Source organism: Streptomyces lasalocidi, assembly GCF_005280215.1.
In the GTDB taxonomy this organism is placed as follows: Bacteria; Actinomycetota; Actinomycetes; order Streptomycetales; family Streptomycetaceae; genus Streptomyces; species Streptomyces longwoodensis.
Genome location: NZ_SZNQ01000001.1, coordinates 3,957,522 through 4,013,843, shown reverse-complemented (window position 1 = coordinate 4,013,843; position 56,322 = coordinate 3,957,522). Strand labels below are relative to the sequence as shown.

52 protein-coding genes, 2 tRNA genes and 1 pseudogene (2 of these 55 running past the window's edge) are annotated in these 56,322 nt (G+C 73.2%); 26 read left to right on the top strand and 29 right to left on the bottom strand.

The genetic code is table 11. The features are described 5' to 3' along the window. On the top strand, positions 1-330 hold the 3' end of the coding sequence (locus E4U91_RS17990; RefSeq protein ID WP_137307802.1) for a hypothetical protein. 453 nt of this gene lie to the left of the window's left edge; only the last 330 of its 783 coding nucleotides appear in the window; its start codon lies beyond the left edge, outside the window; the stop codon is at positions 328-330. A 20-nt stretch (positions 331-350) separates the two neighbouring features. Here the strand turns inward: E4U91_RS17990 and E4U91_RS17985 are convergent, their stop codons facing one another. Together E4U91_RS17985 and E4U91_RS17980 are read right to left on the bottom strand one after the other, a co-directional pair. Beyond that, the gene (locus E4U91_RS17985; RefSeq protein WP_137307801.1) at positions 351-1,337 is read right to left on the bottom strand and encodes an NAD(P)H-quinone oxidoreductase; all 987 of its coding nucleotides are present in this window, start codon (positions 1,335-1,337) and stop codon (positions 351-353) included. Positions 1,338-1,506: 169 nt separating this feature from the next. After that, positions 1,507-2,160: pseudogene (locus E4U91_RS17980) on the bottom strand (potassium channel family protein); the annotation flags it as partial. 127 nt (positions 2,161-2,287) lie between these two features. Between E4U91_RS17980 and E4U91_RS17975 the strand changes: the two are divergent. Next, positions 2,288-3,403 carry a potassium channel family protein gene (locus E4U91_RS17975; RefSeq protein ID WP_168218131.1) on the top strand — a complete coding sequence of 372 codons (1,116 nt, stop codon included), beginning with the start codon at positions 2,288-2,290 and terminating at the stop codon, positions 3,401-3,403. Between the two features lie 84 nt (positions 3,404-3,487). Here the strand turns inward: E4U91_RS17975 and E4U91_RS17970 are convergent, their stop codons facing one another. From E4U91_RS17970 to pdhA, 5 genes are read right to left on the bottom strand one after another with little or no spacing between them, the layout of a single operon-like run. Beyond that, entirely contained in the window at positions 3,488-4,864 is a 1,377-nt protein-coding gene (locus E4U91_RS17970) for a molybdopterin molybdotransferase MoeA (protein WP_137307799.1), read from the bottom strand. Then, the gene (locus E4U91_RS17965) at positions 4,861-5,802 is read right to left on the bottom strand and encodes an NTP transferase domain-containing protein (protein WP_137307798.1); all 942 of its coding nucleotides are present in this window, start codon (positions 5,800-5,802) and stop codon (positions 4,861-4,863) included. The genes E4U91_RS17970 and E4U91_RS17965 overlap by 4 nt, the downstream gene beginning before the upstream one ends. A 51-nt stretch (positions 5,803-5,853) precedes the next feature. Then, on the bottom strand, positions 5,854-7,323 hold the full coding sequence (locus E4U91_RS17960) for a dihydrolipoamide acetyltransferase family protein (RefSeq protein ID WP_137307797.1): 1,470 nt from the start codon (positions 7,321-7,323) through the stop codon (positions 5,854-5,856). Beyond that, on the bottom strand, positions 7,323-8,327 hold the full coding sequence (locus E4U91_RS17955) for an alpha-ketoacid dehydrogenase subunit beta (protein ID WP_137307796.1): 1,005 nt from the start codon (positions 8,325-8,327) through the stop codon (positions 7,323-7,325). Before E4U91_RS17955 ends, E4U91_RS17960 begins: the two co-directional genes overlap by 1 nt. Beyond that, positions 8,327-9,460 carry a pyruvate dehydrogenase (acetyl-transferring) E1 component subunit alpha gene (pdhA, locus tag E4U91_RS17950; RefSeq protein WP_137307795.1) on the bottom strand — a complete coding sequence of 378 codons (1,134 nt, stop codon included), beginning with the start codon at positions 9,458-9,460 and terminating at the stop codon, positions 8,327-8,329. Before pdhA ends, E4U91_RS17955 begins: the two co-directional genes overlap by 1 nt. Before the next feature lie 175 nt (positions 9,461-9,635). Between pdhA and E4U91_RS17945 the strand changes: the two genes are divergently transcribed. Continuing rightward, positions 9,636-10,136: an Lrp/AsnC family transcriptional regulator gene (locus E4U91_RS17945; protein WP_371555979.1), complete on the top strand. Its 501-nt coding sequence runs from the start codon at positions 9,636-9,638 to the stop codon at positions 10,134-10,136. 79 nt (positions 10,137-10,215) lie between these two features. Here E4U91_RS17945 and E4U91_RS17940 read toward each other — a convergent pair whose 3' ends face one another. Continuing rightward, a complete protein-coding gene (locus tag E4U91_RS17940; RefSeq protein ID WP_137307794.1) occupies positions 10,216-10,806 on the bottom strand; it encodes a TetR/AcrR family transcriptional regulator in 591 nt (196 codons plus the stop codon). Then, positions 10,803-12,317, bottom strand: a complete 1,515-nt coding sequence (locus E4U91_RS17935) for a 3-hydroxyacyl-CoA dehydrogenase (protein WP_137307793.1) — start codon at positions 12,315-12,317, stop codon at positions 10,803-10,805. Before E4U91_RS17935 ends, E4U91_RS17940 begins: the two co-directional genes overlap by 4 nt. A 160-nt stretch (positions 12,318-12,477) precedes the next feature. Here E4U91_RS17935 and paaN point away from each other — a divergent pair, with 160 nt between their 5' ends. Then, positions 12,478-14,169, top strand: a complete 1,692-nt coding sequence (paaN, locus tag E4U91_RS17930; protein ID WP_137307792.1) for a phenylacetic acid degradation protein PaaN — start codon at positions 12,478-12,480, stop codon at positions 14,167-14,169. Between the two features lie 28 nt (positions 14,170-14,197). Here paaN and E4U91_RS17925 read toward each other — a convergent pair whose 3' ends face one another. Genes E4U91_RS17925 through E4U91_RS17915 form a run of 3 tightly spaced genes read right to left on the bottom strand, consistent with a single transcriptional unit; the run spans position 14,198 to position 17,084 of the window. Continuing rightward, on the bottom strand, positions 14,198-14,986 hold the full coding sequence (locus E4U91_RS17925) for a TrmH family RNA methyltransferase (RefSeq protein WP_137310880.1): 789 nt from the start codon (positions 14,984-14,986) through the stop codon (positions 14,198-14,200). A 38-nt stretch (positions 14,987-15,024) separates the two neighbouring features. Beyond that, on the bottom strand, positions 15,025-16,269 hold the full coding sequence (locus E4U91_RS17920; RefSeq protein ID WP_137307791.1) for an HTTM domain-containing protein: 1,245 nt from the start codon (positions 16,267-16,269) through the stop codon (positions 15,025-15,027). Beyond that, the gene (locus tag E4U91_RS17915; RefSeq protein WP_137307790.1) at positions 16,266-17,084 is read right to left on the bottom strand and encodes a DUF5819 family protein; all 819 of its coding nucleotides are present in this window, start codon (positions 17,082-17,084) and stop codon (positions 16,266-16,268) included. The genes E4U91_RS17920 and E4U91_RS17915 overlap by 4 nt, the downstream gene beginning before the upstream one ends. 372 nt (positions 17,085-17,456) lie before the next feature. Between E4U91_RS17915 and paaA the strand changes: the two genes are divergently transcribed. Genes paaA through E4U91_RS17890 form a run of 5 tightly spaced genes read left to right on the top strand, consistent with a single transcriptional unit; the run spans position 17,457 to position 21,172 of the window. Beyond that, positions 17,457-18,539, top strand: coding sequence for a 1,2-phenylacetyl-CoA epoxidase subunit PaaA (gene paaA / locus E4U91_RS17910; RefSeq protein ID WP_137307789.1), 1,083 nt, complete (start codon positions 17,457-17,459; stop codon positions 18,537-18,539). Next, complete coding sequence (gene paaB / locus E4U91_RS17905) at positions 18,536-18,823, top strand: 1,2-phenylacetyl-CoA epoxidase subunit PaaB (RefSeq protein WP_067242028.1); 288 nt, start codon at positions 18,536-18,538, stop codon at positions 18,821-18,823. Before paaA ends, paaB begins: the two co-directional genes overlap by 4 nt. Beyond that, positions 18,820-19,551 (top strand): 1,2-phenylacetyl-CoA epoxidase subunit PaaC, encoded by a 732-nt coding sequence (gene paaC, locus E4U91_RS17900; protein ID WP_137307788.1) that lies wholly within the window; start codon positions 18,820-18,822, stop codon positions 19,549-19,551. The genes paaB and paaC overlap by 4 nt, the downstream gene beginning before the upstream one ends. Further along, complete coding sequence (gene paaD / locus E4U91_RS17895; protein WP_137307787.1) at positions 19,545-20,111, top strand: 1,2-phenylacetyl-CoA epoxidase subunit PaaD; 567 nt, start codon at positions 19,545-19,547, stop codon at positions 20,109-20,111. Before paaC ends, paaD begins: the two co-directional genes overlap by 7 nt. Next, a complete protein-coding gene (locus E4U91_RS17890; protein WP_137307786.1) occupies positions 20,111-21,172 on the top strand; it encodes a 2Fe-2S iron-sulfur cluster-binding protein in 1,062 nt (353 codons plus the stop codon). The genes paaD and E4U91_RS17890 overlap by 1 nt, the downstream gene beginning before the upstream one ends. A 27-nt stretch (positions 21,173-21,199) precedes the next feature. On the opposite strand, the gene E4U91_RS17885 is transcribed toward E4U91_RS17890, so the two are convergent. The 5 genes from E4U91_RS17885 to E4U91_RS17865 all read right to left on the bottom strand — a co-directional run bounded on the left by E4U91_RS17885 (position 21,200) and on the right by E4U91_RS17865 (position 24,965). After that, the gene (locus E4U91_RS17885) at positions 21,200-21,529 is read right to left on the bottom strand and encodes a rhodanese-like domain-containing protein (RefSeq protein WP_137310879.1); all 330 of its coding nucleotides are present in this window, start codon (positions 21,527-21,529) and stop codon (positions 21,200-21,202) included. A gap of 83 nt (positions 21,530-21,612) precedes the next feature. Beyond that, positions 21,613-22,410: a hypothetical protein gene (locus E4U91_RS17880; RefSeq protein ID WP_137307785.1), complete on the bottom strand. Its 798-nt coding sequence runs from the start codon at positions 22,408-22,410 to the stop codon at positions 21,613-21,615. Positions 22,411-22,558: 148 nt separating this feature from the next. Further along, positions 22,559-24,088, bottom strand: a complete 1,530-nt coding sequence (locus tag E4U91_RS17875) for a DUF2252 domain-containing protein (RefSeq protein WP_137307784.1) — start codon at positions 24,086-24,088, stop codon at positions 22,559-22,561. A 63-nt stretch (positions 24,089-24,151) separates the two neighbouring features. Beyond that, complete coding sequence (locus E4U91_RS17870) at positions 24,152-24,448, bottom strand: SHOCT domain-containing protein (RefSeq protein WP_137307783.1); 297 nt, start codon at positions 24,446-24,448, stop codon at positions 24,152-24,154. 73 nt (positions 24,449-24,521) lie between these two features. After that, complete coding sequence (locus E4U91_RS17865; RefSeq protein WP_174867815.1) at positions 24,522-24,965, bottom strand: DUF6325 family protein; 444 nt, start codon at positions 24,963-24,965, stop codon at positions 24,522-24,524. 257 nt (positions 24,966-25,222) lie between these two features. Here E4U91_RS17865 and E4U91_RS17860 point away from each other — a divergent pair, with 257 nt between their 5' ends. From E4U91_RS17860 to gad, 4 genes are all read left to right on the top strand, one after another. Further along, positions 25,223-26,518, top strand: coding sequence for a hypothetical protein (locus tag E4U91_RS17860; protein ID WP_241678618.1), 1,296 nt, complete (start codon positions 25,223-25,225; stop codon positions 26,516-26,518). Positions 26,519-26,638: 120 nt separating this feature from the next. After that, positions 26,639-27,052, top strand: a complete 414-nt coding sequence (locus E4U91_RS17855; RefSeq protein WP_137307782.1) for a DUF7144 family membrane protein — start codon at positions 26,639-26,641, stop codon at positions 27,050-27,052. 51 nt (positions 27,053-27,103) lie between these two features. Further along, a complete protein-coding gene (locus tag E4U91_RS17850; protein WP_137307781.1) occupies positions 27,104-27,547 on the top strand; it encodes a DUF2550 family protein in 444 nt (147 codons plus the stop codon). 59 nt (positions 27,548-27,606) lie between these two features. Continuing rightward, positions 27,607-28,971 carry a glutamate decarboxylase gene (gad, locus tag E4U91_RS17845; protein ID WP_137310876.1) on the top strand — a complete coding sequence of 455 codons (1,365 nt, stop codon included), beginning with the start codon at positions 27,607-27,609 and terminating at the stop codon, positions 28,969-28,971. Here the strand turns inward: gad and E4U91_RS17840 are convergent. Further along, the gene (locus E4U91_RS17840; protein ID WP_137307780.1) at positions 28,955-30,304 is read right to left on the bottom strand and encodes a chloride channel protein; all 1,350 of its coding nucleotides are present in this window, start codon (positions 30,302-30,304) and stop codon (positions 28,955-28,957) included. The two genes, gad and E4U91_RS17840, sit on opposite strands and share 17 nt — an antisense overlap. A gap of 296 nt (positions 30,305-30,600) precedes the next feature. Here E4U91_RS17840 and E4U91_RS17835 point away from each other — a divergent pair, with 296 nt between their 5' ends. Beyond that, on the top strand, positions 30,601-32,019 hold the full coding sequence (locus E4U91_RS17835) for a DUF2252 domain-containing protein (protein WP_137307779.1): 1,419 nt from the start codon (positions 30,601-30,603) through the stop codon (positions 32,017-32,019). 126 nt (positions 32,020-32,145) lie between these two features. On the opposite strand, the gene E4U91_RS17830 is transcribed toward E4U91_RS17835, so the two are convergent. Further along, a tRNA-Leu gene (locus E4U91_RS17830) sits at positions 32,146-32,232 on the bottom strand. 491 nt (positions 32,233-32,723) lie between these two features. On the opposite strand from E4U91_RS17830, the gene E4U91_RS17825 reads away from it, so the two are divergent. From E4U91_RS17825 to pknB, 6 genes are all read left to right on the top strand, one after another. Beyond that, positions 32,724-33,590, top strand: a complete 867-nt coding sequence (locus E4U91_RS17825; RefSeq protein ID WP_137307778.1) for an FhaA domain-containing protein — start codon at positions 32,724-32,726, stop codon at positions 33,588-33,590. A 10-nt stretch (positions 33,591-33,600) separates the two neighbouring features. Beyond that, positions 33,601-34,116, top strand: coding sequence for an FHA domain-containing protein FhaB/FipA (locus E4U91_RS17820; RefSeq protein WP_137307777.1), 516 nt, complete (start codon positions 33,601-33,603; stop codon positions 34,114-34,116). Between the two features lie 140 nt (positions 34,117-34,256). Continuing rightward, positions 34,257-35,747, top strand: a complete 1,491-nt coding sequence (locus E4U91_RS17815; protein ID WP_137307776.1) for a Stp1/IreP family PP2C-type Ser/Thr phosphatase — start codon at positions 34,257-34,259, stop codon at positions 35,745-35,747. A 27-nt stretch (positions 35,748-35,774) separates the two neighbouring features. Beyond that, the gene (locus E4U91_RS17810; RefSeq protein ID WP_137307775.1) at positions 35,775-37,214 is read left to right on the top strand and encodes an FtsW/RodA/SpoVE family cell cycle protein; all 1,440 of its coding nucleotides are present in this window, start codon (positions 35,775-35,777) and stop codon (positions 37,212-37,214) included. After that, complete coding sequence (locus E4U91_RS17805) at positions 37,211-38,680, top strand: penicillin-binding transpeptidase domain-containing protein (protein ID WP_137307774.1); 1,470 nt, start codon at positions 37,211-37,213, stop codon at positions 38,678-38,680. Before E4U91_RS17810 ends, E4U91_RS17805 begins: the two co-directional genes overlap by 4 nt. A gap of 170 nt (positions 38,681-38,850) precedes the next feature. Beyond that, the gene (pknB, locus tag E4U91_RS17795) at positions 38,851-40,866 is read left to right on the top strand and encodes a Stk1 family PASTA domain-containing Ser/Thr kinase (protein ID WP_137307773.1); all 2,016 of its coding nucleotides are present in this window, start codon (positions 38,851-38,853) and stop codon (positions 40,864-40,866) included. Between the two features lie 122 nt (positions 40,867-40,988). On the opposite strand, the gene E4U91_RS17790 is transcribed toward pknB, so the two are convergent. The 5 genes from E4U91_RS17790 to E4U91_RS17770 form a co-directional block, all read right to left on the bottom strand. Then, a complete protein-coding gene (locus tag E4U91_RS17790) occupies positions 40,989-41,786 on the bottom strand; it encodes a class E sortase (protein ID WP_137307772.1) in 798 nt (265 codons plus the stop codon). 14 nt (positions 41,787-41,800) lie between these two features. Then, positions 41,801-42,844 carry a class E sortase gene (locus E4U91_RS17785; RefSeq protein WP_241678616.1) on the bottom strand — a complete coding sequence of 348 codons (1,044 nt, stop codon included), beginning with the start codon at positions 42,842-42,844 and terminating at the stop codon, positions 41,801-41,803. Then, entirely contained in the window at positions 42,841-43,479 is a 639-nt protein-coding gene (locus E4U91_RS17780; protein ID WP_137307771.1) for an aminodeoxychorismate/anthranilate synthase component II, read from the bottom strand. Before E4U91_RS17780 ends, E4U91_RS17785 begins: the two co-directional genes overlap by 4 nt. After that, positions 43,476-43,673 (bottom strand): hypothetical protein, encoded by a 198-nt coding sequence (locus E4U91_RS17775; RefSeq protein ID WP_174867721.1) that lies wholly within the window; start codon positions 43,671-43,673, stop codon positions 43,476-43,478. Before E4U91_RS17775 ends, E4U91_RS17780 begins: the two co-directional genes overlap by 4 nt. 120 nt (positions 43,674-43,793) lie before the next feature. Further along, positions 43,794-44,582 carry a DUF881 domain-containing protein gene (locus E4U91_RS17770; RefSeq protein ID WP_137307770.1) on the bottom strand — a complete coding sequence of 263 codons (789 nt, stop codon included), beginning with the start codon at positions 44,580-44,582 and terminating at the stop codon, positions 43,794-43,796. 93 nt (positions 44,583-44,675) lie between these two features. On the opposite strand from E4U91_RS17770, the gene crgA reads away from it, so the two are divergent. Next, complete coding sequence (gene crgA / locus E4U91_RS17765) at positions 44,676-44,930, top strand: cell division protein CrgA (RefSeq protein WP_137307769.1); 255 nt, start codon at positions 44,676-44,678, stop codon at positions 44,928-44,930. Positions 44,931-45,180: 250 nt separating this feature from the next. Here crgA and E4U91_RS17760 read toward each other — a convergent pair whose 3' ends face one another. Further along, complete coding sequence (locus E4U91_RS17760) at positions 45,181-46,077, bottom strand: rhomboid family intramembrane serine protease (RefSeq protein ID WP_137307768.1); 897 nt, start codon at positions 46,075-46,077, stop codon at positions 45,181-45,183. A gap of 121 nt (positions 46,078-46,198) precedes the next feature. After that, on the bottom strand, positions 46,199-46,726 hold the full coding sequence (locus tag E4U91_RS17755) for a peptidylprolyl isomerase (protein ID WP_137307767.1): 528 nt from the start codon (positions 46,724-46,726) through the stop codon (positions 46,199-46,201). 314 nt (positions 46,727-47,040) lie between these two features. On the opposite strand from E4U91_RS17755, the gene E4U91_RS17750 reads away from it, so the two are divergent. Beyond that, a complete protein-coding gene (locus E4U91_RS17750) occupies positions 47,041-47,742 on the top strand; it encodes a DUF5324 family protein (protein ID WP_137307766.1) in 702 nt (233 codons plus the stop codon). 182 nt (positions 47,743-47,924) lie between these two features. On the opposite strand, the gene E4U91_RS17745 is transcribed toward E4U91_RS17750, so the two are convergent. After that, a tRNA-Ala gene (locus E4U91_RS17745) sits at positions 47,925-47,997 on the bottom strand. A gap of 175 nt (positions 47,998-48,172) precedes the next feature. Between E4U91_RS17745 and E4U91_RS17740 the strand changes: the two genes are divergently transcribed. Together E4U91_RS17740 and E4U91_RS17735 are read left to right on the top strand one after the other, a co-directional pair. Further along, entirely contained in the window at positions 48,173-48,721 is a 549-nt protein-coding gene (locus E4U91_RS17740; protein ID WP_137307765.1) for a helix-turn-helix domain-containing protein, read from the top strand. Positions 48,722-48,849: 128 nt separating this feature from the next. Next, positions 48,850-50,499 carry a serine/threonine-protein kinase gene (locus E4U91_RS17735; RefSeq protein ID WP_137307764.1) on the top strand — a complete coding sequence of 550 codons (1,650 nt, stop codon included), beginning with the start codon at positions 48,850-48,852 and terminating at the stop codon, positions 50,497-50,499. On the opposite strand, the gene E4U91_RS39600 is transcribed toward E4U91_RS17735, so the two are convergent. Then, entirely contained in the window at positions 50,463-51,737 is a 1,275-nt protein-coding gene (locus tag E4U91_RS39600; RefSeq protein ID WP_168218130.1) for a hypothetical protein, read from the bottom strand. The genes E4U91_RS17735 and E4U91_RS39600 overlap by 37 nt on opposite strands. 86 nt (positions 51,738-51,823) lie before the next feature. Then, entirely contained in the window at positions 51,824-51,952 is a 129-nt protein-coding gene (locus tag E4U91_RS39025; RefSeq protein ID WP_003999697.1) for a DLW-39 family protein, read from the bottom strand. 330 nt (positions 51,953-52,282) lie between these two features. On the opposite strand from E4U91_RS39025, the gene E4U91_RS17720 reads away from it, so the two are divergent. Together E4U91_RS17720 and E4U91_RS17715 are read left to right on the top strand one after the other, a co-directional pair. Continuing rightward, positions 52,283-52,669, top strand: coding sequence for a DUF6344 domain-containing protein (locus E4U91_RS17720; protein WP_137307762.1), 387 nt, complete (start codon positions 52,283-52,285; stop codon positions 52,667-52,669). A 448-nt stretch (positions 52,670-53,117) separates the two neighbouring features. Further along, positions 53,118-56,322, top strand: the 5' portion of a protein-coding gene (locus tag E4U91_RS17715) for an nSTAND1 domain-containing NTPase (protein WP_137307761.1). Its footprint extends 965 nt past the window's final position; only the first 3,205 of its 4,170 coding nucleotides appear in the window; it begins with the start codon at positions 53,118-53,120; the stop codon falls past the right edge of the window.

Here is a 56,322-nt window from a genome sequence, read left to right as displayed (position 1 = left end):
GGACGCCTGCGGCCGGGGCGCAACGAGGACACCCACCCTTCCGGCGACCCGGCCGGGGACATCGACGCCGGGACGGCCGACGACCCGGACCAGGTGGCCGACCTGGACGCGGACCAGGACGCGGGCGAGGACCTGGCGGGCGACGGCACCGGCCAGGTCTCCGACCCGTCGCCCGCGGTGACGCCCTCCACCGCGTCCGGGGCCGCGGCCGAGCAGCCCGCCGAGCGGGTGCTGCGCATCGTCCCGCTCGGCAGCGGGCTGATCCTCATCGGCCTGGGCCTGGGCATCGCGTTCCTGGCCCTGCGCCTGCGGCGCCCGTGGGAGCCGTGAGCCCCGCCGGGCCGTGACCGTCAGGCCGGCGACGTCACCAGCAGCACCTTGCCGATGTGGCCGCTCTCCTCGACGATCCGGTGCGCCTCGGCCGCGTCCCGCATCGGCACCTCGCGGTCCACGACCGGGCGGACGTGCCCGCCGTCCACCAGGGGCCAGACGTGCTCACGGACGGCCGCCACGATCGTCGCCTTCTCCTCCAGCGGGCGGGCCCGCAGCGAGGTCGCGCTGACGGCCGCGCGCTTGGTGAGCAGGGCCCCGATGTTCAGCTCGGCCTTGGCCCCGCCCTGCATGCCGATGATCGCCAGCCGTCCGTTGACGGCGAGCGCCTGCACATTGCGGTCCAGGTACTTGGCGCCCATGTTGTCGAGGATGACGTCCGCGCCCGCCCCGTCGGTGGCGCTCTTCACCTCCTCGACGAAGTCCTGCTCGCGGTAGTTGACCAGGATGTCCGCACCGAGCTCGGCGCACCGCTCGAGCTTGGCCCGCGTCCCCGCGGTGACCGCGACCTTCGCGCCGACGGCCTTGGCGAGCTGGATCGCCATGGTGCCGATGCCGCTGGAACCGCCGTGCACGAGCAGCGTCTCGCCCGGGCGCAGGTGGGCGACCATGAACACGTTGGACCAGACCGTGCAGACGACCTCCGGCAGGGCCGCGGCACGGGTGAGGTCGACGCCCTTCGGCACGGGCAGCAGCTGGCCCGCCGGCACGGCGACCTTCTCGGCGTAGCCGCCGCCCGCGAGCAGCGCGCACACCTCGTCGCCCACGCTCCAGCCGGACACCCCGGGTCCGAGCGCGGCCACCCGGCCGGCGCACTCCAGGCCGGGGTAGGGGGACGCGCCCGGCGGGGGGTCGTAGAAGCCCTGCCGCTGCAGGATGTCGGCGCGGTTGACGGCGCTGGCCACCACCTCGACCAGGACCTCGCCCTCGCCGGGCACGGGATCGGGGACCTCGGCCCACACCAGCGCCTGCGGCCCACCAGGTTCGGGAATCGTGATCGCATGCATGAAAAGGACGCTACCCCCGGTCCCCGGCGGTACGACGGCGGGGCGGGGGCGGGTCCGTGCACACGTCGCCGCACCGGCCGTACGTGCCGCCCGGCGGGGCGGGGGCGGGTCCGTCAGCACGTCGCCGCACCGGCCGTACGTCCGCGGCCGGTGCCCGCCCGGCCCCGGGTCAGCCGTGCCGCGGCTCCACCCGCACGATGGTGACGACCCGGTCCGTCGGCTCCAGCACGCCGATGTCCGGGTCGTCGTACGCCAGCACCCGGTGCCCCCGGACGACGCTCACCACCAGGTCGTCCGTGTCGCGCGGGGTGCGGCCCGTCTCCGCCTTGGTCACCGGGCGCTCGACGATGTCCAGACCGGTGCCCTGGTGCAGCAGGTCCTCCAGCACCCGCCCGGCCGCCGGGCTCAGCACCGACAGGCCCAGCAGCCGTCCGGCCGCCCCCGCACTGGTGATGACGTCGTCGGCGCCGGACTGGCGCAGCAGGGGCGCGTTCTCCTCCTCCCGCACCGCGGCGACGATCTTCGCCCCGCGGTTGAGCTGGCGGGCGGTGAGCGTCACGAGGACCGCGGTGTCGTCGCGCTGGGTGGCGATGATGATGCGCCCGGCCCGCTGCACCTCCGCCCGGCGCAGCACGTCGCTGCGGGTGGCGTCACCGACGACGCCCTCGTACCCCTCGGCCGCGGCGGCCTCGACCACCTTGGCGCTGGGGTCGACCACCACGACCTGGTCCTTGCGCAGCCCGTTGGCGCAGGCGGCCCGGATCGCGGACCGCCCTTTCGTGCCGAAACCGACGACGACGGTGTGGTCGCGCAAGGGAATCCTCCGGAACGATCAGCGAAACCCGGGTGTGGGCTCGTGTGGCGGGCTGACGTCGGCGACGCGGCCCGCGACCATGGTGCCCATCGATCGGTTCGCACCACAGGGGGCACGCGATGACAGGGGGAGCACGATGAAGGACCACGGGAGCGGGCCCGGCGATCCGGGGAGGCTCTCCCTGCTGAAATCCCTCTGGTACCGCTCACGCAGCGACGCCCGGGACGACGCCGAGGCGAGCCGCTCGCTCACCATGCCGGTGCACACCGCCCGACCGCCCCTCCAGCAGGTGCTCCAGCGCCTCACCCTGGCCCTGGTCGTGCTGGCGGTCACCACCCTGATCGTCTACCTCGACAGCGGCGGCTACCACGACAACGCCGACGACGGCGTGGACTTCCTCGACTCGGCCTACTACGCCACCGTCACCCTCTCCACGACCGGCTACGGCGACATCACCCCGGTCAGCGACTCGGCGCGGCTGGTCAACATCCTGGTGATCACACCGCTGCGCGTGCTGTTCCTGATCATCCTGGTCGGCACCACCCTGGAGGTGCTGACCGAGCGCACCCGCCAGCAGGTCCGCATCCACCGCTGGCGCTCCCGCATCCGCAACCACGTGATCGTGGTCGGCTACGGCACCAAGGGCCGGCACGCGGTGGAGACCCTGGTGGGGCAGGGCGTCTCCAAGGAACGCATCGTCGTGGTGGACGCCCAGCGCAAGGTGTCCGACATGGCCGGCGACAACGGCCTCGTCGCCGTCACCGGCGATGCCACCCGTTCCGAGACCCTGATGCGCGCCGAGGTGCGCACCGCGGCCCGGGTGATCGTCGCCCCTCAGCGCGACGACACCGCCGCCCTGGTCAGTCTGACCGCCCGCCAGCTCAACCGGCGGGCCACGATCGTCGTCGCCGCCCGCGAGGACGAGAACGTGCCCCTGCTCAAGCAGTCCGGCGCCGACACCGTCATCACCAGCTCCAGCTCCGCGGGCCGACTGCTCGGGGTCGCCATGGTCAGCCCGGTGGTGGCCGGCACGCTGGAGGACCTGATGACCCTCGGCAGCGGCCTGGACCTCATCGAGCGTCCCGTCACGGCCGAGGAGGCCGGCCGGAGCCCTCGGGCCTGCGCCGACCTGGTGGTCGCGGTGATACGGGGCAAGGACCTGCTCAATTACGCCGACCCCCGACTGGACGTGCTCCGCGCCGGGGACCGGGTGATCACGGTCAGCCGACCGGTGCAGACCGAGGCGGTCTAAGCGCGTTTCACGTGAAACAGCCCGATTGGTCCATGCTGTTTCACGTGAAACACCCGATTGACCCGGCATGCGAGGCACGGTGTTTCACGTGAAACATGCCCCGATTCCGGCCGCCGCCCAGGGCAGGTCGAGCAGCTCCGCCTCCTGACCGGCCCGCGCTCCACCCGGGGGCACGACGGCCAGGGCGTCGGCGGCCGCGATGCCGCGCAGCATCGCCGGACCGTTGTAGTGCAGCGGCACCGCGGCGTCGCCGCGCAGCACGACCGGGATCAGCCGGGTGTCGTACGGATGGCCGTGCACCGCGTCCCGCAGCGGCAACGTGTACGGCTCGGGGGCCGCGCGGGTGGCCAGCGCGCCCAGCAGTGGTTCGGCGAGCGTGAGCAGGCCGGAGACGGCCGCGAGCGGGTTGCCGGGCAGGCCGACCAGGTGCCGGCCGTCCGCGAGACGGGCCAGCAGCATGGGGTGTCCGGGGCGCACCGTCACCCCGTCGACGAGCAGCTCCGCCTCCAGGCGGCGCAGGACGGGGTGGACGTGGTCCACCGGCCCCCCGGCGGTGCCCCCGGTGGTGACGATCAGGTCGGCCAGCGAGGAGCTGACGGCCCGCTGCAGCGCCTTGGCGTCGTCGCCCAGTCGGCGCACGGCCACGACCTCCGCCCCCAGCGCGCGCAGCCACGGCGGCAGCATCGGGCCGAGGGCGTCCCGGATCAGGCCGTCGTGCGGTCGGCCCTCGATGAGCAGTTCGTCGCCGAGCACCAGCACCTCGACCCGCGGCCGGGGCACGGCGGCGAGCGTGTCGTACCCGGCGGCCGCCGCGAGCCCCAGGACGGCCGGGGTGATGACCGCCCCGTTCGGCAGCAACTGGTCGCCGTTGCGGCACTCCTGGCCGCGCGGGCGGATGTCCTGGCCGGGGGAGGGCTCCGGGGAGGCGTGCAGCCGCCCCTTCTCGTCGAGGCGCCCGTGCTCGCTGCGCAGGACGGCGGTGGTGTCCGCCGGGATCCTGGCACCGGTGGCGATGCGGACGGCCTCGCCGTCGGCGAGGGTGTCGGGCCCCGTCTGCCCGGCCAGCACGCCCTCGTCCCGGACGTCCCACGGGCCGGGGCCGGCGACCGCCCAGCCGTCCATGGCCGAGGTGTCGAAGGAGGGCAGGTCGGTCAGGGCGGTCAGGGGAGCGGCGAGGACGAGTCCGAGCGCGGCGTCCAGGGTCACCGACACGGGGGTACGGCGGGCTCCGGCGGCGCGTCCGGCCCGGGCGGCGACGGCCCGGGCCTCCGGCCAGGGCGTGGCCCGGTGCGAGGTGTCGTGCGCACGGCTACGGCGGCCCTCATGGCCCTCCGCCGGGGCGGCGGCCGGGACCCGGGCGGGCCCGCGGTCGAAGCCGTTGCCGTCGTTCACGAGGGCGAGCGCCTCCTCGACGTCGAGGTCGTCGGCGTCCCGGTCCTCCCGGGTGCCCCGGGCGGTCATCCGGCGTCCGGTCGGGTGTCCGGGGTGGCGTCGGGTGCCACGTCGGGCTGACCGGCGGAGTCCTCGGCGGCCCAGCGCTGGGCGAGCGCGGCGGCCTTGCGGGCGGCGTGCGCCACGGCCTCCGGGTCGTCCCCGGCGCGCCCCGCGGCGTACCCGACGAGGAAGGTGGTCAGGGGGGCGGCGGGACGGGCCACCCCATGGGCGGCGTCCCGGGCGAGGTCGAGCAGGACGCCGGTGTCGACGTCCAGGTCGAGGCCCAGTTCGTCCTTGACTGCGGAAATCCATTCATCCAACACGTGGCCATGCTCCCTGATGCGTGCCCTGGCGGCGGCGAGGTCGTCCCAGGTGTCGCAGTCGAACGACGCGACGGGGTCGGGGACGCGGGTGAGGTCGAGTGCGGCGGTCAGCCGGCGCAGCGGCAGCCCGGTGAGGCCGCCGTGCGCGCCGCCGAGCGAGGCGAGTTCCCGGCGCAGCGCCGCCGTGGAGTAGGCGGCGACGAGGGGCTGCTCACGGCCGTCGGCGTCGGTGAGCAGGGCGCCGTCGGCGCCGCCGGAGCGCAGGGCGGACAGCAGCCGCCGTACGGTGCCGGGCCCGAGGAAGGGCAGGTCGGCGGAGAGGACGACGACCCGGTCGGCGCCGGTGCGGCGCAGACCGGCGTCCAGCGCGGCGACCGGGCCCGCGCCGGGCGGGTCCTCGCGGGCCCACGTCACCGGGCGGACGGTGGGGCGCGGGTCGGCCACGACGACCGTGGTGCGGGCGTCGGCGCAGGCGGCCAGCACCCGGTCCAGCAGGGCCCGGCCGCCGACGCGAAGTCCCGGCTTGTCGGCCCCGCCGAGCCGTCGCGCACCGCCACCCGCGAGGACGACGGCGTCGTAGGCGCCGTGGTCGTGGGAGCCGAGGTCGCGGGCGGCGGGGTCGTCGGGCTCGTTGGGGGTCACCCCCCGAGTATGCGGGCCGACGCGATCACGGGGAACGCGCCGGCCGCGCCGTCACAGCGTGCGCAGCAGGACCGCCGGCTGCTCCACGCAGTCGGCGACGTGGCGCAGGAAACCGCCCGCCGTGCCGCCGTCGCACACCCGGTGGTCGAAGGTGAGCGAGAGCTGGACGACCTGGCGCACGGCCAGCTCGCCCTCGTGCACCCACGGCTTGGGCACGATGCGGCCGACGCCGAGCATGGCCGCCTCCGGGTGGTTGATGATCGGCGTGGAGCCGTCGACCCCGAACACGCCGTAGTTGTTCAGCGTGAAGGTGCCGCCGGTCAGGTCGGCCGGGGTGAGCGTCCCGGCCCGGCCCGCCTCGGTCAACCGGGCGAACTCGGCGGTGAGCCCCTCGGCGTCCCGCGCGTGGGCGTCCCGGACCACCGGTACGACGAGGCCCCGCTCGGTCTGCGCCGCGAAGCCCAGGTGGACGTGGTCGAACTGGACGACCTCCCTGGCCTCCGTGTCCACCGAGGAGTTGAGCTCCGGGAAGCGGGCGAGGGCGGCCGTGCAGATGCGGGCCAGCAGCGCGAGGAGGGAGATCTTCGGGCCGCCCGCCGCGTTCATCGCGGACCGGGCCCGCATCAGCTCGGTCGCGTCGGCGTCGACCCAGCAGGTCGCCTCCGGGATCTCACGCCGGCTGCGGGAGAGCTTGTCGGCGATGGCACCCCGGACGCCCTTGAGGGGGATGCGGATGCCTCCGGCGGGCGCGGAGGACACCGGCCCGGATGCCCGGGCGGGGGCGGGAGCCGGCTGCCGGGTCGTGCGGTCCTGCGGGGCGGCGGCCCGCAGCGCGTCCTCGACGTCGGCGCGCAGGATCAGTCCGTCGGGCCCCGAGCCGGTCAGCTCCCGCAGGTCCAGGCCGTTCTCCCGGGCCAGGCGCCGGACCAGGGGCGAGATCACGGGGACGGGCCCCTCGGCCCGGAGGGTGCCGGTGCCGTGCGCCGAGGTGCCGGTGCCGTGCACGGTGGTGCCGTTGCTGCCCTGCATGCCGTTGCTGCCCAGCGAGCCGTTCCCGACGCCGTCGGCCCGCGCCGGCACGGCGGCCGGCGGAGCGGGACGGGCCGGGGCGCCGGCCGGGGCGAGCGGCGTCGTGGGGCGCACGCGGCGCCGACGGGCCGGGGGTTCACCGGTGCCGTACCCGACGAGGACGTTGCCGGAGCCCTCGGCCGCACCGCGCACCGGGGCGGCACCGGAGTGGTCGGCCGGACCCTCCTGGGGGCCGTCGGAGGGCGACGCGCCGACCGCCACGGTCAGCAGCGGTGCCCCGACGGGCAGTTCGGTGCCTTCCTCGCCGAAGCGGGCGGTGACCACACCGCCGTAGGGGCAGGGCACCTCGACCATCGCCTTGGCCGTCTCGACCTCGACGACCGGCTGGTCGATGGCGACGACGTCGCCCACCTGGACCAGCCAGCGCACGATCTCCGCCTCGGTGAGCCCCTCACCGAGGTCGGGGAGCTTGAACTCCAGCACCTGTGCCATCAGTTCCCGGCCTCCCACTGCAGCCGCGCCACGGCGTCCAGGATGCGGTCCACGCCGGGCAGGTGGTGGCGCTCCAGCATGGGCGGCGGGTACGGGACGTCGAAGCCGGCGACGCGCAGCACCGGTGCCTCCAGGTGGTGGAAGCAGCGCTCCGTGACGCGGGCCGCGATCTCCCCGCCCGGGCCGCCGAAGGAGCCCGACTCGTGCACGACGACCGCGCGGCCGGTCCGCCGGACCGAGGCGCAGACCGTCTCGTCGTCGAACGGCACCAGGGAACGCAGGTCGACGACCTCGAGGTCCCAGCCCTCCGCCCGGGCCGCCTCGGCGGCCTCGAGGCACACGGGCACCGACGGACCGTAGGTGATCAGCGTGGCGCTCCGCCCGGAGCGCCGCACCACCGCACGGCCGATCGGCTCGACGGTCTGCGGGTCGTCCGGGTTCCAGGCGTCCTTCGACCAGTACAGCCGCTTGGGTTCGAGGAAGACGACCGGGTCGTCGGAGGCGATCGCCGCCCGCAGGAGGCCGTAGGCGTCGGGGACGGTGGCGGGCGTGACGACGTGCAGGCCCGGGGTCGCCATGTAGTACGCCTCGGAGGAGTCGCTGTGGTGCTCCACGCCGCCGATGCCGCCGCCGTAGGGGATGCGCACCGTGATCGGCAGGGGCATCCGGCCGCGGGTGCGGTTGCGCATCCGGGCGACGTGGCTGACCAGCTGCTCGAACGCCGGGTAGGCGAACGCGTCGAACTGCATCTCCACGACCGGGCGCAGCCCGTACATGGCCATGCCGACGGCGGTGCCGAGGATGCCGGCCTCGGCGAGCGGGGTGTCCGTGCAGCGGTCCTCGCCGAACTCCTTGGCGAGCCCGTCGGTGACGCGGAAGACGCCACCGAGGGTGCCGACGTCCTCGCCCATCACGTGCACCGTGGGGTCCTCGGCCATGGCGTCGCGCATCGCGCGCGTGAGGGCCTGCGCCATGGTGGCCGGCTTGAGGGCGACGGTGGCCATCAGTGGGAACCCTCCTGCTCGGCCTCGAGTTCGGCGGTCAGCAGCGCGCGCTGCTCGCGCAGCTGCGGGGTGGGCTCGGCGTAGACGTGGTCGAACAGGTCCATCGGGTCCAGGGACGGGTCCTGGTTCATGCGCTCGCGCAGGGCCGCCGCGAACGTCTCGGCGTCCTGGCGAACGGCGTCGATGCCGTCCTCGTCGAGCAGTCCGCGGCCGGTCAGCTCGCGCTCCAGCAGCAGGATCGGGTCGTGGTCGCGCCAGGCCTCGACCTCGGCGTCGCCGCGGTAGCGGGTGGCGTCGTCGGCGTTGGTGTGCGCCTCGACGCGGTAGGTGATCGCCTCCACGAGCGTGGGGCCGCCGCCGGCCCGCGCGCGCCGCACCGCGTCGGTGAGGACCTCCAGGACGGCGACGGCGTCGTTGCCGTCGACCAGGCGGCCCGGCATGCCGTACCCGACGGCCTTGTGGGCCAGGGAGGGCGCGGCGGTCTGCTTGGCGAGCGGGACGGAGATGGCGAAGCCGTTGTTCTGCACGAGGAAGACCACCGGGGCCTGCCAGACGGCGGCGAAGTTCAGCGCCTCGTGGAAGTCGCCCTCGCTGGTGCCGCCGTCGCCGACCATGGCGAGCGCCACCACGTCGTCGCCCTTCAGGCGGGCGGCGTGCGCGAGGCCGACCGCGTGCGGGAGCTGGGTGGCGAGCGGGGTGGACAGGGGCGCCACCCGGTGCTCGCGGGGGTCGTAGCCGGTGTGCCAGTCGCCGCGCAGCAGCGTCAGCGCCTCGACGGGGTCCACGCCCCGGGCGACGGCGGCGAGCGTGTCGCGGTAGCTGGGGAAGAGCCAGTCACGCTCCTGGAGCGCCAGCGCGGCGGCGACCTCGCAGGCCTCCTGGCCGGTGCTGGAGGGGTAGACGGCGAGGCGGCCCTGCTTGGTGAGGGCGGTCGCCTGCGCGTTGTACCGCCGGCCGAGGACCAGCTGGGCGTGGAGCCGGCGCAGCAGCCCGGGGTCGGCCTCCGCGGCGGCCTCCGTGCCCAGGACGCGGTAGGGCTCCGCGTCGGGCAGCAGCGGCGCGGGGTCCATACGGGGCTGCCAGGCGGGCGGCGGCGTGGGCCGGTAAGCGCCTCGCTGCTCCATGACCGTCATGACGGCACCTCCTCGTGGGAGCGGCTACGGGAGGCGTGTCGGCTGTGACCCGCCTCACCTACCGATTGTTCGGTCGTCGGCGCATTTTGGCTACGGGTGGCCCCAGGCTGTGGACAAACGGTTCTGCACAGCTTCAGATGGACGCAGTACGTCCAGGGCAGGGAGGCGGGGGGACATGGCGTCTGAACAAATGGCCGAAGGGCCCGAGCCCGGGGTCCCCCTGCCGCCCCCCCGGCCCCTCGACGCGATAGACCAGGACATCCTGCGCATGCTCCAGGCGGACGGCCGCGCCTCGATCCGGTCGGTGGCCGAGCGCGTCCACGTCTCGCGCGCCAACGCCTACGCCCGCATCAACCGGCTCGTCGAGGACGGCGTCATCCGGGGCTTCGGCGCGCGCGTGGACCACGAGCGCGCCGGGCACGGCACGTCCGCGTACATCACGCTGAAGATCGTCCAGAACACCTGGCGCACGGTCCGCGAGCAGCTGCGCCGCCTGCCCGGCGCCGCGCACATCTCCCTCGTCGGCGGCGACTTCGACGTACTGCTCCTGGTGCACACCCCGGACAACCGCGCCCTGCGCGAGCTCGTGCTCACCCGGCTCCAGGCGATCCCCGAGGTGCTCAGCACGCGCACGCTGCTGGTGTTCGAGGAGGAGGACGTGGAGCCGCAGGGCTGAGCCGCGACGGAGGCCCGCCCACGACCCCGTTCCCCGGGAGCACGCGGCACCCGGCACCCGGCACCCGGCGCCCGGCGCCTCACGACACCTTGCGCAGGCCCCCGAAGACCAGCCGGGCCACGGCGTCCGCCACCTCGCGCTCGCCCATGCCGCGGACGTCCGGGCGGTACCACTCCACGATCGAGTTGATCATCCCGAAGACCAGCCGGGTGGCCAGCCGCACCTCCACGTCCTCGCGCACGTCCCCGTCCGCGGCGGCCGCCTTGAGCAGCTCGGCGACCCGGTGGTCGAAGTCCCGGCGGCGCTCCAGCGCCCAGCGCTCGGTGGCGGTGTTGCCCCGCACGCGCAGCAGCAGCGTCACGTACGGCAGCTCGGCGATCAGCACCTCGACCATGCGCCGGACGACGTACTCCAGGCGGTCGGCCGGGCGCCCCTCGCGCGCGTGGTCCTCCTCCAGGATCCCGAACAGGCCGTCCAGCGCCCGGCTGACGGCCCGGCGCAACAGCTCCTCCTTGCCGGCCACGTGGTGGTAGATCGACGACTTGGAGATGCCGGCCGCCTTGGACAGGTGCTCCATGGACGTGCCGTCGTAGCCCCGCTCGATGAAGACCTGCACGGCGACCGACAGCAGCGTCTCGGGGGTGTACGTGTCGCGCTTGGCGGTGGTCACGAGGCGCCCTCCCGCTTCTCGGTGGCGAACGAGTGACGGTACAGGGCGAGCGACGGCGCGTACCGTCCCGAGGGATCCCGCTGGTGCAGGTCGTCCAGGACCGAACAGGCCCAGGTGCGGCCCAGGCGTCGGCTCCACTCGAAGGGCCCGAGCGGGTAGTTCACGCCCAGGCGCATCGCCGTGTCGACGTCCTCCTCGGTGGCCACACCCTTGGCGACGGCGTCGTGCGCGAGGTCGATGATCCGGGCCACCGTGCGGGCGACGATCATGCCGGGCACGTCGCCGATGAGGCTGACGTCCTTGCCCAGCGCCTGGAACAGCCCGGTCGCCTCGGACACCGTCCGCGCGCCGGTGTCCTGGGAGGCGGACAGGGCGATGCGGGTGGCCTTGCGGTAGTCCAGCGCCAGGTCGAAGTAGACGACGTCACGGAACTCCACCGAGGTCTGCCCGTCCGCGAGGGCGAGCTGGCCGCCGCCGGGCAGCACCAGCCGGGAGCCGTTGTCCTCGTCCTCCTCGCGGACCTGGATGCCCGCCTCGCGGATCATCGCGAGCAGCTCGGAGGCCGGGCCCAGGTCGCCCTCGGCGACGACGTACGCGGGCGGCTGCCGCTTCTCGGCGGTGTGCGGCTCGGGGCGCTCGGCGCCCTCGCGGTGGTCGTACCAGCCGCGGCCGGTCTTGCGGCCGAGGCGGCCCGACTCGACCAGCCGGCGCTGGGCCAGGGACGGGGTGAAGCGCACGTCCTGGAAGAAGGACTGCCACACGGAGTGCGTCACCGACTCGTTGACGTCCTGGCCGATCAGGTCGGTCAGCTCGAACGCGCCCATCCGGAAGCCGCCGGACTCGCGCAGCACCGCGTCGATGGTGGCCGGATCGGCGGCCTGGGCCTCGTACACGGCGAACGCCTCGGCGTAGAAGGGCCGGGCGATGCGGTTGACGATGAAGCCGGGGGTGTCCGCGCAGGCGACCGGGGTCTTCCCCCAGGCGCGGGCGGTCTCGTACGCGCGCGTGGCCGAGGTGACGTCGGTGGCGAACCCGGAGACGACCTCCACCAGCGGCAGCAGCGGGGCCGGGTTGAAGAAGTGCAGGCCCACGAAGCGGCCCGGGTGGCTCAGGGCGCCGCCGATCGCCGTCACCGACAGGGAGGAGGTGTTGGTGGCGAGCAGACAGTCCGGGGAGACGACCTCCTCCAGGGCGCGGAACAGCTCCTGCTTGACGTCGAGGCGTTCCAGGACGGCCTCCACGACCAGGGCGCAGTCCGCGAGTTCGGCCAGGTCGTCCGCGGGCCGCAGCCGGGCGCGGGCCGCGTCCCGGTCGGCCGCGGTGAGCCGGCCCTTCTCGACCAGCCGGTCGAGGCGGGCGCCGATCGCGGCGGCCGCCTCCCGGGCCCGGTCCGGGACGGCGTCGTACAGCCGTACGGGGTGGCCGGCGACCAACGCGACCTGGGCGATGCCCTGGCCCATGGTGCCGGTGCCGACGACGGCCACGGGGCTGCTGAGGTCGAGTGCTGTCATGTGCGCGATCCTCCCGCACGGGGTTTTCCACAGATGCGGCAGGCCCCCTTGTCCCGACCGATCGTTCGGTTACTCTAACTCTGACCGTGCGTTCCCGCCCAGGTTTCCGCCCAGGTCATGAACTCGACGAGGAGTTCCCGAGACGAGGAGTTGGTCCCGTATGGCCGCCGAACTGACCGCCCACGACCTCATCGCCCAGCACCGGCCGACCCTCGACCAGGCGCTGGAGGCCATCCGCACGCGCGCGTACTGGTCCCCCCACCCCGAGCACCCCAAGGCCTACGGCGAGAACGGCAGCCTGGACATGGCGGCGGGCAAGGCGGCCTTCGACGCCCTCCTCGGCACCCGTCTGGACCTCGGCCAGCCCGGCACCGACGACTGGGTGGGCGGCGAGGTCTCCCCGTACGGCGTCGAACTGGGCGTGACCTACCCGCACGCCGACCTCGACGTGCTGCTGCCCGCGATGAAGGCCGGTCAGCGCGCCTGGCGGGACGCGGGCGCGGAGATCCGCGCGGTGGTCTGCCTGGAGATCCTCAAGCGGATCAGCGACCGGACCCACGAGTTCGCGCACGCGGTCATGCACACCTCCGGACAGGCGTTCATGATGGCGTTCCAGGCGGGCGGCCCGCACGCCCAGGACCGCGGCCTGGAGGCGGTGGCCTACGCGTACGTGGAGCAGGTCCGCACACCCGACACCGCCGAGTGGAGCAAGCCGCAGGGCAAGCGCGACCCGCTCGCGCTCACCAAGCAGTTCACGCCGGTCCCCCGCGGCATCGGCCTGGTCATCGGCTGCAACACCTTCCCGACGTGGAACGGCTACCCGGGCCTGTTCGCCTCCCTCGCCACCGGCAACGCCGTCCTGGTCAAGCCGCACCCCCGCGCGGTGCTGCCGCTCGCGCTGACCGTGCAGGTGGCCCGCCAGGTGCTGACCGAGGCCGGGTTCGACCCCAATCTGGTCGCGCTCGCCGCCGAGCGGCCCGGGGAGGGCATCGCCAAGACCCTCGCCACCCGGCCCGAGATCCGGATCATCGACTACACCGGCTCGACCTCCTTCGGCGACTGGCTGGAGGCCAACGCCCGCCAGGCGCAGGTCTACACGGAGAAGGCCGGCGTCAACACGGTGATCGTGGAGTCCGCCGGCGACTACCAGGGGATGCTGTCCAACCTGGCGTTCTCGCTGTCCCTGTACAGCGGCCAGATGTGCACCACCCCGCAGAACCTGCTGATCCCCCGCGACGGCATCCGCACCGACCAGGGCCCCAAGACCTTCGACGAGGTCGTCGCCGACCTCGCGCGCGCGATCGACGGCCTGCTCGGGGACGACGCGCGGGCCAACGCCCTGCTCGGCGCGATCGTCAACCCGGACGTCAAGGCCCGGCTGGACGCCGCGGCGGGTCTCGGCGAGGTCGCCCTCGCCTCCCGCGAGGTGGCCAACCCGGACTTCCCTGGCGCGGTCGTGCGCACGCCGGTCCTGGTCAAGCTGGACGGTGCCAAGCCGGACGCCGAGGCCGCCTACATGAGCGAGTGCTTCGGCCCGGTGTCCTTCGCCGTCGCGGTCGACTCGGTCACGGACGCCGTCGAGCTGCTGCGGCGCACGGTGCGGGAGAAGGGCGCGATGACGGTCGGCGCGTACACGACCGACCCGGAGGTCGAGGAGGCCGTCCAGGAGGTCTGCCTGGAGGAGGCCGCGCAGCTCTCCCTCAACCTCACGGGCGGGGTGTACGTCAACCAGACGGCCGCCTTCTCCGACTTCCACGGCTCGGGCGGCAACCCGGCCGCGAACGCCGCGCTGTGCGACGGCGCGTTCGTGGCGAACCGCTTCCGCGTGGTCGAGGTCCGCCGGGAGGCGTAGCCGCGGGGCGGGACCTCGTGGACACCCGCTAGGTCCCGCTCGGGAAGCCCGTCGTGCTCCAGTGGTACAGGGTCATGGCCACGCTGGTCGCCAGGTTGTAGCTGGAGACCTGGGGGCGCATGGGCAGGGCGAGCAGGTGGTCGGCCCGGGCGCGCAGGGCGGAGGACAGGCCGGCGCGCTCGGAGCCGAAGGCGAGGACGGCGTCGTCCGGGAGCCGTACCCCCCGAAGGTCGTCGCCCTCCGGGTCGAGCGCGAACACCGGGCCCGCCGGCAGCTCCTCGACGTCCAGCCGCTCCACGGCGGTCGCGAAGTGCAGCCCCGCCCCACCGCGCACCACCGTGGGGTGCCAGGGGTCGAGCGTGCCGGTGGTGACCACGCCGGTCGCCCCGAAGCCGGCGGCCAGCCGGATCACGGCGCCCGCGTTGCCGAGGTTGCGCGGATTGTCCAGGACCACGACGGGCGCCCGGCGCGGTTCGCGGGTCAGCGCGGCGAGGTTGGCCTCCCGGGGCGGCCGTACCGCCAGGGCGGCCACGGCCGTGGGGTGCGGGCGCGGCACCAGCGCCTCGTACGTCGCCCTCGGGACCTCGGTCAGCAGCGCGGCCAGCGGCTCGCGCACGTCGGGCGCGAGGTCGTCGGCGAGGGCCAGCGCAGCCTCCCGGTCGGCGGTCACCGCGACCGGGACCTCCGCCCCGAACCGCACCGCGTGCTTGAGGGCGTGGAAGCCGTCGAGCAGCACGGCGGTGTCGGTGCCGACGAGTCGCCGCCACCGCCGTACGGGGTCGGCGGCGGGGTCGGCCACGGGCTCGGCTGGGCTCATGGGAACGGGTACGGGGTCCGCCGGGTGCGCGGGGTCGGTCATGGCGTGAAGCCTATGCGCGCGGCCTTGGGGTCCTCGGAACCCTTCGGCGCCTCCGCCGGCTCGTCCTCGGTCCGGCGGCGCGGGCGGGGGATGCCGCCGCTCCCCGCGAGCACGCCGTCCCGCGCGCGTGCCGCCCAGCCGCCGAGGCGGCGCAGGAACGAGGTCGGCAGGAACACCGAGTCCGCCGCGATCATCGCCAGCGAGAAGAACGGCAGCCCGAGCACCACCGCGATCACGGCGTGCTCGGTCATCATGACCACCAGCAATACGTTCTTGACGCGCCGGTTGAACAGCGTGAACGGGAACGCCACCTGCACGACGACCGTCCCGTACGTGACCAGCATGACCATGGTGCCGCTGGCGGACAGCAGGTCGCCGAGCGCGGGCCAGGGGGAGAAGTAGTCCAGGTGCAGCGGGTAGTAGACCGCGGTGCCGTCCTGCCAGCGCGACCCCTGGATCTTGTACCAGCCGGCCGTGGCGTAGATCATGCACGCCTCGGCCATGATCACGACCAGCGCGCCGTTGTGCAGCAGGTTCCCGACGACGTCGGCCAGGATCCGCGGCTGGCCGGACGCCGCCCGCCGTCCGACGAGCCACCACACCGCCTGGGCGGCCCAGACCGCCCACAGCAGCACCGGCACGGTCCACTCGCCCTCGAAGAGCCGTCCGGACGCCGTCACCGCCACCAGCGCGAACCCCGTCAGGCACCACAGCAGGGGGCCGACGCGGTCGGTGACCTCCTCGCCCCGCGCGCGTGCCGCGTCCGCGCGACGGGCCCGCCGCCCGTCCAGCGACCACACCCGGCCGCAGCGGGTGAAGACGAGGTAGATCGACATCAGGTGCAGCACGTTGTCGCCGCCGTCGCCGACGAACACGCTGCGGTTCTGCAGCGAGAGGACGCCCACCATGAACAGCGCCGACATCGTGCGGGTGCGCCAGCCCACCAGCAGCAGCGCGGCGGACAGCAGGGCGAGCGCGTAGACGATCTCGAACCACGCGCGCGAGTCGGCCCACATCAGCGCCGTGAACGCGCCGTTGGTGTCGATCAGCCGCCGGGCCAGCGACCAGCTCCACGGACCGTCGGGCCCGTACAGCTCGGCGCGGTGCGGCAGCTCGCGCAGCAGGAACAGCAGCCACGTCCCGGCGAAGCCGATCCGGACGACGGCACTCTGGTACGGCCCGAAGGCGGAGCCGGTGACCCGGGCGATGCCCCCGGTGAGGCACGAGGCGAACCGATTCACTGCACGCCTCCGTGGGCCTCGTCGTCGGACACGCTCCACCAGGGCAGCACCCGGTAGGCCGGGTCGGTCGAGATCTTCTCGCGGCTCCAGGACGGCGCCGCCACATTGGTGGTGCGGGAGCGGACCTGGACCCGCTCGACCGCACCGCCGGCGCCGGCCGCGCCGCCCCGCTCCAGGCGCAGCACCACGATCCGGCGCAGGTACGACTCCGACAGCGTGCCGCGCGTGCCCGAGGCGCGGTTGTCGTCGTCGTGCGTGGCCGTGAAGAAGTCCCAGGCCCGGCGCAGCTCGTTCTGCTGGGTGTGGCTCGGCAGGAGGTTCCCGTCGATGGCCCGGCCGTCCTGCGCGGACAGGTCGTACCAGCCGGTCTCGCGCGAACCGCCGTCGGCGGTCCGCACCTGCGCGCGGACCTGGACGGCGACGTTCTGCTGGAGCGGGTTCGGCGCGAACAGCTTCCAGTTCTGCTCGAACTCCGGGTAGATCCATTCGTCGATCGCCTTGCCGTGCGCCTTCGTCACCGTGTTCGAAGGCGCGATGTGCAGGAACACCATCCCGAGGTGCACGCACACGGCGACGGCGACCACCGCGAGGGCCACGGCGGCCCCGATCTGGTAGCGGGGGGAGAGGGCGGCCACACCGGTACGGGGCTCGACGGGGGCGGGGGCCGGCGGCCGCGACGCCCCTGACACCTCAGGGGTGCCGGCCACCGCGTCGGCGTCCCCGGACGGCTCGGACCGTGCGGACGGCTCGGACGGCTCGGACAGCTCGGGCTCCCGTGCCTCCGGGGCGTCGGCGCCTCCGTCGTGCGTATTCATTCCGCCCCGTTCCCCTATGTCCCCGGCGTCCCCGCGTCCACCGGCGTTCCCCGTCCGTTCCTCCGGCCGCCCCGCCCGGAGTCACCCGGACGGCCGTAGCGCGGCGGTCCCACGGAAAGGTACTCAGCCCCGGCGCCCGGCGCAGCCACCTCGGTCATCCACAGCGGTTGACACCTTACGACGGGCATCCCACCATGGAATCGCACGAACCGAACGATCGGTCGGGAGCGGATCCGGCAGACCGGTGGAAGCCCGGACAACCGGGCGCACCGCCGGACCCGTCCGGACGCGCCACCGGCCGGCCGAACCCGGGCGGGCAGCCGCACAGCACGCACCAGCCGAACACCAGACACCGAGGTCGAGGGGGACCGCATGGCGACAGCAGCCGCGCAACAGACGGCCCGCACCCAGCCGGGCACGGGCAGGGACGGCACCGTCGGCACCACCGACGCCGACGACGCCTTCGCGCGCGCCTTCGACGCCGCGGTGGCCGCCGACGAGCGCATCGAACCGCGCGACTGGATGCCCGACGCCTACCGCGCCACGCTGGTCCGCCAGATCGCGCAGCACGCGCACTCGGAGATCATCGGCATGCAGCCGGAGGCCAACTGGATCACCCGCGCGCCCTCCCTGCGCCGCAAGGCGATCCTGATGGCCAAGGTCCAGGACGAGGCGGGCCACGGGCTGTACCTGTACAGCGCGGCCGAGACGCTCGGCACCGGCCGCGACGAGCTGCTGGACAAGCTGCACTCGGGCCGCCAGAAGTACTCCTCGATCTTCAACTACCCCACCCTGACCTGGGCCGACGTCGGCGCGATCGGCTGGCTGGTGGACGGCGCCGCGATCACCAACCAGGTGCCGCTGTGCCGCTGCTCCTACGGGCCATACGCCCGCGCGATGGTCCGCATCTGCAAGGAGGAGTCCTTCCACCAGCGCCAGGGCTACGAGCTGCTGCTGGCCCTGAGCAAGGGCACCCCCGAGCAGCACGCGATGGCCCAGGACGCGGTGGACCGCTGGTGGTGGCCGTCGCTGATGATGTTCGGCCCGCCCGACGACGAGTCCGCGCACTCCGCGCAGTCGATGGCCTGGAAGATCAAGCGCCACTCCAACGACGAGCTGCGCCAGCGCTTCGTCGACATCTGCGTCCCCCAGGCCGAGTCACTCGGCCTCACCCTCCCCGACCCGGACCTCCGGTGGAACGAGGAGCGGGGACAGCACGACTTCGGCGCCATCGACTGGACGGAGTTCCGGGAGGTCCTCAAGGGCAACGGCCCGTGCAACGAGCAGCGCATCACCCAGCGCAGGCGCGCCCACGACGAGGGAGCCTGGGTCCGCGAGGCCGCGGCGGCCCACGCCGCCAAGCACAGCAGGCCGGGCGCCGGGGCCCCCGCCGCCCCCGCCCCCACCACCGCATCCGCTGACACCACCGGCACGACGGGAGCACCGCAGGCATGACCACCACCGACTGGCCCCTGTGGGAAGTCTTCGTCCGCTCGCGCCGTGGACTGTCCCACACCCACGCCGGCAGCCTGCACGCGCCGGACGCCGAGCTCGCCCTGCGCAACGCGCGCGACCTGTACACCCGCCGCGGCGAGGGCGTGTCCCTCTGGGTCGTGCCGTCCGCGGCGATCACCGCGTCCTCGCCCGACGAGAAGGACCCGTTCTTCGAGCCGGCCGCCGACAAGCCGTACCGGCACCCCACGTTCTACGAGATCCCGGAAGGGGTGCAGCACCTGTGACCGCGCCGTCGACCGACACGCCCACCGTGTCCGCCGCGCTCGCCCTCGGTGACGACGCCCTGGTGCTCTCCCACCGGCTGGGGGAGTGGATGGGCCACGCGCCCGTCCTGGAGGAGGAGGTCGCCCTCGCCAACATCGCGCTGGACCTGCTGGGCCAGGCCCGGGTCCTGCTGTCGATGGCCGGTGACGAGGACGAGCTCGCCTACCTGCGTGAGGAGCGCGCCTTCCGCAACCTCCAGCTCGTCGAGCAGCCCAACGGCGACTTCGCCCACACCATCGCCCGCCAGCTGTACTTCTCCACCTACCAGCACCTGCTCCACGCCCGGCTCGCCGCCGGGGACGGCCCGTTCGCGCCGCTCGCCGCGAAGGCCGTCAAGGAGACCGCCTACCACCGCGACCACGCCGAGCAGTGGACCGTGCGCCTCGGGGACGGCACCGAGGAGAGCCGTGCCCGGATGATTCGGGCCTGCGCGGCGCTGTGGCGCTTCACCGGCGAGATGTTCCAGCCGGTGGAGGGCGTGGACGTCGACGGCGCCGCCCTGGAGGCCGAGTGGCTGGCGTCCGTCGAGGACGTCCTGCGCCGGGCCACCCTCGACGTGCCCGAGGGCCCGCGCACGGGAGCGTGGACGGCGGGCGCGGGCCGACAGGGCCTGCACACCGAGCCGTTCGGCCGGATGCTGGCCGAGATGCAGCACCTGCACCGCAGCCACCCGGGGGCGTCATGGTGACCCCCACCCCGCTGGAGGCCGGACTGCTGGAGGCGGAGCTGCTGGAGGTCGCCGGCTCGGTGCCCGACCCCGAGCTGCCCGTGCTCACCCTGCGCGAACTGGGCGTGGTGCGCGCGGTGCACGTGCGCGGGACGGACGCGGACGCCGTCGAGGTCGAGCTCACCCCGACCTACACCGGCTGCCCCGCGATCGAGGCGATGTCCGTGGACATCGAGCGCGTCCTGCGCGCCCACGGAGTGCGCGAGGTGACCGTGCGCACGGTGCTCGCGCCCGCCTGGTCCACGGACGACATCTCGCCCGAAGGGCGCCGCAAACTGCGGGAGTTCGGCATAGCGCCCCCGCGCACCCGGTCCGCGTCCGAGCCGGTCACCCTGACCCTCGGCGCGACCCGCACCCACGCCGGCGCCGGCACCGAGGGCGAACCGCAGGAGCCGGTGCGCTGCCCGCACTGCGGCTCCGCCGACACCGAACTGCTCAGCCGGTTCTCCTCCACCGCGTGCAAGGCGCTGCGCCGCTGCCTGGCCTGCCGTGAACCCTTCGACCACTTCAAGGAGTTGTGATGGCCCGCTTCCACGCGCTCCCGGTGGCCGCGGTGGACCGGCTCACCGACGACTCGGTCGCCCTCACCCTCGAGGTGCCCGAGGAGCTGCGCCGGGAGTTCCGGCACGCCCCCGGCCAGCACCTCGCCCTGCGGCGCGTGGCCGACGGCGTGGAGGTCCGGCGGACGTACTCGATCTGCTCCCCCGCACCGGCCCCCGGCGAGCCGGGACCGCGCACGCTGCGGGTCGGGGTGCGGCTCGTCGAGGGCGGGGCCTTCTCGACGTACGCGCTCAAGGAGATGCAGGTCGGCGACGAGGTCGAGGTGATGACGCCGGCCGGGCGCTTCACGCTCGAACCGGCACCCGGGCTGTACGCGGCGGTGGTCGGCGGCAGCGGCATCACCCCGGTGCTGTCGATCGTCTCGACGCTGCTGGAGCGGGAGCCGCGGGCACGGTTCTGCCTCGTGCGCGGTGACCGTACGGCGGCCTCGACGATGTTCCTGGAGGAGGTCGCCGACCTCAAGGACCGGTACCCGCAGCGGTTCCAGCTGGTCACCGTGCTGTCGCGGGAGGAGCAGCAGGCGGGGCTGCCGTCCGGGCGGCTGGACCGGGAGCGGCTGACGGGGCTGCTGCCGGCGCTGCTGCCGGTGGAGGCGGTGGCGGGCTGGTTCCTGTGCGGGCCGTACGGGCTGGTGCAGGGCGCCGAGCGGGCCCTGCGGGACCTCGGGGTGCCGCGGGCGCGGATCCACGAGGAGGTCTTCCACGTGGACCCCGTCGCCCCGACGGTCACCACCGGGGCCCCCGCGCACAGCACGGTCACCGCCCGGCTCGACGGCCGCGGGGGCACCTGGCCGGTCCAGGAGGGCGAGTCCCTGCTGGAGACGGTGCTGCGCAACCGTCCTGACGCGCCCTACGCCTGCAAGGGCGGGGTGTGCGGGACCTGCCGGGCCTTCCTGGTCTCCGGCGAGGTCCGCATGGACCGCAACTTCGCGCTGGAGCCGGAGGAGACGGACGCGGGCTACGTGCTCGCGTGCCAGTCGCACCCGGTGACGGAGGCGGTGGAGCTGGACTTCGACCGGTAGGTACGGGCCGGGTCGGCTCAGACGGGCTCAGACGACGAAGCCCGGTCCGCCCGCGTCGGTGACCACGGGACGGCCGGCGGCCTCCCACTGCTGCATGCCGCCGGCCACGTTCACGGCGTCGATGCCCTGCTGCACCAGGTACATCGTGACCTGCGCGGACCGGCCGCCGGAGCGGCAGATCACGTTGATCCGGCCGTCCTGCGGGGCGGCCTCGGTCAGCTCGCCGTAGCGGGCGACGAACTCGCTGATGGGGATGTGCAGGGCACCTGCGGCGTGGCCCGCCTGCCACTCGTCGTCCTCGCGGACGTCCAGCAGGAAGTCGTCGTCCTTGAGGTCGCCGACCTCGACCGTGGGCACACCAGCTCCGAAACTCATACGTCCGACGCTACCGGACGCGACGGCCGCCCCCACCGGCCCCACGGATCCCGGCCCCGGGAGACTCAGCTCAGCAGCTCGGTGAGCTGGGCCTCGCGGGCCGCCACGTCGGCGAGCAGCTTCTCGGCGATCTCGTCCAGGAGGCCGTCGGGGTCGTCGGGGGCCAGCCGGAGCATCGAGCCGATCGGGCTGCCCTCCAGCTCACTGGCGACCTGGGTCAGCATCTCCTTGCGCTGGGCCAGCCACTCCAGCCGGGCGTACAGCTCCTCGCTGCGGCCGGGCCGGTCCTGCGGCGCCACCGGGCCGGCCGCCCACTCCTCGGCCAGCTCGCGCAGCAGGACCTCGTCGCCGCGGGCGTAGGCGCCGTTGACCCGGGTGAGGAACTCCTCGCGCCGCTTGCGGTCGTCCTCCTCGCGGGCGAGGTCGGGGTGGGCCTTGCGGACCAGTTCGCGGTAGAGCCTGCGGGCCTCGTCACTGGGGCGCACCCGCTCCGGCGGCCGCACGGACTGGTCGGTGAGCATCGCGGCGGCCTCCGGGAACAGGCCGTCGCCGTCCATCCAGCCGTGGAACAGCTCCTCGACCCCCGGCATGGGCAGCACCCGCGCCCGCGCCTCCTCGGCCAGGCGCCGGTCCTCGGGGTCGCCGGTGCGGGCGGCACGCGCCTCGGCGATCAGGGCGTCCAGCTCGTCGATCCGGGCGTACATCGGGCCCAGCTTCTGGTGGTGCAGACGGGAGAAGTTCTCGACCTCGACGCGGAAGGTCTCCACGGCGATCTCGAACTCGATCAGCGCCTGCTCGGCGGCGCGCACGGCCCGCTCCAGCCGCTCCTCGGGCCGCGCCTGCTCAGCTTCGGGGGTCGTCACCCGACCAGCGTAGGCCACGCCCGACCGGCCCCCGGGGAGACGCCGGGGACGCGGCCCCCGCGCACCCCGGTCGCGCACCCCCGTCGCACACCATCGTCCACCCCGCCGCCCACCGGCTCGCCGCCGCCGCGGACCCCCGTACCGCCCGTCACACCCCCGTCTCCGCCGCGACCCTCCCCGACCGCACCGCCGCCAGCAGGTCCGCGTGGTCCGCCTCCGTGCGGTCGGCGTAGGCGACGGCGAAGGCGGCGACGGCCTCGTCCAGCTCCTCGTTCTTGCCGCAGTACCCGGAGATCAGCCGGGGGTCCGCGCTGTGGGAGTGGGCGCGGGCCAGGAGGGCGCCGGTCATGCGGCCGTAGTCGTCGATCTGGTCGGCGGCCAGGGCGGCCGGGTCGACGCTGCCCTTGCGGTTGCGGAACTGCCGCACCTGGAAGGGGCGGCCGTCGACGGTCGTCCAGCCCAGCAGCACGTCGCTGACCACCTGCATGCGCTTCTGGCCCAGCACCACCCGGCGCCCCTCGTGCTCGACGGGCGCCACCTCGAAGCCGGCCGTGCGCAGGTGCGGCACCAGCGCCGACGCGCGGGCCTCCTTCACCTGCAGCACCAGCGGTTCGCCGCGGTGGTCCAGGAGCAGCACGACGTAGGAGCGCGTGCCCACGCTGCCCGTGCCGACGATGCGGAAGGCGACGTCGTGCACGGCGTGCCGGGACAGCAGCGGGTGGCGGTCCTCCGGCAGGGTCGCCAGGTAGTCCTCCAGGGCCGCGGTGACCGCGACCGCCTCCGGGTGCGGGACCCGGCGCAGCACCGGCGCCGCGTCCACGAAGCGCCGGCCGCCGTCCCCGGTCGGCTCGGTCGACCGCGCGGCGAACCGCCCGCTGGTGTTCGCGCGCGCCTTCTCCGAGACCCGGTCGAGCGTGCCCAGCAGGTCGTGCGCGTCGGTGTGGGAGACCAGTTCCTCGTCGGCGATCGCGTTCCAGGCGTCGAGGACGGGCAGCCGGGCCAGCAGGCGCATCGTGCGGCGGTAGGCGCCCGCGGCGTCGTGGGCCGCGGCCCGGCAGGTGTCCTCGTCGGCGCCGGCCTCGCGGCCCGCCAGCACCAGCGACGCGGCCAGGCGCTTGAGGTCCCACTCCCAGGGCCCGTCGACCGTCTCGTCGAAGTCGTTCAGGTCGATCACCAGGCCACCGCGCGCGTCGCCGTACAGGCCGAAGTTCCCCGCGTGGGCGTCGCCGCAGATCTGCGCGCGGACCCCGGTCATCGGGGTGCGGGCGAGGTCGTGGGCCATGAGTCCCGCCGAGCCGCGCAGGAAGGCGAAGGGCGAGGCGGCCATCCGTCCCACCCGTATCGGCGTCAGCTCCGGGATGCGGCCCTGGTTGGACTCCTCGACGGCCGCCACCGCGTCCGGGCGGCCGGGGTCCAGCTCGAGCTCGGCGTGCGCCCCGCGCGGCACCCGGCGCCGCAGGGCCTTGCCCTCCTCCTTCGGCGATCCGCCCTCGACCGGCCACCGCGCGAACCCGCGCACGTGCGGCAACCGCACGCCGGACCCCGCGACGGAACCCGACCCGCCGACCTCGACGGAACCCGACCCGTCAGCCGCGACGGACCCCGGCCCGCCGACCTCGACGGACGTCGGCCCGCTCACGGACCCCGCCCCCGCCGTCTCCCCACCGATGCCGGTCATCCCGACCGCCCTCCCCCGCACACGAACGCCGCCAACTCGTGCAGACGGTACAACCGCACGCGGTCAGGAGCCGAGGATCACGCGCTTCTGTTCCTCGAACTCGGCCTGGGTGAGCACGCCCTGCTCCTTGAGGTCGCCGAGCTGCTTGAGCTGTTCGATCTTGCTGGTCATGTCGGGGGCGGCCGGAGGCGGCGGAGCCGCGGGCGGCTCGGCCTGGTACGCCGGTTGCGCCGCGGGTGCGTCGTAGCCCTGCTGCGCCGCCCATCGCCCCTGCTGTCGGCGTGACACCCGGTTGGAGACGGCGGTCGCGGTCCCGGCCACGACGGCGGTCCGCGCGACCCCGCGGAGAAGACCTGGCATGACGGTGTCCCTTCTGCCCGGGAATGCCCGGGAACCTGCCTGAAGTACGGGAACGCCCTCGCGAGCGCTGTGCCTACTGCGTGGCCTCGGTCGCCTCGAGGGCGGAGACGAGGTCGGACACCGGGATGCGCCCGGAGGCGACCAGCCGGCCCCCGCCGCGGCGCAGGGCGGCGGCGAACGGCGCGGCCCACACGTTCTCGTAGATCAGGATGCCGGCGGAGGTGTTGGGCTCCAGCGCGCCGGCCGCCTCCTCCAGGTCGTCCTGGCCGAGGAGTCCCGAGGAGACGCCCTCGAAGACGGCCAGGTCCAGCCGGCCGTCGCCGTCGAGGTCGGTGATCTCCAGGCCGGAGACGGAGCCGTCCTCGTCCTTGCGGACGAACTGGAGGTCCAGGATGCGGATGACGCCGCGGTCCACCAGGTCGACGAGGAGGGGGAGGCCCTCGCCGGTCATCCGGTTCCCGGGGAACTCGACGACCAGGTAGTCGATCGGGCCCACTTCTTCGAATTCGTCGCTCACGGCGTCACCTCTGGTGCTCGCGGCTTCCCCCTGTGACACCTCGGCGCCACCCCCGGCGTCATGTCCCTCCCATTGCACCATCGGGCCGCCCCCGCCGCACTCCGTGCAATCCCCCCAGGCCCCCGCCGCCCCTCCGCGCGGCCCGCGCCACACCCCCACCGCACCTCCGCGCTGCTCGCGCCGCCCCCCGGCCCACCCGTCACCCACCTGGTCCGCCCCCGGTGGCGCCCCCCGCCCCGCCCGCATCTGCTGGCCTCATGAACGACAGCGGCGGCGAGGGACTCCCGGCCGGGGACCGCGATGAGCTGAACGCGTTGCGGCAGCGCGTGCACGCGCTGGAGAGCGCCGGGCCGCCCCGGGCCGCGCGGCACCACCCCTTCCGCACGCTCGGCTCGGTCCTGCTGATCCTCCTCGCCGCCCTGCTGTCGCTGCTGTCCGTCGTCGCTGTGTGGGCGAACAGCATCGTGCAGGACACCGACCGCTACGTCGCCACCGTCGGCCCCCTGGCGAGCGACCCCGACGTGCAGAAGGCGGTCACCAACCGGGTCACCGGCGCCGTGCTCGCCCAGATCGACGTGGACGCGCTGGTCAAGGAGCTGACGGACGCGGCGTCACAGCGCGGCGTCCCGCCCGAGCTGTCCCAGCTGCTGGGCAATCTCAAGGGCCCCATCGACAACGGGCTCAAGCAGCTGGTCAACAGCACCGTGGAGCGGGTGGTCACCAGCAGCGCCTTCGAGACCGTCTGGGTGAACGGCAACCGCAGGGCCCACTCGGCGTTGGACAAGGCCCTGACGGGCCGGTCGGACGGCGCGGTGAAGCTGGAGAACAACCAGGTCGTCATCGACCTCGGCCCGATCGTCGCCGACGTCAAGAACCAGCTGGTCGACGCCGGCTTCTCCGCCGCGTCGAAGATCCCCGCCGTCCACACGACCTTCGTGGTGTTCGCGTCGAAGGACATCGGCAGGATCAGGTCGTACGTGCGGGTGCTGGAGATCCTCGGCGGCTGGCTGCCCGTCATCGCCCTGCTGATCGCCGCCGCCGGGGTGTACGTCGCGTTCAACCGCCGTCACGCGCTGATCGGGACTGCGCTCGCGGTGTTCGTCGCCATGCTGGTGCTCGGCATCGGCCTCACCGTCGCCCGCGACGTCTACCTCGACCACCTGCCACCCGGCGCCTCCCAAGCCGCCGCGGGCTCCGTGTACGACGCGCTGGTCAAGTTCCTGCGGGCCGGCGTTCGGGCGCTCGCCGCGGTCGCCCTCTTCACCGCCGCCGGCGCCTTCCTCTCCGGCCCGTCCCGGGTCGCCGTCCTCACCCGGACCGGCTGCCGCAGGGGCGTCCGAGGGCTGCGCGAGGGGGCCACGTCGGCGGGGCTGCGGCTCGGTGCGGTCGGACGGTTCGTCCACCGCTTCAAGCGCTGGATCGGCGCGGCCATCCTGCTGGTCGCGGCCGTGGTCCTGTTCACCTGGAGCTACCCGACCACGGCGGTCGTGGTGTGGACGGCGGCGCTCACCCTCGTGGCCTTCGCGCTCCGCGAGTTCCTGGACGCCCCCTAGCTCGGCGATCCACCTCACCAACCTCACCCGTTACGGGTGGTTCCTCGCCCCCGGTCCTCCTCCACGCTCGAAAACGGAGTGCAGCTCGCTGCGACCCACCGAGGAAATGAGGAAGCGACCATGAGCAGGACCATGAGCACGAACACCCGCTCGGACACATCCCAGGCCTGGGCCGGCGGGCTGACGGCGTTCGCCGCCGTCCTGCTGTTCATCGCCGGCATCCTGGACTTCTTCCGGGGGATCATGGCCATCGCCGACGACGACGTCTACCTGTCCACCCCCAACTACGTCTTCAAGTTCGACCTGACCTCCTGGGGCTGGATCCAGCTGATCCTCGGGGTGATCGCGATGGCCGTCAGCGCCGGCCTCTTCACCCGCGCCACGTGGGCCCGGGTCGTCGGCGTGGGCATCGCCGCCCTGCTGATCATCGCCAACTTCCTGTCGATCCCGTACTACCCGTTCTGGTCCCTGACCCTGATCGCGCTGTACGCCTTCGTCATCTGGGCGCTGTGCGTCGTGCGGCGGGAACCCTGACCGGACGCGGGGGACCGCCGACGTGTCCCTCCGCGGTGCGGCGGTGACGTGATGCCCGACTCCCCGCTCACCGTCCTCGGCGTCTGCCTGGCGGCCGTGGCGGCGCTCGTGGCGGCCGGGCTCGGCCGGCGGCGCTGGCTGGCCCGCCGGCCGGGCGCCTTCCGCGGTGCCGCCCGGGTCGTCGAGGGCCGGGCCGACGGTCTGCGCACACGGTGGCGGGCCGGGTACGGCCGGTGGGTCCAGGACGTCTTCGTGTGGACCTCCGCCCCGCTCCTGCTGCGGACCGCGCTGCTGCCGGTGGACGCCGTGAGCGCCCCGCGCCCGCTCGCCCCCAAGGAAGTGCGGCGCCCGCGCCACCTCACGGCGGTCACCGCACTCACCGGCCCCCGCGCGCTGCTCGAGGTCGCCGTGCGCGCGCAGGACGAGCCGCTGGCCTGCCGGCGGCCCGCCGCCGACCCGACCGGGATCACCCGCTCACCCCGCGACCACCTCTGACCCCCAGCTCCCCACAGCGAGAGGTGCCACCCGTGGCTCTGCACAAAGCCAAGGAGAAGATGATCGACGCGGCCGCCGACATCTTCACCTCGCCGATCAGCGAACAGCCCCTGTCCAAGCGGACCATCCCGGACTTCCCGGCGCGGCCGGGCGTCGTCTACCAGCTGCTGCGCAACGAGCTGCTCCTCGACGGCAACGCGGCGCAGAACCTCGCCACGTTCTGCACCACCTGGACCGACGACGAGGTCCGCCGCCTGATGGACCTGTGCCTGGACAAGAACATCGTCGACAAGGACGAGTACCCGCAGACCGCCGAGATCGAGTCCCGGTGCGTCAACATCCTGGCCGGCCTGTGGCACGCGCCCGTCACCGGCGACGGATCCGAACCCTCCGTGGGGTGCTCCACCACCGGGTCCAGCGAGGCCGCCATGCTGTGCGGCCTCGCCCTGAAGTGGCGCTGGCGCGACCGCCGACGGGCCGCCGGACAGCCGGCCGACCGGCCGAACCTGGTGTGCGGACCGGTCCAGGTCTGCTGGGAGAAGTTCGCCCGCTACTTCGACGTCGAGCTGCGCCAGGTGCCGGTGGAGCCGGGGGCGACCGGCCTGCAGGCCCACCAGCTGCGCGCGTACGTCGACGAGAACACCATCGGCGTCGTGGCGATCCTCGGGGTGACCTACACCTGCACCTACGAGCCGGTGGCGGAGATCGCGGCCGAGCTCGACCGCATCCAGGCCGAGACCGGGCTCGACGTCCCCGTGCACGTCGACGCGGCGTCCGGCGGGTTCATCGCCCCCTTCCTGCACCCCGGCCTCGAGTGGGACTTCCGCCTGCCCAGGGTCGCCTCGATCAACGCCTCCGGCCACAAGTACGGCATGGCCCCCCTCGGCGTGGGCTGGGCCCTGTGGCGCGACAAGGCGGCACTGCCGGACGACCTGGTCTTCCACGTCGACTACCTCGGCGGCGACATGCCCACCCTCGCCCTGAACTTCTCCCGCCCCGGCGGCCAGGTCGTCGCCCAGTACTTCATGTTCCTGCGCCTGGGCCGCGAGGGGTACCGGCGCGTCTACCAGGCGTGTGCCGACACGGCACAGCACCTAGCCCGGCAGATCGCCGCCATGGGCCCCTTCACCCTGCTCTACGACGGCACCGGGGCCCTGCCCGCCGTCTCCTGGACCCTGACCGATCCCGGCGCGACCGGCTGGAGCCTGTACGACCTGTCCGACCAGCTCCGCATGCGCGGCTGGCAGGTCCCGTCCTACCCGCTGCCGCCCGACCGCCAGGAGACGGTGATCCAGCGGGTGCTCGTGCGGCACGGCGTCGACCGGGACGAGATCGAACTCCTCGCCGAGGACCTCCGCCGCGCGATCACGCGCCTCGACAAGGGACACCCGCGGGACGCGGACCGCGTCAGCTTCCACCACTGACCACGCCGGCCGCCGGGGGCTCCCCGGCCGCCGGCTCCAGGCGCAGGGAGGTGACGTAGGCGACCGCCACCGCCGTGATGACCAGCGGCATGACCGTCAGGCCGTCGCTCCCCATGAGCAGCGTGGCCAGGAGCACGGACGTCAGGGGGAGCCGGAGAATGGCCACGCACATGCCGCCGATGCCCATGGCGAACGCCGGCGCCAGGGACAGTCCGGGGCAGTGGGACAGCGCGATGCCGCCCACCGCGCCCACGAACATGGACGGGAAGACCATGCCGCCCCGGAAGCAGCTCATGGACACCCCGTAGGCGAGTGCCTTGCACACCAGCAGCAGCAGGAGGGTGCCGACCGAGTACCGCGCGCCGCCGTCCAGCAGGGGACCCAGCGCGTTCTGGCCGGAGTACAGCACCTCGGAGGCGGCCCTCCCGCTGCCCTCGGCGTAGGCCAGCGCGAGCCCACCGACGGCCAGGCCCGCGAGCACGCTGCCGCGCACCGCCCGGGGCGCGATGCGTGCCTCCAGCAGGACGCCGAGCCGTTTGATGCCCGTGCCGAGGCAGGCGGCGGCGACCCCGGTGACCAGGGCCCAGCCGAACTCGGCGGCGGTGGGCGCGTGCGCGTGCGGGACGTCGTTCAGCGTCAGCGAATAGGTGCCCAGGCCGGTCCACGAGCCCAGTCCGGTGAACATCAGGGCGCCGATGCCGGACGCGAGCAGACCCGGCACCAGCACCACGTCCAGCAGGGCGCCGCCGAGTCCTGACGCCTCCATCAGCAGGAACGCCCCGAGCAGCGGGGAACCGAGGAGGGTGCTGATCGCGGCGAAGCTCCCGGCCGCGCCCATCGACGCGGCCACGTTCGGCGGTGCGTCGCGCACGACGAGCCGTACCGCGGCCGCGCCCAGCCCGGCGCCCAGGGCGATCAGCGGTGCCTCCGGGCCGAGGACCGCGCCGAGCCCGAGGGAGGCCAGTGCGGCGAGGACGACACCGGGAAGGTCGCGGACCGCGGGGGCCCCCTTGGCCGACAGCCCCTCGGTGGGGCGGTGGCCGGCGGTCCCCGGCAGGTGGCGGATGGTCAGCGCCGTCAGCAGGCCGGCCAGGGCGAGCAGCGGCAGCGGCCACCAGGACGGGGTGCCGTGGAAGCCGAGGGCCCGGGGCAGGTCGGTGTAGGTCCAGGACTGCAGCTTGTCGGTCAGCGCGAGGAAGCCGAACGCCACCGCCGCCACGGGAGCACCGAGGACGGCGGCGAGCAGCAGGAGCACCGGGTAACCGCGTCCCCGCACGACGGCGAGCGGATCGCGCGGCTGCGCCGTGGGTGGTCCAGCGCCAACGGCCGACATGTCCTCAGCCCCCTGAAGGATCGCCACGCTCGGGCATCGTCGCGCCCTGGCTGGTGGCGTGACGGTCCGTCACACGATGTCACCCGGCGGACGGGGCACCGGTCCCTGGCGGGCGCGTGACCCGCCTTTCATCCATGCGGCCCAGCGGCGGCCCGGTGCACCCCGCCCCGGCGCCTCCCCGGGACCGGGGTCGCCCGGCGGGCAGGGCGTGCCCGCCGGAGCTAGGTTGGAAGGCCAGGTCGGAGACGGTCGCCCGGGGGCTCCGCTCACCGGTGACGACAGCATGGAGCGTGCCCATGACCGACAACCGCCACTCCGGTGACGAGACCCGGCACCTCACTCCCCGGGAGAGGGCCGCCCGCGGGAAGGCCGCCCGCTCGGCCGCGCCCCGCTCCGGCCACGCCGAGTTCACGCCCCCGCCCCGGCGCACCGACCCGGTGGAGACCATCGAGGCCCAGTCGGCCCGGCGGGTGCCGGACCTGGTACCGATCCGCTACGGCCGGATGAGTGAGTCACCGTTCCGGTTCTACCGCGGGGCCGCCGCCATCATGGCCGCCGACCTGGCCATGACGCCCCGCAGCGGCATCACGACCCAGCTGTGCGGTGACGCCCACTGCCTGAACTTCCGGCTGCTCGCGTCCCCGGAACGGCGCCTGATGTTCGACATCAACGACTTCGACGAGACCCTGCCGGGCCCGTGGGAGTGGGACGTCAAGCGCCTGTCGGCGAGCCTCGCCATCGCGGGCCGGGCGAACGGCTTCTCCGCGAAGGAGCGGGCGTCCGTGGTGCGCGAGGCGATCCGGGCCTACCGCGAGCGGATGCGGGCGCTCGCCCGGCTGGGCAACCTCGACGTCTGGTACACCCGCTTCGAGGCGGACGAGCTGCAGCAGCAGTTCGCCCCGGTGCTGAGCGCCAAGACCCGGGACCGCTGGGCGCAGGCCCGGGACCGGGCCCGCGCGCACGACACCCTCCAGGTCTTCGACAAACTCACGCACGTGGTCGGCGGCGAGCGCCTGATCGCTCCCGACCCGCCGCTGCTGATGCGCCTGGAGGACCTGCTCCCGCGGGCCGAACGCGACGCGCTGAGGACGGAGATCAGCCGGCTGATCGAGCGGTACGCACGGACCCTGCAGTCGGACCGCCGGTTCCTGCTGCGGGGCTACCGGGTGGCCGACATGGCGCGCAAGGTCGTCGGTGTGGGCAGCGTCGGCACCCGCTGCTGGATCGTGCTGCTGCTCGGCAAGGACGACGAGGACCCGCTCTTCCTCCAGGCCAAGGAGGCCGACGAGTCCGTCCTGGCGCCTTACGCCGGCGCGAGCGCGTACCCCACCCAGGGCGAGCGCGTGGTCTCCGGGCAGCGCCTCATGCAGGCCACCAGCGACATCTTCCTCGGCTGGGAGCGGGTCCAGGGCATCGACGGCAGGCGCCGCGACTTCTACGTGCGGCAGCTGCGGGACTGGAAGGGCATCGCGGTGACCGAGACCATGCCGCCGCGGACGATGGCCGTCTTCGCCCGCCTGTGCGGCGCCACGCTGGCCCGGGCCCACGCCAGGTCCGGCGACCGGATCGCCATCGCGTCCTACCTCGGCCGCGGCGACGTCTTCGACCGGGCGCTGGCGACCTTCGCGGAGCGGTACGCGGACCAGAACGAGAGGGACCACCAGGCCCTGCTCGACGCCGTCCGGGCCGGCCGGGTCACGGCCCGGGCCGCCTGAAGCACGGGGCGGAACACCCCGACGCCGTGAGATAGCTCACGCGGGGGGCCACGGCGACGCACACAACGAGGAACGGGCCCCTGCGGTGACTTCCGTCACTCGCAGAGACCCGTTCACCGGTTCTCATGGTGCGCGAGGGGGGAGTTGAACCCCCACGCCCTTGCGGGCACTGGAACCTGAATCCAGCGCGTCTGCCTATTCCGCCACCCGCGCATTGGGTGTGTCCTCCAGCTCCGTTCCTTTCGGCCCGGCGCCTTCCGACACGCAGAACATTAGCACGCTGGACGGGGTGGATTCACATCCGTTCCGCCCGCCGGCGCGACCCCCGGACCCGCACCCCGGCGGCCCGCACGGCGCCGGCCCCCCGGGCTCCCACCAGCCCCTGAGGTCTCAGGGAGAACCGGTTCACGTATCAACCTCGTACCGGTGCCCCCTTGTCCGTCCACAGCCGGACGGAGTCCACAGTCAGGTGCGGGACACTGGTCGGCAGCCACCTCTACGATCCTGGGCAGAAGTACGGCAGGACGGTTCGACGGACGGTCCGGCGGAACCCGTCGCCCAGGTCGTTCACCCGGGTCGTCAAGGGGGAACCAGCCGATCCACCGCCGCGTGGATACGATCAGTAAGCAGTACCAGCACGACCAGCGCGACCAGCAGTACCCGGCAATACCCCGGCACAGCAGCTACGACGGAGGAGGTGCCCCATGGGAGTCCTGAAGAAGTTCGAGCAGCGTCTCGAGGGTCTGGTCAACGGCACCTTCGCCAAGGTCTTCAAGTCCGAGGTCCAGCCCGTCGAGATCGCGGGCGCGCTCCAGCGCGAGTGCGACAACAACGCGACCATCTGGAACCGCGACCGCACGGTCGTCCCCAACGACTTCATCGTGGAGCTGAGCGCCCCGGACCACGAGCGCCTCAGCCCCTACTCCGGCCAGCTGGGCGACGAGCTCGCCGGCATGGTCCGCGACTACGCCAAGCAGCAGCGCTACACCTTCATGGGCCCCATCAAGGTGCACCTGGAGAAGGCGGACGACCTCGACACCGGCCTGTACCGGGTGCGCAGCCGTACGCTCGCCTCCTCCAGCAACCAGCAGGCCCCGGCGGCCGCGCCCGCCGCGGCCCCGCGCCCCGGCGGCTACGGCTACCCGCCGGCCGGCCCGTCCGGCGCCCCGCCCATGCCCGCCGCCCCACCGCCCGGCGCCCCCGGCGCCCGTCCCGGCGGCTACGGCTACCCGCCCGCGGCCGGCCGCCCGGCCGGCGGGGGACCCGTCGGCGCCCCGCAGCCCGGGGCGCGCACCCGCTACTGGATCGAGATCAACGGCACCCGCCACCAGATCTCCCGCCCGACGCTCGTGCTGGGCCGCAGCACCGAGGCCGACGTGCGGATCGACGACCCCGGCGTGTCCCGCCGGCACTGCGAGATCCGGACCGGAACGCCCTCGACGATCCAGGATCTCGGCTCCACCAACGGCATCGTGGTGGACGGGCAGCACACCACCCGCGCTACGCTCCGCGACGGCTCGCGGATCGTCGTGGGCAGCACCACCGTTATCTATAGGCAAGCCGAAGGGTGAAGCGGGGGCAATGTCAGAGCTGACCCTCACGGTCATGCGGCTCGGGTTCCTGGCCGTACTGTGGCTGTTCGTGATCGTGGCCGTGCAGGTCATCCGCAGCGACCTGTTCGGTACGCGCGTCACCCAGCGCTCCGCGCGCCGGGACGCCGCACGGCCGCAGCAGGACCGGCGCCAGGCGCCGCCGCAGCAGCGCCAGCAGCCGGCCTCGGGCGGCGGCCGCGCGCGCCGCAACGCCCCCACCAAGCTGGTCGTCACCGAGGGCACCCTCACCGGCACCACGGTCGCGCTGCAGTCGCAGACCATCTCCCTGGGCCGCGCGCACGACAGCACGATCGTGCTGGACGACGACTACGCCTCGAGCCGCCATGCCAGGATCTACCCGGACCGCGACGGCCAGTGGATCGTCGAGGACCTCGGGTCCACCAACGGCACGTATCTCGACCGGACCCGCCTCACGACTCCCACGCCGGTTCCGCTGGGTGCACCGATCCGGATCGGCAAGACCGTCATCGAGCTGCGGAAGTAGTGCTACATCATGAGTGAGCGCGAGCGGAGCGAGCACGCACTGGCGGCCGGCACCCCGGGCCCCGGCGCGCTCCCGACCGGAGGGTGGGCAGTGTGGCTCGACACGACCGGCTGTACCCGGAGCCGACGGACGAGGTGGGCATGAGTCTGTCATTGCGCTTCGCCGCCGGATCGCACAAGGGGATGATCCGGGAGGGCAACGAGGACTCCGGTTACGCCGGCCCGCGCCTGCTCGCCATCGCCGACGGCATGGGCGGCGCCGCCGCGGGCGAGGTCGCCTCCTCCGAGGCCATCTCCACCATCGTGGCCCTCGACGACGACATCCCCGGCTCGGACGTGCTCACCTCACTCGGCCAGGCCGTCCAGCGCGCCAACGACCAGCTGCGCTCGATGGTCGACGAGGACCCCCAGCTGGAGGGCATGGGCACCACGCTCACCGCCCTGCTGTGGACCGGCCAGCGCCTCGGCCTGGTGCACGTCGGCGACTCACGCGCCTACCTGCTGCGTGACGGCGTCCTCACCCAGATCACCCAGGACCACACCTGGGTGCAGCGCCTGGTCGACGAGGGCCGCATCACCGAGGAAGAGGCCACCACCCACCCCCAGCGGTCCCTGCTGATGCGGGCGCTGGGCAGCGGCGACCACGTGGACCCGGACCTGTCGATCCGCGAGGTCCGGGCCGGCGACCGCTACCTGATCTGCTCCGACGGCCTGTCCGGCGTGGTCTCGCACCAGACGCTGGAGGACACCCTCGCGAGCTACCAGGGCCCGCAGGAGACCGTCCAGGAGCTCATCCAGCTCGCGCTGCGCGGCGGCGGCCCCGACAACATCACCGTGATCGTCGCGGACGTCCTCGACCTGGACACCGGCGACACCCTCGCCGGGCAGCTGTCCGACACCCCGGTGGTGGTCGGCGCGGTCGCCGAGAACCAGAGCCAGCTGCACGACAACAGCATCATGCAGACCCCGGCCGGCCGTGCCGCCGGCCTCGGCCGGCACGCGGCGGGCGGCGGCGGCCAGTTCGGCCCGCCCGGCTCCGGCGACACCACCGGCTTCGTCCCCACCGGGGACCACGGCGGCCTCGACTACTCCGACGAGGACTTCGTCAAGCAGCGGGGCGGCCGCAAGTGGGTGAAGCGGTCGTTCTACACCGTGCTCGCGCTGGCCGTCGTCGGCGGCGCGCTGTACGGCGGCTGGCGCTGGACCCAGACCCAGTACTACGTCGGCACCAAGGGCGAGCACGTGGCGCTCTACCGGGGCATCAGCCAGGACCTGGCCTGGCTGAGCCTGTCGAAGGTGGAGAAGGACCACCCCGAGATCGAACTCAAGTACCTGCCGCCGTACCAGCAGAAGCTGGTGCAGGCCACGATCGCCGAAGGCAGCCTGCCCACCGCCCAGAAGAAGATCGACGAGCTCTCCCTGCTGGCGTCCGCGTGCAGGAAGCAGGACCAGGCCGTGGGAACCAGTCCCGCCGCACCCCCGTCCAAGCCGTCGCCGAGCGCGTCCGCCTCGGGCGCCGCCAAGCCGTCCTCGTCCCCCTCGCCCTCCCCGTCCGCGACCGCCACTCCCAGCCCCGGCCCCAGCCTGTCGGAGGAAGAGAAAGAGGTCGTCTCGCAGTGCGGTAAGCAGTAGGCAAGCCGTGAGAGGCCCCGTCACACGATGAGCAGTACTACCAACACGCCGACGCACCACACGTCCACGATCGGCTCGATCGGAGCGCCGAGCCGGCGCAACACCGAGCTCGCGCTGCTCGTGTTCGCCGTCGTCATCCCGGTCTTCGCCTACGCCAACGTGGGCCTCGCCCTCAACGAGCAGGTGCCGTCCGGCCTGCTGAGCTACGGACTCGGGCTCGGCCTGCTGGCCGGCGTGGCCCACCTCGTCGTCCGCAAGTTCGCGCCGTACGCGGACCCGCTGCTGCTGCCGCTGGCCACGCTGCTCAACGGGCTGGGGCTGGTCGCCATCTGGCGCCTCGACCAGTCCAAGCTGCTCCAGCGGATCCACCAGGCGGGCACCGCCGCGCCCCGGCAGCTGCTGTACACGGCGCTGGGCATCGCCCTGTTCATCGTGGTGCTGATCTTCCTCAAGGACCACCGCGTCCTGCAGCGCTACACCTACATCTCCATGGTGGGCGCGCTGTTCCTGCTGCTGCTCCCGCTGGTGCCGGGCCTCGGCCAGAACATCTACGGCGCCAAGATCTGGATCTCCGTCGCGGGCTTCTCCATCCAGCCCGGTGAGTTCGCCAAGATCGTGCTGGCGATCTTCTTCGCGGGCTACCTGATGGTGAAGCGCGACGCGCTGGCCCTGGCCAGCCGCCGCGTCCTCGGCGTGTACCTGCCGCGCGGGCGCGACCTCGGCCCGATCATCGTGGTCTGGGCGATCTCGATCCTCATCCTGGTCTTCGAGACCGACCTCGGCACGTCGCTGCTGTTCTTCGGAATGTTCGTCATCATGCTGTACGTCGCCACCGAGCGGACCAGCTGGATCTTCTTCGGTCTGCTGATGTCCTCGGTCGGCGCCGTCGGCGTGGCGAGCATCGAGCCGCACGTGAAGATGCGCGTCCAGGCGTGGCTGGACCCGATGCACGAGTACGCGCTGTCCCAGCAGGGCGTACCCGGCCACTCCGAGCAGGCCATGCAGGCGCTGTGGGCGTTCGGCTCCGGCGGCACCCTCGGCACCGGCTGGGGCCAGGGCCACTCCGAGCTGATCAAGTTCGCCGCGAACTCCGACTTCATCCTCGCCACCTTCGGCGAGGAACTGGGCCTGGCCGGCCTGATGGCGCTGCTGCTGATCTACGGCCTGATCGCGGAGCGCGGTGTGCGCACCGCCCTCGCCGCCCGCGACCCGTTCGGCAAGCTGCTGGCGATCGGCCTGTCCGGCGCGTTCGCCCTCCAGGTCTTCGTCGTCGCCGGCGGCGTCATGGGCCTCATCCCGCTGACCGGCATGACGATGCCCTTCCTGGCGTACGGCGGCTCGTCCGTCATCGCCAACTGGGCGCTCATCGGCATCCTGCTGCGCATCAGCGACACCGCGCGCCGCCCGGCCCCCGCCCCCGCCACCAACCCCGACGCCGAGATGACCCAGGTGGTCCGCCCGTCATGAACAAGCCCCTGCGCCGGATCGCGATCTTCTGCGGACTGCTCATCCTCACCCTGCTCATCCGCGACAACTGGCTCCAGTACGTCAAGGCCGACGACCTGGCCACGGACGACAAGAACCGCCGCGTCAACATCGCGCGGTACGCGACCCCGCGCGGCGACATCATCGTCGGCGGCAAGGCGATCACCGGCTCGGTGGAGAACACCAGCGGCGACTTCAAGTACAAGCGCACCTGGAAGGACGGCGCCATGTGGGCGCCGGTCACCGGGTACTCCTCGCAGGCCTTCGGCGCCAACCAGCTGGAGGCGCTGGAGGACGGCATCCTCACCGGCAACGACGACCGGCTCTTCTTCCGCAACACGCTCGACATGATCACGGGCAAGAAGAAGGAGGGCGGCAGCGTCGTCACCACCCTCAACGCCGCCGCGCAGAAGGCCGCCTACGAGGGCCTGGGCAACAACAAGGGCGCGGTCGCCGCGATCGACCCGGCCACCGGCAAGATCCTGGCGCTGGTCTCCACGCCGTCGTACGACCCGTCGAAGTTCGCGGGCAACACCGACGACGACGCCAAGGCGTGGAACGCGGTGCAGAAGAAGAACAACCGCGACGACCCGATGCTCAACCGGGCGCTGCGCGAGACCTACCCGCCGGGCTCGACCTTCAAGGTCGTCACCGCCGCGGCCGCGCTGGAGAACGGCAAGGTCTCCGGCATCGACGACAAGACCGACTCCCCGCTGCCCTACCAGCTCCCGGACACGAAGACCGAGCTGAAGAACGAGGGCAACATCCCCTGCGAGAACGCGACCCTGCGCATCGCGCTGCGCTACTCGTGCAACACCGTCTTCGCCAAGCTCTCCGACAGCGTGGGCAACGAGAAGATGATCGAGCAGGCGGAGAAGTTCGGCTTCAACAACAAGAAGCTGGACACCCCGGTCCGCGCTGCCCAGAGCGTCTACCCCGAGGACAACCGGCCGCAGAACGCCATGGACGGCATCGGCCAGGCGTCGAACACCGCCACTCCGCTGCAGATGGCCATGATCGCCTCGGCGATCGCCAACGACGGCAAGCTGATGCAGCCGTACATGGTGGACCAGCTGCGCGCCTCCAACCTGGACGTCATCGAGACCACCGAGCCCAAGCAGCTCTCCCAGGCCGTCTCCTCGGAGACCGCGCAGAAGCTCCAGCAGATGATGGAGACCGTGGTCAAGGAGGGCACCGGAACCAACGCGCAGATCAGCGGCGTCACCGTCGGCGGCAAGACCGGTACCGCCCAGCACGGCCTGAACAACAGCGAGAAGCCGTACGCCTGGTTCATCTCCTACGCCAAGCTGTCGGACGGCAGCTCGCCGGTGGCCGTCGCGGTGGTCGTCGAGGACGGCGCCGCCAACCGTGACGACATCTCCGGCGGTGGCCTCGCCGCCCCGATCGCCAAGGCCGTCATGAAGGCGGTCATCGGCAACAAGAAGTGACCCTGCCCACATCGCCTGCACATCGGTGCACGTTGCGATACCGGTCCCGTATCGGGTGACGGGCTTGGCCAGGTCACACAGAGCGAGCCGGGTACGGTATGCCCGGTGGGCACACCGCCGGACCCAACAGGGTGCGGTCGGGACCGACGGAGAGGGCTGGTAGGTAGCTTATGGAAGAGCCGCGTCGCCTCGGCGGCCGGTACGAGCTGGGCCAGGTGCTCGGCCGCGGTGGCATGGCCGAGGTCTACCTCGCGCATGACACCCGCCTGGGCCGCACCGTGGCGGTGAAGACGCTGCGCGCGGACCTCGCGCGCGACCCTTCCTTCCAGGCCCGGTTCCGCCGGGAGGCCCAGTCGGCCGCCTCGCTCAACCATCCCGCGATCGTGGCGGTCTACGACACGGGCGAGGACTACATCGACGGGGTCTCGATCCCGTACATCGTCATGGAGTACGTCGACGGCTCCACGCTCCGTGAGCTGCTGCACTCCGGCCGCAAGTTGCTGCCGGAGCGCTCGATGGAGATGACCATCGGCATCCTCCAGGGCCTGGAGTACGCCCACCGCAGCGGCATCGTGCACCGTGACATCAAGCCGGCGAACGTCATGCTGACGCGTACCGGCCAGGTCAAGGTGATGGACTTCGGCATCGCCCGCGCCATGGGCGACTCCGGCATGACCATGACCCAGACCGCGGCGGTCATCGGCACCGCCCAGTACCTGTCGCCCGAGCAGGCCAAGGGCGAGCAGGTGGACGCCCGGTCCGACCTGTACTCCACGGGCTGTCTGCTCTACGAGCTGCTGACGGTGCGGCCCCCGTTCGTCGGCGACTCCCCCGTGGCCGTCGCCTACCAGCACGTCCGCGAGGAGCCGCAGGCGCCGAGCGTGTTCGACCCCGAGATCACGCCCGAGATGGACGCCATCGTCCTGCGCGCGCTGGTCAAGGACCCCAACTACCGCTACCAGTCCGCCGACGAGATGCGGGCCGACATCGAGGCCTGCCTCGACGGCCAGCCGGTCGCGGCCACGGCGGCGATGGGCTCGGTCGGCTACGGCGGCTACCCCGACGACCAGGCGACCACGGCCCTGCGCTCGGACGCGGGCGGCGGCGCCACCACGATGCTGCCCCCGACGAACCCGGACGACGGCGGCTACGGCTACGACGACCGCCCGGACCGGCGCCGGCAGAAGAAGTCGAACACCTCGACCATCCTGCTGGTCGTCGCGGCCGTGCTGGTCCTGGTCGGCGCCATCCTGATCGGCAAGTGGGCCTTCGGCGGCGGGGGCGCGGGCAACGGCACCGTGACGGTGCCGAGCTTCGTCGACCAGACGAAGGCCCAGGCACAGACCATGGCCACCAACGCCGACCTGAAGCTGGCGTTCACCGAGAAGCCCTGCGAGAACACCGAGACCGGCAAGGTCTGCTCGCAGAACCCGACCGCCGGCAACGAGGTCGACAAGGGCTCCACGGTCACCCTGGTGGTGTCGACGGGCGCGCCGAAGGTGAGCGTGCCCAACGTGATCGACCTCAGCCTCGACGACGCCAAGTCGAAGCTGGAGGGCGACGACTACCAGTTCGACGTGAAGACCGAGACGCGGGAGTCGTCCCGGGACCCCGGCACGGTCCTCGAGCAGAACCCGGCCTCCGGCAAGGAGGTCGAGAAGGGCTCCACGATCACCCTCACGGTGGCCAAGGCCGTGGAGAAGGCGACCGTCCCCGACGTCTCCGGCAAGTCCTGCGACGACGCCAAGGCCCAGATGAAGGACAACGGCCTCAAGGGCAACTGCACCGAGGTCGACGTCCAGGACCCGAACCAGGTCGGCAAGGTCGTCTCGACCAGCCCGGGCATCGGCGCCTCCGTCGACAAGGACTCCACGGTCCAGATCAACATCGGCAAGAGCAGCCAGACCCAGGTCCCGCAGAACCTGCAGGGGCTGAGCCTGAAGGACGCCAAGAAGGCCATCCAGGACGCGGGGCTGAACGTCGGCACCGTGGGCCCGGCCCAGGACGACAACGCCCTCGTGGTGGGGTCCGACCCCCAGCCGGGCAGCACCGTCAACAAGGGCAGCGCGGTCAACCTGGCAACGGTTCCCGGGAACAACAACGGCGGGAACAACAACGGCGGGAACGACAACGGCGGCACCCAGTTCTTCGGCGGGCTCACCGGAGGCTCGGGCCGCGACGACTGACACCCGGCGTCCCCTCCCGGAACGAACCGGAGCCGACCGGAGCGCACCGGAGCGAACGGCCGGAAGCCCCGGCACTCGACGAGTGCCGGGGCTTCCGGCCGTTCACGCCGCGTGGTCGGCGGTCAGCGCAGTTCCTTCGGCGGGGTGCGCCCCGCGTCCACCTTCTCCACGCGGACCAGTTCGCCCCACACGACGTAGCGGTAGCGGCTGGTGTAGACGGGCGTGCAGGTGGTCAGCGTGATGTAGTGGCCGGCCTTGGTCCGCCCGGACTCCTTCGGGACCTGCCCGAGGACCTTGACGTTGTACTTGGAGGTCTCCGGGAGGATCGCGAAGACCTTGTAGACGTACCAGTCGTCGCGCGTCTCGAAGACGATGGGGTCGCCCTCGTCGAGCTTGTCGATGTTGTGGAACTTGGCGCCGTGGCCGTCCCGGTGCGCGGCCAGGGAGAAGTTGCCCGGCTTGCCGGTCATGGGGAGCGTGGCCCTGACCGGGTCGGTGTAGTAGCCGGCCACGCCCTCGTTGAGGACCTTCGAGGTGGTGCCCTTCTCGACCAGGACGTCGCCGTTCCTCATGGCGGGCACGTGCAGGAAGCCGATGCCGTTCTTGGTGTCGAGCGCGCCGGGCCCGGTGTCCTGGTGCTCCCACTGGTCGCGCACCTTGTCGGCCTGCGCGTCGGCGTGCCGGTCGGCGACGACGTTGGTCCACCACAGCGAGTAGACGACGAACAGGCCGAGCACCAGGCCGGCCGTGATGAGGAGTTCGCCGAGGACGCTGACGGCCGTCGCCACCGGGCCGGGCCGCCGTGCGGGCGGGGAAGCGGGGGAAGAGGGGGAAGAGGGGGAAGGGGACGCGGCGGACGGCGGGGGAGCCGGTGCCGACGGGCCGCTGTGTTCCCCGGTGCCGTCTGTGGTCGCTGCCACGGTGTCATCCGCCCCTACTCTACGAGCGCATCCGGTTTGCCCTTGCTGCGCGGCCGTTCCTCGACCATCTTGCCCCAGACGATCAGGCGGTACTTGCTGGTGAACTCCGGCGTGCACGTCGTGAGGGTGATGTACCGGCCCGGTCCGGTGAACCCGGACCCCTTCGGGACGGGGTCGAGCACGCTCACGTTGCTGGGCGGGGTCACCGGCAGCATCGAGGCCACCTTGTACACGAAGTACTCGTCCTGGGTCTCGACGACCACCGCGTCGCCGGGCTTGAGCCGGTTGATGTACCGGAAGGGCTCACCGTGGGTGTTGCGGTGGCCGGCGAGCCCGAAGTTGCCGGTCCTGGCGTCGGGCATCGCGGTCCGCAGGGCGCCCTCGCCGTAGTGCCCGACCATGCCCTTGTCGAGGACCTTCTTGTTGCTGACGCCCTCGGCGATGGGCACGACCACGTCCAGCGCGGGGATGTGCAGGAGGGCGAAGCCCTGGCCCGGCGAGAAGGTGCCGGGGTTGCGCCGGCCGTTGGCCCAGTCGTCCTGGAGGCTGCTGGCCTCCCGGTCGGCCTGGGCGTGCGCGCGCACGTTGGTCCACCACAACTGGTAGGTGACGAACAGCAGCATCAGCACGCCGGCAGTGATGAACAGCTCGCCGACGGCCCGGCTGGCGACGACCGCCGGGCCCGGTTTGCTGGCCCGCGCCCGGCGCCGGGCCTCGACCCGGGAGAGGGGCCGGCCGTCGCCGGCCCCGCGACTCGGGGGCCCCTGGGGCCCGTTGGCGCCCTCGGGTCCCCCGCGGCGCCCGTGACGGCGCTTGGCGGCCTTCCTGCGGGCCGCACGGCCGCCTCCCGGGGCCACGGGGGCGTGAGGGGCCGTCGGGCCGTCAGGGGCCGTCACGGGCTCCCCGTAGGGCTCCGCGGTCCCCGGTGCCTCCGGGAGGCGCAGGGCCATCGTCTCGTCGTCGGGGAGCGGGCCGTACGGGGCCCCCGCGCCGGGAACGCCGAAGGACCCGTACGCCGTGCCGTACGAGTCCTCGCGCTCCGGGCGCAGCGCGGTCACGCCGTGGCCCTGCCCACCACCGGGGCGAGCCCCGCCGACCTCGCCACCGCGTCCCGGTCGCCGCACTCGACGAGCCAGTTGGCCAGCATCCGGTGGCCGTGCTCGGTGAGCACCGACTCGGGGTGGAACTGCACGCCCTCGACCGGCAGTTCGCGGTGTCTGAGGCCCATGATGATCCCGTCGTGGGTGCGGGCGGTGACCTCCAGCTCGGCGGGCACGGTGGTCGGCAGCGCCGCCAGCGAGTGGTACCGGGTCGCGGTGAACGGCGACGGCAGTCCGGCGAAGACGCCCCGGCCCTCGTGCTCGACCGGCGAGGTCTTGCCGTGCAGCAGCTCGGGCGCCCGGTCCACGACGCCGCCGTACGCCACCTGCATCGACTGCATGCCCAGGCAGACGCCGAAGACCGGGACGCCGGTGGCCGCGCAGTGGCGGACCATGTCGACGCAGACCCCGGCCTGCTCGGGCGTGCCCGGGCCGGGCGACAGCAGCACGCCGTCGAAGCCGTCCTGCGCGTGGGAGGTGGAGACCTCGTCGTTGCGCAGGACCTCGCACTCGGCGCCCAGCTGGTACAGGTACTGGACCAGGTTGAAGACGAAGCTGTCGTAGTTGTCCACGACGAGAATGCGCGCGCTCACTGGTTGTCCACCGTCACATCGTTGAAGGGAAGCAGCGGTTCGGCCCACGGGAACACGTACTGGAAGAGGACGTAGACCACGGCCAGGGCCAGCACCAGCGCGATCAGTGCCTTGCTCCACGCGTTGCCCGGCAGATGCCGCCAGATCCAGCCGTACATGCCGTCCCTTCCGTCGTACCACGGCACCAGACCCACGCCGTACCGCACCAGACTAGCGGCGCGGCGCCACGGGGCCCGGCGGGACGGCGTGTACCCCGACTTACGTGGTACGGGGCCGATCGCCTCAACGTCGGCCGGGGCGGCCGTACCGGCCGGCTACTCCACGGGCCGGGCGTAGTGCAGGTCCACCGTGCCCGAGTAGCCGGGCAGCGTGACGGTGTCGTCCTCGGTCACCTTCCAGCCCAGGCCGTAGACGTTCACGTAGACCATGTAGTTCTGGATCGTCGGTGAGTCGGCGAGCGCCTTCTGCAGCTTCTCGGGGTCCCCGACCGCCTGGATCCGGTACGGCGGCGAGTAGACCCGGCCCTGGAGGATCAGGGTGTTGCCCACGCAACGCACGGCGCTGGTGGAGATCAGCCGCTGGTCCATCACCTTGATGCCCTGGGCGCCGCCCTGCCACAGCGCGTTCACCACGGCCTGGAGGTCCTGCTGGTGGATGACCAGGTAGTCGGGCTGCGGCTCGGGGTAGCCGGGGAGCTTGGCGGTGGCGTCGGGCGGGGCGTCGTTGAGCGTGACCGTGATCGCCCGGCCCTTGAGCTTCTGGGTGCCCGCGGTGTGTTCCAGCGCGGTGAGCTTGTCGTCCTCGGCCTTCGAGCGGCCGTCGTCGCGCTCGGCCAGGGACTCGACCTCGTCGCGCAGCGCCGCGTTGGACTCGTCGAGCTCGCCGTTCTTGCGGCTGCGCTCCTGGATGAGGTCGGAGAGCTTCAGCAGGGAGGTGTCCGTGCGGAGGTTGGTGCCCTTGGCCGTGTTGAAGCTGGTGAAGAAGAGGAGCCCCGCGAGCGCGAAGACCGCGACCGTCAGCACCCGCACCGGCCGGAAACGAGGCCGGGGAGCGGGGGCGGAACCCGTTGTACCCGTCCCGGGGGAGTCGGCAGAATTGCTCAACGTACCCTTATCTCCTTCGGCGCCGTAGAAGCACTACGCTAACGGACGCCCGGGGGAGCGCTCCGTGTCCCCTTGCCAGCAGGAGAGACCCTCGTGCCGAAGTCACGTATTCGCAAGAAGGCCGACTACACGCCGCCGGCGGCCAGGCAGCCGGCGGCCATCAAGTTGACCAACCGCGCCTGGGTGGCGCCGGTGATGCTGGCCATGTTCATCATCGGGCTGGCGTGGATCGTGGTCTTCTACGTGACCGACGGCTCGCTGCCCATCGACAAGCTGGACAACTGGAACATCGTGGTCGGCTTCGGGTTCATCGCGGCCGGATTCGGCGTCTCCACCCAGTGGAAGTAGCGCAGAACCTCTGACCAGGGGTGTCCGCTGAGTTATCCACAGCTGTTTTCCACAGTGGGGAAAAGAACGACGATCTGTGGATAACTCAGCGGAGGTTGACGCCGGTGTGACGGAACTACCGGCGCCGACCTTCTCTCGAAAGCGTGTTCGCCCCCTGCCTGACCTGCGGAAACACGGGTCGGTGACAGGGGGCACAGCTGTTCCCCCACGTTGTGCACAAGATCTGCCACGCGCTGTGGACAACGAGCGCTCAGGTGAGCTGCGCGGTCCTCAGGAGCGTCATGACGACCACGGCCGCGAGGACCAGGCCGCACAGGCCGTACTGCACGAGCGCGCGGCGGCCCCGCGGGGCGTTGAGCATCCCGTAGCCGATCAGCACACCGGCGACCAGACCTCCGACGTGCGCCTGCCAGGCGATCCCGCTCCAGCCGAAGGTGATGATCAGGTTGATCACCAGCAGGGCGATGACCGGCCGCATGTCGTAGCGCTGCCGGCGCACCAGCACGGCGAAGGCACCGAAGACGCCGAAGATCGCACCGGACGCCCCGACCGAGCCCTGGTTGGGCGCGGCGAGCACATAGGTCAGCGCACCACCGGCCAGACCCGACAGCAGGTACACCGCGAGGTAGCGGACCCGGCCGAGCGCCGCCTCCAGCGGGCCGCCGACCCACCACAGGCTCAGCATGTTGGACAGCACGTGGAGGTAGCCGAAGTGGAGGAACATCGAGGTCAGCAGCCGGTACCACTGCCCCTCGGCGACCCCCTCGAGGTGGTCCGTGCCGAGCGTCGGCATGATCGCGCGGCCGATCAGCTCGAAGCGGTCCATGAAGCTGTCGCCCACCACCTGCTGCACCAGGTACGCCGCGAGGCAGAGGCCGATCAGCACCTTGGTCACCAGACGCGGGTCGGCCGCGACCGTGCCCCCGGCGATCGTGCGGGGCGTGGACGCGTCCGGCGCGTGCCCGGTGCCGGAACCGCTGCGCACGCACTCCGGGCACTGGAAGCCCACCGACGCACTGACCATGCACTCCGGGCAGATGGGCCGCTCGCAGCGGGTGCAGCGGACGCCGGTCTCCCGGTCGGGGTGGCGGTAGCACCCGGGCAGGCCGCCCCGGGCGTCCGGCCGGCTGCCTGGCGCCTGTTCCATCGGATCCCTCTCCTGGTCGGTGGGCCGCCACGGCACACCGAGCCGAACACACTGCATCGCCCTGCCCCTCCTTACGGACGAGCAGGGCGATTGGTTCCCGTCGGGCGGCCCGCGCCCCGGGTCAGCGCTTCTCGACGACGACGGACTCGATCACGACGTCGTTGACCGGGCGGTCGGTGCGCGGGTTGGTCGGGGTGACCGCGATGGCGTCGACGACCTTCTGGCTCGCCGGGTCGGTGACCTCGCCGAAGATGGTGTGCTTGCGGCTGAGCCAGGCCGTCGGGGCGACGGTGAGGAAGAACTGCGAGCCGTTGGTGCCCGGGCCGGCGTTCGCCATGGCCAGCAGGTAGGGCCGGTCGAAGCGCAGGTCGGGGTGGAACTCGTCCTCGAACGTGTAGCCGGGGCCCCCGGTGCCGTTGCCGAGCGGGTCGCCGCCCTGGATCATGAACCCGCTGATCACCCGGTGGAAGACCGTGCCGTCGTAGAGCCTGTCCGCGGACTTGGCACCGGTGGCGGGGTGGGTCCACTCCCGGCCGCCCGTCGCGAGCTCGACGAAGTTCTTGACCGTCTTGGGAGCGTGGTCCGGGAACAGCCGGACCTCGATGTCGCCGTGGTTGGTCTTCAGGGTGGCGTACAGCTGCTCAGCCACGATGTGCCTTCCGTCGTCTCTCTGTGACCCCCCGATCCTCGCACGCCCCGCACCCCGCACCGTCCGCGTCCGTACCGCAACCTGAGGGGGCGCGAGGCTGGTCGGCGAAAAACAATCGGAGTGGCGTGGGAGGGAGCGGGCAGAGGCGATCCGTGGCATGGTCGAGGCATTGCCGACGACAAGCCCCCGTTGCCCCGTATTCATCCACCGGGCACCCAAATGCCCGCCCCCGCATGCTTCTCCGCGCCGGGACAGGCATGATCCGCAAAAGGGTGGACAGTCGATTACCGTACGCCACCGAGGAGGAGGAACCCGTGACCCGCATTGACAGCGTGCGCGCCGCGACCGGCTCGGCGAAGGACAGCGTGCTGCACGCCGCGGAAGCGGTGGCGCCCTACGCCGATACGGCCAAGGAACGGGCCGCGCACTACGCGCAAGAGGCCCGCGTACGGCTCGCGCCCAAGGTGTCGCTGGCCGCCGAACAGGCCCGCGTGCAGTACGACGCCCACGTCGCCCCGCGCCTGGAACAGGCTCGTGCGCAGCTACCCCCGAAGGTCGACCTGGCCGCACAGGAAGCAGCCCTGCGCGCCCGGGTCGCCGCACGTCAGGCCGCCGACTACTCCCGCCCCAAGCTGGAGCAGGCAGTGGCCGCGGCCGGCCCCGTCAAGGACGAGGCCGCTGCCCGCGGTCTTGCCGCGCTCGCGGCACTGCGCGGGCAGGTGACGGCCAAGGAGATCGAGCGGCTGGTGCGCAAGCACCGGCGGCGGGCCAAGATCGGCAAGGTCGCCAAGGTCCTGACGATCACCGGCGTCGTCGTCGGCGGCGCCTACGCCGCCTGGAAGTGGTGGGACAAGCAGGCCAACCCCGACTGGCTCGTCGAGCCGCCCGCGGCGACCGAGGTCCCCGCGTCCGGCGGTCTCACGTCGGTGGACGGCAGCGGCGACGTCCTGGACCCGGAGGTCGAGGCCAAGCAGGCCGAGGAGGACGCCTCGCGCGAGAACCGCGACGGAACCTGAGCCGAGCGGTCCGGTCCGGTTCGGTTCGGTTCGGTTCGGTTCGTGGGGCAGGAGAGCACGTCTCTCCTGCCCCACCGCCGCGTTTCACGTGAAACGGGCCGCCCCCGGCCCCGCGTGAAGCCCCGCAGACGACGAATCCCCTCCGTTCCGCGTGCACCCGCGGTACGGAGGGGATTCCTGTGTGGAGCCTAGGGGAGTCGAACCCCTGACATCCGCCATGCAAAGACGGCGCTCTACCAACTGAGCTAAGGCCCCGAAAAGCGTCCACCGGCGGATCCCTCCGCCGTGCGCCGCAGACCAGAGTACCGGGTCACCCCCGGGATCTTCCAAAAAGCTGGGGGGTCCCCGCGAACGACCACTCTCCGTAGGATGCTCGGCGTGGTTCGCTACAGCGAACCGCCGTTTTTTGGGGAAGCGATGGGGAGACGCAATGGACGCCGCACAACAGGAAGCGACCGCGAGAGCGCGGGAGCTCCAGCGGAACTGGTACGGAGAGCCACTGGGGGCGCTCTTCCGTAAGCTCATCGACGATCTCGGGCTCAACCAGGCCCGTCTCGCGGGGGTGTTGGGACTGTCGGCGCCGATGCTGTCCCAGCTGATGAGCGGTCAGCGGGCGAAGATCGGCAATCCGGCCGTCGTGCAGCGCGTGCAGCTGCTCCAGGAGTTGGCGAGTCAGGTCGCCGACGGGAGCGTCAGCGCGGCCGAGGCGACCGAGCGCATGGAGGAGATCAAGCGGTCCCAGGGGGGTTCCGTGCTGAACAACACCACGCAGACGACGAGCAGTTCGGGAGCGCCGACGGTGAAGCGGGTCGTCCGCGAGATCCAGTCGTTGCTGCGCTCGGTGGCCGCCGCCGGTGACATCATCGACGCCGCGGACACCCTGGCCCCGACCCATCCGGAGCTGGCGGAGTTCCTCCGGGTGTACGGCGCCGGCCGCACCTCCGACGCCGTGACGCATTACCAGTCCCACCAGAGCTGACGGGGCTCCCACGGGGGACACGGGGGACACGGGGGACCCGCAGCACCACGGGGGCACGGGGCGCGGGGGCACAACGGGGACACGGGGGCACGGGGGACACCGCATCGGGGAGGAGCGGCACGGGCGACATGGGTGAGGTCTTCGCCGGACGGTACGAACTGGTCGACCCCATCGGGCGCGGAGGCGTCGGCGCCGTGTGGCGCGCCTGGGACCACCGCCGTCGCCGCTACGTGGCCGCCAAGGTCCTCCAGCAGAGCGACGCCCACTCCCTGCTGCGCTTCGTGCGCGAGCAGGCCCTGCGCATCGACCACCCGCACGTGCTCGCCCCGGCCAGCTGGGCCGCGGACGACGACAAGGTGCTCTTCACCATGGACCTGGTCGCGGGCGGCTCCCTGGTCCACCTCATCGGCGACTACGGTCCCCTCCCGCCGCTGTTCGTCTGCACCCTCCTCGATCAGCTGCTCTCCGGTCTGGCCGCCGTGCACGCCGAGGGCGTCGTCCACCGGGACATCAAACCGGCCAACATCCTCCTCGAAGCCACCGGCACCGCCCGGCCCCGCCTGCGCCTGTCCGACTTCGGCATCGCGATGCGGCTCGGCGAGCCCCGGCTGACCGAGACCCACCTGGTCGTGGGCACCCCCGGCTACCTCGCGCCCGAGCAGATGATGGGCGCCGAACCCGACTTCCCCGCCGACCTGTTCGCGGTCGGCCTGGTCGCGCTGTACCTCCTCCAGGGGGCCAAGCCGGACGCCAAGGCACTGGTCCAGCACTTCCTGGACCACGGCACCCCGGGCGCCCCGCAGGGCGTCCCCGAGCCGCTGTGGCAGGTGGTGGCCACCCTGGTCCAGCCGGACCCCGAGGCCCGGTTCCGCACGGCCACCGGCGCCCGCAAGGCACTCGCCTCGGCCGTGGAACTGCTGCCGCCGCCCGGCCCGGACGACGAGATCATCGAGATCTTCGACCAACTCGGGCCGCTGCCCAAGGGGTTCGGGGCACAGGGCCCGCTGAAGCCGGCCGGGGCCGGCCCGGGGACCGACAGCGCCTCGACGGGCCCCACCGTGCCGGACGCGCCTCCTGCTGGGCCGGGGGAAAACGGCAGGAGCACCCGCACCCCCACCGGCAGCGGTACCGGCACCGGCCCCACCACCGAGGCGACCTGGCCCGGCACCGGCTTCGTCCCGGCCGAGGCGGACACCGGCTCCATACCGACCGGCTGGGGCGCCGCCGCCCTGGCGCCGACGGACCCGCGCCGCCTCCCGCCCGACCCGTCACCCGGCACCGCCCGCCCGCCCGCACGGCCGCACACCGCGACCCCCACCCCCACGCCGACCCCCACACCCACCCCGACCCCCACACCCACCCCGTCCATGTCGGACACCGGCAGCTTCCACCTGCCGCCCCCGCAGCAGCGGGCCCCGCACCCCCCGCCCCCTCAGGAGCCGACTCCACACTCGGCGCCGCCCCACGAGCAGGCCCCGTACTCCGCGCCGCATCAGGAAGGGGCCCCGCACCCCGTACGGCCGCCCCACACTCCCCCGGCGCCCCCGCCGCAATCGGTCCAGGAGCCCACGCACACCTACGTCCTGCCGCGCCCCGACCCGGCCACCGCCTCGTACACCACCGAGGATCCGCGGCCCGTGGCCGCCCCGGGGCGCCGGGCCGGGCGGCACGGACGGCGGGTGCCCCGGCCCGGGCCGCCCGCGCGGATCGCGGTGCCGGTGCTGCTGCTGGCGCTGGTCTGCTACGCCGTCGGGTTCTGGGCGTTGGCCCGGATCTGAGCGGCGTCCCGGCGCCGCGCGGTGACCGTCCACACCGCGAGACCGAGCAGCAGCGCGCTGCCCGCCCCGATCCCGCCGGCCGCGAGCACCCACAGGCCCAGGTCACCGCCGTGCCCCCCGGCACCCCCTGAGGCGCCGGGGGCGCCGGCCCCGAAGATCCCGCGGGGCACGGACTCCCCCGCGTACCCGGGCCCGGAGCGCGCGGTCCCGCGCACCCCGACGCGCAGGACGACGCCGTACGGCCCGTCGCCGAACTCCTCACCGACCTGGGCGGCGAGGTGGACCACCAGGTAGTAGGAGCCGGCGAAGCGCATGCCGTTCACCGGCGCGGAGACGGCGTACCGGTTGGCGTGGGCGACCGGGGGCACCGGAGCCAGGGCGGCCGACTTCTGGGTGCCGCCGTAGCCGGTCTGTGCGGACTCCACCTCGGCGCGCACCGGGTTGTGCAGGGTGAGGGAGAGGGCGGCACCGACGTAGTCCGCACTGCGGCCACCGGTGCCGCCGATCTCGACCGTGGCGTCGGGCTGCTGTCCCCAGCCGACGAGAAGGCGGTAGAAGAGGGTCTGCCCCGGGACGATCCGGCCCCGCCAGGCGCCCGGTCCCACGGGGGCGGCGGTGGCGAACCCGGCCCCGCCCGGCCGGTCCACGGCCTCCCCGGTGGGCGGCGCGGGCGTGGCCGAGTCCCACGCCCCGGGGGCCCGGGTGACGCCGGGCCGGGCGAGGGGAGGCTCGGAGACCGGTGCGAGCTCCAAGTCCCAGCGCTGCCCCGAGGCGCTCTCCGGCCGGGCCCGCTCGACGACGACGTAATAGGTGCCCGCCGTGCGGCACAGCGACCGGCCCGCGACGATCTCGCGCGCGCCCCAGGCGGTGAGCGGCCGGGGGCTCCCGGTGGCGCCGACGGTCGCGGAGTCGAAGGACGAGCAGCTCAGCCCGTCGGCGTCCTGGACCGACACCCGGATCCCGTCGCCCGCGTCGAGCGCGGCACCGGGCCGCGGGACCGCGGTCACGGAGACGTAGGTGTTCGACGCGCCGTCCAGTTCGAGGCGGTAGTACGTGCGCGCCGCGCCGGAGAGGGTGCTGCGGTACGTCGTGCCGGGTGCGAGGCGCACGGCGTCGGCGGTGCCGGTGGCGCCGGGGACGGTACGGGCGTCGGCGGCGAAGGCGTAGGCCGGGGCGTCGGCGGCGCGGGCCCCGGGGACGGCCAGGGCGGCGGCCGCGCAGAGTGTCACCGCACCCACGGCGATCCGCAACCCGGGACCCCGGGCAGAGCAAGACCCCGGCCGCTGAGCGCGGCCGGGGTCTGTGCTGATGGCAGGGTGCGGACTCACGAACCCGTGGGCACGGAGTCGGTCGCCTCCGTCCACAGATCCTGCTCGGCGCGATCCGCCTGGATCTGGCGGTACACGAGGAGCCCGCCGATGGCGGCCAGTGCGACCAGGAGAAGCTTCTTCACCGCGCGACCTCGTCTTTCCTTGACGTAGGGGACCTCTGGCGCCCGACTATACACACCGACCGATATCGATCGGTGACCTGCCGGGGCGGCCCCAACTGCCGCCCGCGCCAGCCCAGTAGACGCGTCCCACGCCCCTCCGGCCGAAGGGTGATCGCACGTCCACCGAGGGTGAGCGGGTCCCCTTTTCCCCTCTCTTCACCCCTCTTGCGGCCATCCGGGTGGTGTTCATCGGAACATCGCCACGCCGCGTGCGTCGGTCCACCACTTCGCGATCGCCATACACATCATGAGGAAAGTACGCAAATCGCCCAACCCGAAAGTGAGGGGATCATGGCCAAGACCGAGGTCATGAAGCTCTGGACCGCCATCGTCACCGCCTTCCTCGCCCTGTGCACGGCACTGGGCCTCGTCACCACCACCTCCGCGACGGCCGTCGCACAGACCGAGCCGACGCGCAACAGCAGCACCGGCGAGAACACCGACCGGGTGACGATTCCGGCACAAGCGGCACTGCCCTGGGCCTGGTCCCGGGCGAGGGCCCTTCCCCCCACGATGAAACAGCGCATCCGCGCCGAGGCCCACGGCAAGTCCCCGAGCTGCCGGCACCGCCCCCTCGCGGACGCCGAGTCGCAGGGCCTGCCGGACGCGGCCCACCCCGACGGGGCGTGCGACGACTCCCCGGCGGCGGACTCCCGGACGGTTCCCCTGCAGCGCTGAGGCCCCCGTGATCCGACGCACCGACCCTTCGAGCACCACCGCACCGACCGCACGACCGTTGTGACGGCGACTTGCGTACAGCCGCGCGATGCAGGCCCGGAAGCTCCCCCTGGAGCAACCGGGCCTTCGCCGTGTCCGGGGAAGAGCCCGGACACGGCCCCGTCCCGTGCCCTCCGGCGCCGGTCCCTCCCCACGCGGGGACCGGTGCCGAAGGACGCGTCGAGGGGCGACCCGTACCCGACGGCGATGTCGTCGGCCTGCGCCGCTCCCGCGCCCCGGGGGGCCGGACGGTGCGGCGGCTCGTCGGGCTGTCGCTCGGCGATCGTGCCAGGTGGGACGGGTCACCTGGGAGGCTCCGGCCTCCATGCCTGGCCATCGCCGCAGGTCAGCCGTATAAAGTGAGTTTTCCGGTCCGGACGTCCGCGCGGGGGAAGTGAGGGGTGGGACCTTGGGTCTCGACTCAGGGGCACGCACAGCTTTCGCCGAACGCCTCGCACTGCTCTACAAGGAGGCGGGCAACCCACCCCTCAAGAGCGTGTCCGAGGCGGTCGCCCGGCTCCAGCAGGTCGACGAGCGCGGACGCCCCGTCCGGGTGTCCGCCCAGCGCATCAGCGACTGGCGCCGCGCCAAGAACGTGCCCGCCCAGTTCCCCGCGCTCACCGCCGTCCTCCAGGTACTGGTCCCCGCGGCCCGTCGCGCCCGGCCCGCCCCCGTGGTCCAGGGCCTGTACGACGTCGGCCAGTGGCAGCGGCTGTGGGAACGGGCCCTGGCCGACCCGGTCGGGGACGGGCCCGCGCCCGCCGGGGCGTCCGGTGCCTCCGCACCCTCCACGGCTCCCGCGGACGACGGCCGGTCCCCGAGCGTGTGCCCCTACCGCGGGCTCGCCGCCTACCGGCAGGAGGACGCCGGCTGGTTCTTCGGCCGGGAGCGCAGCACCGGGGCGCTGGTCGACCAGCTCCGCGCGGCCGAGGGGACGGGCGGCCTGGTGATGCTGGTCGGCGCCTCGGGCGCGGGCAAGTCGTCCCTGCTCAACGCCGGCCTGGTCCCCGCCCTCCGCGGGGGCGCCCTGGGCGACCGGGCGCGGGGCGTGCTGCACCTGGTCCCGGGCAACGATCCCGTCGGGGAGCTGGCGCGCCGCATACCGGAGCTGGCGTCGCTGGTGAGCCGCCCGGCGGGAACGGGCGCGCAGGGCAGCCCCCCGGCGCCGCGGGACGGCTCGCCCGCCAGCGCTGGCGAGGGTGACTCCGCCGGTGGGGGCGACTCCGCCGGTGAGGGTGACTCCGCCGGTGGAAGCGACACCGTCGGTAGAGGCGACTCCGTCCGCGAGGCCACCCCCACTCCCACCCCGGCCCCGGCCCACGTCCCCGACCCCGCTCCCGGCGCCGTACGGGAAGCCGTCGCCGCCTGGGCCCGGCGGGCGACCCCGTCGGCCGCGCGGCCCGTCGTGGTCGTGGACCAGTTCGAGGAAACGTTCACCCTGTGCGCCGGGGAGGCCGACCGGCGCGCCTTCGTCCGGCTCCTGCACGCCGCCTGCACCCCCGGCGGGCCGGACGAACCCGCGCCCGCGATCGTCGTGCTCGGCATCCGCGCCGACTTCTACGAGCAGTGCCTCGGCCACCCCGAGCTGGCCGACGCGCTCCAGCACCGCCACATGGTGCTCGGCCCGCTGACCACCGCCGAACTGCGGGAGGCGGTGACCGGTCCCGCCAAGGCGGTGGGCCTGGAGCTGGAGCCGGGCCTGGCCGAGCTGATCGTCCGCGAGGTGAGCGCCGACGGCCCGCGCGGAGCGCACGACGCCGGGGTGCTGCCCCTGCTGTCCCACGCCCTGCTGGCCACCTGGCAGCGCCGCAAGGCGGGCCGGCTGACGCTGGCCGGCTACCGCGCGGCGGGCGGCATCCAGGGCGCGGTCGCGGCGACGGCGGAGTCCGCCTGGACCGGCCTCGACCCGGCCGCCCGCGGCGCCGCCCGGCTGCTCCTGCTGCGGCTGGTGCGGCTCGGCGAGGACACCCAGGCCACGCGACGGCGCGGTGACCGGCGCCGTCTCGCCGAGGAGTCCACCGACCCGCGGGGCACGGAGGAGTCGCTGGAGGCGCTGGTCCGGGCCCGGCTGGTGACGCTGGACGCGGAGACCGTGGAGATCACCCACGAGGCGCTGCTGCACGCCTGGCCGCGGCTGCGGCACTGGATCGACGAGGACCGCGGCGACCACCTGCTGCGCCAGCGGCTGGAGGAGGACGGCCGGGCCTGGGAGGCCTCGCAGCGGGACAGCTCGCTGCTGTACCGGGGTTCGCGGCTGGAGCAGGCCCGTGGCTGGGCGGCGACCGCGGGCGACACGTACCTGACGCGCAGCGCGAAGGAGTTCCTGGCCGCCTCGGTGCGGCTGCGCAGGCGCACCCTGTGGATCAGCCGGGGCGCGGTGGCGGCGCTGGTTGCGCTGGCCGTGCTGGCGGCCGGCTCGGCCGTCCTGGCGTGGCAGCAGCGCGACGACGCCGTGTTCGAACAGGTGCTCGCGGAGGCCGACCGGGTGCAGTACTCCGACCCGTCGCTGTCCGCGCGGATCGACCTGGTCGCCCACCGGCTGCGCCCGCACGACGCGGACACGGGCAACCGGCTGGTCTCCATCGTCAACGCCCCGCTGGCCACCCCGCTCGCCGCCCACACCGGCGCCGTCTACCTGACGTCGTTCAGCCCGGACGGACGGACCCTGGCCACCGCCGGCAACGACCGGACCGTACGCCTGTGGGACGCGTCCGACCCCGGCCGCCCCCGGCCGCTGGGCCGGCCGCTCACCGGCCACACGAGCTGGGTGAGCAGCACCGTCTTCAGCCCCGACGGCCGCACCCTCGCCAGCGCCTCGGACGACGGCACGATCCGCCTGTGGAACGTCGCCGACCGCCGGCACCCGACCCCGCTGGGCGCCCCGCTCACCCGGCACGACGGCACGATCTACCTGATCGCGTTCAGCCCCGACGGCCACACACTGGCGGCCGCGAACGACGACCGCACGGTACGGCTGTGGGACCTGCGCGAGCCGGGGCGGCCCACGGTGTCGGCCACCCTCAGCGGCTACAGCGAGGCCGTGCGGTCCGTGGTGTTCAGCCCCGACGGGCGGCTGCTGGCGACCGGCGCCGACGACGGCACGGTGCGCCTGTGGAGCATGGCGGACCCGCACCGGCCGGCCCCGATCGGCACCGCGCTCACCGGCCACACGGGCACGGTCCACTCGGTCGCCTTCAGCCCCGACGGACGCACGCTCGCCAGCGGCGCCGCGGACGACACGGTCCGCCTGTGGAACGTCGCCGACCCGCGTCACCCCGGCGCCCTGGCCACCCCGCTGACCGGGCACACCGGCCCCGTGTGGTCGGTGGCGTTCAGCCCCGACGGCAGCACCCTCGCGGTCGGCAGCGCGGACAGCACCGCCAGCCTGTGGAACGTCAGCGACCCGTCCTACCCCTCCCAGGTCGGCGAGCCGCTGGCGGGCAGCAGCGGGGAGATGTACGCCGTCGGCTTCAGCCCCGACGGGCGCACCCTCGCGACCGGCAGCGGCGACGGGCGGCTGCGGCTGTGGTCGGTGCCGACGTCGGACGTGATCGGCCGCAGCGGGGCGTTCCGCCCGGACGGCAAGGTCCTCGCCACGGCGGCGCGCGACGGCC

Bases quoted from the DNA above. Each gene is read 5' to 3' on its own strand.
- E4U91_RS17985 (WP_137307801.1), bottom strand. From the start codon at position 1,337: ATGCATGCGATCACGATTCCCGAACCTGGTGGGCCGCAGGCGCTGGTG.
- E4U91_RS17975 (WP_168218131.1), top strand. From the start codon at position 2,288: ATGAAGGACCACGGGAGCGGGCCCGGCGATCCGGGGAGGCTCTCCCTG.
- E4U91_RS17970 (WP_137307799.1), bottom strand. From the start codon at position 4,864: ATGACCGCCCGGGGCACCCGGGAGGACCGGGACGCCGACGACCTCGAC.
- E4U91_RS17960 (WP_137307797.1), bottom strand. From the start codon at position 7,323: ATGGCACAGGTGCTGGAGTTCAAGCTCCCCGACCTCGGTGAGGGGCTC.
- E4U91_RS17955 (WP_137307796.1), bottom strand. From the start codon at position 8,327: ATGGCCACCGTCGCCCTCAAGCCGGCCACCATGGCGCAGGCCCTCACG.
- pdhA (WP_137307795.1), bottom strand. From the start codon at position 9,460: ATGACGGTCATGGAGCAGCGAGGCGCTTACCGGCCCACGCCGCCGCCC.
- E4U91_RS17945 (WP_371555979.1), top strand. From the start codon at position 9,636: ATGGCGTCTGAACAAATGGCCGAAGGGCCCGAGCCCGGGGTCCCCCTG.
- E4U91_RS17935 (WP_137307793.1), bottom strand. From the start codon at position 12,317: ATGACAGCACTCGACCTCAGCAGCCCCGTGGCCGTCGTCGGCACCGGC.
- paaN (WP_137307792.1), top strand. From the start codon at position 12,478: ATGGCCGCCGAACTGACCGCCCACGACCTCATCGCCCAGCACCGGCCG.
- E4U91_RS17925 (WP_137310880.1), bottom strand. From the start codon at position 14,986: ATGAGCCCAGCCGAGCCCGTGGCCGACCCCGCCGCCGACCCCGTACGG.
- E4U91_RS17915 (WP_137307790.1), bottom strand. From the start codon at position 17,084: ATGAATACGCACGACGGAGGCGCCGACGCCCCGGAGGCACGGGAGCCC.
- paaA (WP_137307789.1), top strand. From the start codon at position 17,457: ATGGCGACAGCAGCCGCGCAACAGACGGCCCGCACCCAGCCGGGCACG.
- paaB (WP_067242028.1), top strand. From the start codon at position 18,536: ATGACCACCACCGACTGGCCCCTGTGGGAAGTCTTCGTCCGCTCGCGC.
- paaD (WP_137307787.1), top strand. From the start codon at position 19,545: ATGGTGACCCCCACCCCGCTGGAGGCCGGACTGCTGGAGGCGGAGCTG.
- E4U91_RS17890 (WP_137307786.1), top strand. From the start codon at position 20,111: ATGGCCCGCTTCCACGCGCTCCCGGTGGCCGCGGTGGACCGGCTCACC.
- E4U91_RS17875 (WP_137307784.1), bottom strand. From the start codon at position 24,088: ATGACCGGCATCGGTGGGGAGACGGCGGGGGCGGGGTCCGTGAGCGGG.
- E4U91_RS17870 (WP_137307783.1), bottom strand. From the start codon at position 24,448: ATGCCAGGTCTTCTCCGCGGGGTCGCGCGGACCGCCGTCGTGGCCGGG.
- E4U91_RS17860 (WP_241678618.1), top strand. From the start codon at position 25,223: ATGAACGACAGCGGCGGCGAGGGACTCCCGGCCGGGGACCGCGATGAG.
- E4U91_RS17855 (WP_137307782.1), top strand. From the start codon at position 26,639: ATGAGCAGGACCATGAGCACGAACACCCGCTCGGACACATCCCAGGCC.
- E4U91_RS17850 (WP_137307781.1), top strand. From the start codon at position 27,104: ATGCCCGACTCCCCGCTCACCGTCCTCGGCGTCTGCCTGGCGGCCGTG.
- gad (WP_137310876.1), top strand. From the start codon at position 27,607: ATGATCGACGCGGCCGCCGACATCTTCACCTCGCCGATCAGCGAACAG.
- E4U91_RS17840 (WP_137307780.1), bottom strand. From the start codon at position 30,304: ATGTCGGCCGTTGGCGCTGGACCACCCACGGCGCAGCCGCGCGATCCG.
- E4U91_RS17835 (WP_137307779.1), top strand. From the start codon at position 30,601: ATGACCGACAACCGCCACTCCGGTGACGAGACCCGGCACCTCACTCCC.
- E4U91_RS17825 (WP_137307778.1), top strand. From the start codon at position 32,724: ATGGGAGTCCTGAAGAAGTTCGAGCAGCGTCTCGAGGGTCTGGTCAAC.
- E4U91_RS17820 (WP_137307777.1), top strand. From the start codon at position 33,601: ATGTCAGAGCTGACCCTCACGGTCATGCGGCTCGGGTTCCTGGCCGTA.
- E4U91_RS17815 (WP_137307776.1), top strand. From the start codon at position 34,257: ATGAGTCTGTCATTGCGCTTCGCCGCCGGATCGCACAAGGGGATGATC.
- E4U91_RS17810 (WP_137307775.1), top strand. From the start codon at position 35,775: ATGAGCAGTACTACCAACACGCCGACGCACCACACGTCCACGATCGGC.
- E4U91_RS17805 (WP_137307774.1), top strand. From the start codon at position 37,211: ATGAACAAGCCCCTGCGCCGGATCGCGATCTTCTGCGGACTGCTCATC.
- pknB (WP_137307773.1), top strand. From the start codon at position 38,851: ATGGAAGAGCCGCGTCGCCTCGGCGGCCGGTACGAGCTGGGCCAGGTG.
- E4U91_RS17760 (WP_137307768.1), bottom strand. From the start codon at position 46,077: ATGGAACAGGCGCCAGGCAGCCGGCCGGACGCCCGGGGCGGCCTGCCC.
- E4U91_RS17740 (WP_137307765.1), top strand. From the start codon at position 48,173: ATGGACGCCGCACAACAGGAAGCGACCGCGAGAGCGCGGGAGCTCCAG.
- E4U91_RS17735 (WP_137307764.1), top strand. From the start codon at position 48,850: ATGGGTGAGGTCTTCGCCGGACGGTACGAACTGGTCGACCCCATCGGG.
- E4U91_RS17720 (WP_137307762.1), top strand. From the start codon at position 52,283: ATGGCCAAGACCGAGGTCATGAAGCTCTGGACCGCCATCGTCACCGCC.